The sequence below is a fragment of the Microbulbifer sp. NBRC 101763 genome (genome assembly GCF_040371615.1).
In the GTDB taxonomy this organism is placed as follows: domain Bacteria; phylum Pseudomonadota; class Gammaproteobacteria; order Pseudomonadales; family Cellvibrionaceae; genus Microbulbifer; species Microbulbifer variabilis.
Genome location: NZ_BAABQV010000008.1, coordinates 173,015 through 230,685 on the forward strand (window position 1 = coordinate 173,015; position 57,671 = coordinate 230,685).

At 49.2% G+C, this 57,671-nt stretch carries 54 protein-coding genes and 1 pseudogene (2 of these 55 running past the window's edge); 37 read left to right on the forward strand and 18 right to left on the reverse strand.

What is annotated here, in order from left to right; all coding sequences use genetic code 11:
- The 4 genes from ABWV76_RS19495 to ABWV76_RS19510 form a co-directional block, all read left to right on the forward strand.
- Positions 1–908, forward strand: partial view of an NlpB/DapX family lipoprotein gene (locus ABWV76_RS19495; protein WP_020412006.1) — the 3' portion only. The gene continues 280 nt to the left of window position 1, outside the view; 908 of the gene's 1,188 nt are visible here — the last part of the coding sequence; the start codon falls outside the window, past its left edge; the stop codon is at positions 906–908.
- The gene (locus tag ABWV76_RS19500; RefSeq protein ID WP_282951600.1) at positions 908–1,681 is read left to right on the forward strand and encodes an MBL fold metallo-hydrolase; all 774 of its coding nucleotides are present in this window, start codon (positions 908–910) and stop codon (positions 1,679–1,681) included. Before ABWV76_RS19495 ends, ABWV76_RS19500 begins: the two co-directional genes overlap by 1 nt.
- A gap of 99 nt (positions 1,682–1,780) precedes the next feature.
- Complete coding sequence (locus ABWV76_RS19505) at positions 1,781–2,605, forward strand: sulfite exporter TauE/SafE family protein (protein ID WP_353377018.1); 825 nt, start codon at positions 1,781–1,783, stop codon at positions 2,603–2,605.
- 193 nt (positions 2,606–2,798) lie between these two features.
- Positions 2,799–3,635 (forward strand): sulfite exporter TauE/SafE family protein, encoded by an 837-nt coding sequence (locus tag ABWV76_RS19510; RefSeq protein ID WP_020412009.1) that lies wholly within the window; start codon positions 2,799–2,801, stop codon positions 3,633–3,635.
- A 97-nt stretch (positions 3,636–3,732) separates the two neighbouring features.
- Here ABWV76_RS19510 and ABWV76_RS19515 read toward each other — a convergent pair whose 3' ends face one another.
- Positions 3,733–5,265: a peptide MFS transporter gene (locus tag ABWV76_RS19515; RefSeq protein ID WP_020412010.1), complete on the reverse strand. Its 1,533-nt coding sequence runs from the start codon at positions 5,263–5,265 to the stop codon at positions 3,733–3,735.
- Between the two features lie 378 nt (positions 5,266–5,643).
- On the opposite strand from ABWV76_RS19515, the gene ABWV76_RS19520 reads away from it, so the two are divergent.
- From ABWV76_RS19520 to ABWV76_RS19530, 3 genes are all read left to right on the forward strand, one after another.
- Positions 5,644–6,774, forward strand: coding sequence for a tetratricopeptide repeat protein (locus ABWV76_RS19520; protein WP_353377019.1), 1,131 nt, complete (start codon positions 5,644–5,646; stop codon positions 6,772–6,774).
- Between the two features lie 229 nt (positions 6,775–7,003).
- Positions 7,004–9,838, forward strand: coding sequence for a TonB-dependent receptor plug domain-containing protein (locus ABWV76_RS19525; protein WP_282951594.1), 2,835 nt, complete (start codon positions 7,004–7,006; stop codon positions 9,836–9,838).
- Between the two features lie 372 nt (positions 9,839–10,210).
- Entirely contained in the window at positions 10,211–13,216 is a 3,006-nt protein-coding gene (locus tag ABWV76_RS19530; RefSeq protein WP_020412013.1) for a TonB-dependent receptor plug domain-containing protein, read from the forward strand.
- 64 nt (positions 13,217–13,280) lie between these two features.
- Here the strand turns inward: ABWV76_RS19530 and ABWV76_RS19535 are convergent, their stop codons facing one another.
- Positions 13,281–14,942, reverse strand: coding sequence for a tetratricopeptide repeat-containing sulfotransferase family protein (locus ABWV76_RS19535; protein WP_353377020.1), 1,662 nt, complete (start codon positions 14,940–14,942; stop codon positions 13,281–13,283).
- A gap of 107 nt (positions 14,943–15,049) precedes the next feature.
- Entirely contained in the window at positions 15,050–15,340 is a 291-nt protein-coding gene (locus ABWV76_RS19540; RefSeq protein WP_020412015.1) for a hypothetical protein, read from the reverse strand.
- Between the two features lie 963 nt (positions 15,341–16,303).
- Between ABWV76_RS19540 and ABWV76_RS19545 the strand changes: the two genes are divergently transcribed.
- Together ABWV76_RS19545 and ABWV76_RS19550 are read left to right on the forward strand one after the other, a co-directional pair.
- Positions 16,304–19,009 carry a TonB-dependent receptor plug domain-containing protein gene (locus tag ABWV76_RS19545; RefSeq protein ID WP_020412017.1) on the forward strand — a complete coding sequence of 902 codons (2,706 nt, stop codon included), beginning with the start codon at positions 16,304–16,306 and terminating at the stop codon, positions 19,007–19,009.
- A gap of 272 nt (positions 19,010–19,281) precedes the next feature.
- A pseudogene (locus tag ABWV76_RS19550) lies at positions 19,282–20,432 on the forward strand (IS30 family transposase).
- Positions 20,433–20,876: 444 nt separating this feature from the next.
- Here the strand turns inward: ABWV76_RS19550 and ABWV76_RS19555 are convergent.
- The 3 genes from ABWV76_RS19555 to ABWV76_RS19565 form a co-directional block, all read right to left on the reverse strand.
- Positions 20,877–23,774 carry a TonB-dependent receptor gene (locus ABWV76_RS19555; protein WP_353377021.1) on the reverse strand — a complete coding sequence of 966 codons (2,898 nt, stop codon included), beginning with the start codon at positions 23,772–23,774 and terminating at the stop codon, positions 20,877–20,879.
- 126 nt (positions 23,775–23,900) lie between these two features.
- On the reverse strand, positions 23,901–24,962 hold the full coding sequence (locus ABWV76_RS19560; RefSeq protein WP_353377022.1) for a FecR family protein: 1,062 nt from the start codon (positions 24,960–24,962) through the stop codon (positions 23,901–23,903).
- 282 nt (positions 24,963–25,244) lie between these two features.
- Positions 25,245–25,763 (reverse strand): RNA polymerase sigma factor, encoded by a 519-nt coding sequence (locus ABWV76_RS19565; RefSeq protein WP_020412022.1) that lies wholly within the window; start codon positions 25,761–25,763, stop codon positions 25,245–25,247.
- 235 nt (positions 25,764–25,998) lie between these two features.
- Here ABWV76_RS19565 and dnaX point away from each other — a divergent pair, with 235 nt between their 5' ends.
- The 10 genes from dnaX to ABWV76_RS19615 all read left to right on the forward strand — a co-directional run bounded on the left by dnaX (position 25,999) and on the right by ABWV76_RS19615 (position 34,692).
- Positions 25,999–27,945, forward strand: a complete 1,947-nt coding sequence (dnaX, locus tag ABWV76_RS19570) for a DNA polymerase III subunit gamma/tau (RefSeq protein ID WP_353377023.1) — start codon at positions 25,999–26,001, stop codon at positions 27,943–27,945.
- Between the two features lie 62 nt (positions 27,946–28,007).
- Positions 28,008–28,352 carry a YbaB/EbfC family nucleoid-associated protein gene (locus ABWV76_RS19575; RefSeq protein ID WP_020412024.1) on the forward strand — a complete coding sequence of 115 codons (345 nt, stop codon included), beginning with the start codon at positions 28,008–28,010 and terminating at the stop codon, positions 28,350–28,352.
- A 30-nt stretch (positions 28,353–28,382) separates the two neighbouring features.
- Positions 28,383–28,991 carry a recombination mediator RecR gene (recR, locus tag ABWV76_RS19580; RefSeq protein ID WP_020412025.1) on the forward strand — a complete coding sequence of 203 codons (609 nt, stop codon included), beginning with the start codon at positions 28,383–28,385 and terminating at the stop codon, positions 28,989–28,991.
- Positions 28,992–28,996: 5 nt separating this feature from the next.
- Positions 28,997–30,124: a ribonuclease D gene (gene rnd, locus ABWV76_RS19585; RefSeq protein ID WP_353377024.1), complete on the forward strand. Its 1,128-nt coding sequence runs from the start codon at positions 28,997–28,999 to the stop codon at positions 30,122–30,124.
- Positions 30,125–30,412 carry a YcgL domain-containing protein gene (locus ABWV76_RS19590; RefSeq protein ID WP_020412027.1) on the forward strand — a complete coding sequence of 96 codons (288 nt, stop codon included), beginning with the start codon at positions 30,125–30,127 and terminating at the stop codon, positions 30,410–30,412.
- A 7-nt stretch (positions 30,413–30,419) separates the two neighbouring features.
- Positions 30,420–30,869, forward strand: a complete 450-nt coding sequence (locus ABWV76_RS19595) for a YcgN family cysteine cluster protein (RefSeq protein ID WP_353377025.1) — start codon at positions 30,420–30,422, stop codon at positions 30,867–30,869.
- 58 nt (positions 30,870–30,927) lie between these two features.
- On the forward strand, positions 30,928–31,308 hold the full coding sequence (locus ABWV76_RS19600) for a hypothetical protein (protein WP_353377026.1): 381 nt from the start codon (positions 30,928–30,930) through the stop codon (positions 31,306–31,308).
- 435 nt (positions 31,309–31,743) lie between these two features.
- Positions 31,744–32,424, forward strand: a complete 681-nt coding sequence (locus tag ABWV76_RS19605) for a YEATS-associated helix-containing protein (protein WP_020412030.1) — start codon at positions 31,744–31,746, stop codon at positions 32,422–32,424.
- A gap of 139 nt (positions 32,425–32,563) precedes the next feature.
- Entirely contained in the window at positions 32,564–33,409 is an 846-nt protein-coding gene (locus tag ABWV76_RS19610; protein WP_020412031.1) for an AAA family ATPase, read from the forward strand.
- 101 nt (positions 33,410–33,510) lie between these two features.
- Positions 33,511–34,692, forward strand: coding sequence for a vWA domain-containing protein (locus ABWV76_RS19615; protein WP_020412032.1), 1,182 nt, complete (start codon positions 33,511–33,513; stop codon positions 34,690–34,692).
- A gap of 56 nt (positions 34,693–34,748) precedes the next feature.
- Here the strand turns inward: ABWV76_RS19615 and ABWV76_RS19620 are convergent, their stop codons facing one another.
- Positions 34,749–36,242: a peptide MFS transporter gene (locus tag ABWV76_RS19620; RefSeq protein WP_020412033.1), complete on the reverse strand. Its 1,494-nt coding sequence runs from the start codon at positions 36,240–36,242 to the stop codon at positions 34,749–34,751.
- Between the two features lie 151 nt (positions 36,243–36,393).
- On the opposite strand from ABWV76_RS19620, the gene hrpA reads away from it, so the two are divergent.
- The 7 genes from hrpA (at position 36,394) to ABWV76_RS19655 (ending at position 45,594) form a co-directional block, all read left to right on the forward strand.
- A complete protein-coding gene (gene hrpA, locus ABWV76_RS19625; RefSeq protein WP_353377027.1) occupies positions 36,394–40,308 on the forward strand; it encodes an ATP-dependent RNA helicase HrpA in 3,915 nt (1,304 codons plus the stop codon).
- A 237-nt stretch (positions 40,309–40,545) separates the two neighbouring features.
- Entirely contained in the window at positions 40,546–40,869 is a 324-nt protein-coding gene (locus tag ABWV76_RS19630; RefSeq protein ID WP_020412035.1) for an HvfA family oxazolone/thioamide-modified RiPP metallophore, read from the forward strand.
- A 93-nt stretch (positions 40,870–40,962) separates the two neighbouring features.
- Positions 40,963–41,808, forward strand: coding sequence for an HvfB family MNIO-type RiPP peptide maturase (locus ABWV76_RS19635; protein ID WP_353377028.1), 846 nt, complete (start codon positions 40,963–40,965; stop codon positions 41,806–41,808).
- The gene (locus ABWV76_RS19640) at positions 41,789–42,574 is read left to right on the forward strand and encodes an HvfC family RiPP maturation protein (protein ID WP_353377029.1); all 786 of its coding nucleotides are present in this window, start codon (positions 41,789–41,791) and stop codon (positions 42,572–42,574) included. Before ABWV76_RS19635 ends, ABWV76_RS19640 begins: the two co-directional genes overlap by 20 nt.
- A 171-nt stretch (positions 42,575–42,745) precedes the next feature.
- Positions 42,746–43,648 (forward strand): MlaA family lipoprotein, encoded by a 903-nt coding sequence (locus ABWV76_RS19645; protein ID WP_245556659.1) that lies wholly within the window; start codon positions 42,746–42,748, stop codon positions 43,646–43,648.
- 38 nt (positions 43,649–43,686) lie between these two features.
- Positions 43,687–44,865, forward strand: coding sequence for a PP2C family protein-serine/threonine phosphatase (locus ABWV76_RS19650; RefSeq protein WP_020412039.1), 1,179 nt, complete (start codon positions 43,687–43,689; stop codon positions 44,863–44,865).
- Positions 44,866–45,075: 210 nt separating this feature from the next.
- Positions 45,076–45,594 (forward strand): STAS domain-containing protein, encoded by a 519-nt coding sequence (locus ABWV76_RS19655; protein WP_020412040.1) that lies wholly within the window; start codon positions 45,076–45,078, stop codon positions 45,592–45,594.
- 69 nt (positions 45,595–45,663) lie between these two features.
- On the opposite strand, the gene ABWV76_RS19660 is transcribed toward ABWV76_RS19655, so the two are convergent.
- The 3 genes from ABWV76_RS19660 to dusA are packed head-to-tail and all read right to left on the reverse strand — an operon-like array spanning position 45,664 to position 48,130.
- Positions 45,664–46,122: a tellurite resistance TerB family protein gene (locus ABWV76_RS19660; RefSeq protein WP_020412041.1), complete on the reverse strand. Its 459-nt coding sequence runs from the start codon at positions 46,120–46,122 to the stop codon at positions 45,664–45,666.
- Positions 46,103–47,098 carry a transaldolase gene (gene tal / locus ABWV76_RS19665; RefSeq protein WP_020412042.1) on the reverse strand — a complete coding sequence of 332 codons (996 nt, stop codon included), beginning with the start codon at positions 47,096–47,098 and terminating at the stop codon, positions 46,103–46,105. Before tal ends, ABWV76_RS19660 begins: the two co-directional genes overlap by 20 nt.
- 54 nt (positions 47,099–47,152) lie before the next feature.
- Complete coding sequence (gene dusA / locus ABWV76_RS19670; RefSeq protein WP_353377030.1) at positions 47,153–48,130, reverse strand: tRNA dihydrouridine(20/20a) synthase DusA; 978 nt, start codon at positions 48,128–48,130, stop codon at positions 47,153–47,155.
- Positions 48,131–48,275: 145 nt separating this feature from the next.
- Here dusA and ABWV76_RS19675 point away from each other — a divergent pair, with 145 nt between their 5' ends.
- Positions 48,276–49,424, forward strand: coding sequence for a site-specific integrase (locus ABWV76_RS19675; RefSeq protein WP_353377031.1), 1,149 nt, complete (start codon positions 48,276–48,278; stop codon positions 49,422–49,424).
- Here the strand turns inward: ABWV76_RS19675 and ABWV76_RS19680 are convergent.
- The 7 genes from ABWV76_RS19680 to ABWV76_RS19710 all read right to left on the reverse strand — a co-directional run bounded on the left by ABWV76_RS19680 (position 49,342) and on the right by ABWV76_RS19710 (position 51,535).
- Positions 49,342–49,596 (reverse strand): pyocin activator PrtN family protein, encoded by a 255-nt coding sequence (locus ABWV76_RS19680; RefSeq protein WP_353377032.1) that lies wholly within the window; start codon positions 49,594–49,596, stop codon positions 49,342–49,344. The two genes, ABWV76_RS19675 and ABWV76_RS19680, sit on opposite strands and share 83 nt — an antisense overlap.
- A gap of 95 nt (positions 49,597–49,691) precedes the next feature.
- Complete coding sequence (locus ABWV76_RS19685) at positions 49,692–49,967, reverse strand: hypothetical protein (protein ID WP_353377033.1); 276 nt, start codon at positions 49,965–49,967, stop codon at positions 49,692–49,694.
- A 93-nt stretch (positions 49,968–50,060) separates the two neighbouring features.
- A complete protein-coding gene (locus ABWV76_RS19690) occupies positions 50,061–50,348 on the reverse strand; it encodes a phage antirepressor KilAC domain-containing protein (protein ID WP_353377034.1) in 288 nt (95 codons plus the stop codon).
- A complete protein-coding gene (locus ABWV76_RS19695; RefSeq protein ID WP_353377035.1) occupies positions 50,345–50,494 on the reverse strand; it encodes a hypothetical protein in 150 nt (49 codons plus the stop codon). The genes ABWV76_RS19690 and ABWV76_RS19695 overlap by 4 nt, the downstream gene beginning before the upstream one ends.
- Positions 50,495–50,661: 167 nt before the next feature.
- The gene (locus ABWV76_RS19700; protein ID WP_353377036.1) at positions 50,662–51,006 is read right to left on the reverse strand and encodes a hypothetical protein; all 345 of its coding nucleotides are present in this window, start codon (positions 51,004–51,006) and stop codon (positions 50,662–50,664) included.
- Positions 51,003–51,188 (reverse strand): hypothetical protein, encoded by a 186-nt coding sequence (locus ABWV76_RS19705; RefSeq protein ID WP_353377037.1) that lies wholly within the window; start codon positions 51,186–51,188, stop codon positions 51,003–51,005. The genes ABWV76_RS19700 and ABWV76_RS19705 overlap by 4 nt, the downstream gene beginning before the upstream one ends.
- A complete protein-coding gene (locus tag ABWV76_RS19710) occupies positions 51,185–51,535 on the reverse strand; it encodes a response regulator transcription factor (RefSeq protein WP_353377038.1) in 351 nt (116 codons plus the stop codon). Before ABWV76_RS19710 ends, ABWV76_RS19705 begins: the two co-directional genes overlap by 4 nt.
- 44 nt (positions 51,536–51,579) lie before the next feature.
- On the opposite strand from ABWV76_RS19710, the gene ABWV76_RS19715 reads away from it, so the two are divergent.
- The gene (locus tag ABWV76_RS19715; RefSeq protein WP_353377039.1) at positions 51,580–52,512 is read left to right on the forward strand and encodes a WYL domain-containing protein; all 933 of its coding nucleotides are present in this window, start codon (positions 51,580–51,582) and stop codon (positions 52,510–52,512) included.
- A gap of 8 nt (positions 52,513–52,520) precedes the next feature.
- Here the strand turns inward: ABWV76_RS19715 and ABWV76_RS19720 are convergent, their stop codons facing one another.
- Entirely contained in the window at positions 52,521–53,171 is a 651-nt protein-coding gene (locus ABWV76_RS19720) for a helix-turn-helix domain-containing protein (RefSeq protein WP_353377040.1), read from the reverse strand.
- A 38-nt stretch (positions 53,172–53,209) separates the two neighbouring features.
- Here ABWV76_RS19720 and ABWV76_RS19725 point away from each other — a divergent pair, with 38 nt between their 5' ends.
- The 9 genes from ABWV76_RS19725 to ABWV76_RS19765 all read left to right on the forward strand — a co-directional run.
- On the forward strand, positions 53,210–53,449 hold the full coding sequence (locus tag ABWV76_RS19725; RefSeq protein WP_353377041.1) for a transcriptional regulator: 240 nt from the start codon (positions 53,210–53,212) through the stop codon (positions 53,447–53,449).
- Positions 53,450–53,729: 280 nt separating this feature from the next.
- Positions 53,730–54,548 carry a hypothetical protein gene (locus ABWV76_RS19730; protein WP_353377042.1) on the forward strand — a complete coding sequence of 273 codons (819 nt, stop codon included), beginning with the start codon at positions 53,730–53,732 and terminating at the stop codon, positions 54,546–54,548.
- Positions 54,549–54,574: 26 nt separating this feature from the next.
- Positions 54,575–54,820 carry a hypothetical protein gene (locus tag ABWV76_RS19735; protein ID WP_353377043.1) on the forward strand — a complete coding sequence of 82 codons (246 nt, stop codon included), beginning with the start codon at positions 54,575–54,577 and terminating at the stop codon, positions 54,818–54,820.
- Between the two features lie 50 nt (positions 54,821–54,870).
- On the forward strand, positions 54,871–55,257 hold the full coding sequence (locus ABWV76_RS19740; RefSeq protein WP_353377044.1) for a hypothetical protein: 387 nt from the start codon (positions 54,871–54,873) through the stop codon (positions 55,255–55,257).
- Between the two features lie 357 nt (positions 55,258–55,614).
- Positions 55,615–55,815, forward strand: coding sequence for a hypothetical protein (locus ABWV76_RS19745; protein ID WP_353377045.1), 201 nt, complete (start codon positions 55,615–55,617; stop codon positions 55,813–55,815).
- A 228-nt stretch (positions 55,816–56,043) separates the two neighbouring features.
- The gene (locus ABWV76_RS19750) at positions 56,044–56,436 is read left to right on the forward strand and encodes a DUF5675 family protein (RefSeq protein ID WP_353377046.1); all 393 of its coding nucleotides are present in this window, start codon (positions 56,044–56,046) and stop codon (positions 56,434–56,436) included.
- Positions 56,436–56,792, forward strand: a complete 357-nt coding sequence (locus tag ABWV76_RS19755) for a hypothetical protein (RefSeq protein WP_252084500.1) — start codon at positions 56,436–56,438, stop codon at positions 56,790–56,792. Before ABWV76_RS19750 ends, ABWV76_RS19755 begins: the two co-directional genes overlap by 1 nt.
- Entirely contained in the window at positions 56,789–57,019 is a 231-nt protein-coding gene (locus tag ABWV76_RS19760; RefSeq protein WP_245556633.1) for a holin, read from the forward strand. The genes ABWV76_RS19755 and ABWV76_RS19760 overlap by 4 nt, the downstream gene beginning before the upstream one ends.
- Positions 57,009–57,671, forward strand: partial view of a hypothetical protein gene (locus ABWV76_RS19765; protein WP_353377047.1) — the 5' portion only. 39 nt of this gene lie beyond the right edge of the window; 663 of the gene's 702 nt are visible here — the first part of the coding sequence; it begins with the start codon at positions 57,009–57,011; its stop codon lies beyond the right edge, outside the window. The genes ABWV76_RS19760 and ABWV76_RS19765 overlap by 11 nt, the downstream gene beginning before the upstream one ends.

The following is a 57,671-nucleotide window of genomic DNA, read 5'->3' on the forward strand; positions in this document are numbered from 1 at the left end:
TACAAAAGCTGGGTAGCAACCGTTGGGTGCTGGTATCCCAACCACCGGCAGAGGTTTGGCCTCAGCTGCATTATTTCTTGCGCTCCTCGGGCTTACACGTGGAGATGTCTGATGCCAGCACCGGTATTATGGAAACGGCCTGGATGACATTTAACGAGAGCCCGGAAACCAAAGATAAGTACCGCCTGCAGATTGAAACCGGTGTGCAGCCCGACACTACCGAGATCCACGTGCGTCACCTGTCGGTTGCCGCGGATGCTCCGGTGGGAGGCTCCGTCAACTGGCCACAGCGTTCCAGTAGCCCTGAACGCGAAGGTTGGATGATCGATGAAATGTCCACATCCCTGGCAACCGAATCCACTGGTGCTTCTGCTTCATTGGTGGCCCAAGCTATCGGTGGCAGTACTGTGAAGGTTCAGTTGCGCGAGCCGGTTGGCCATGAGCCCTATATCTCTATGGGGCTGGAGATGGAGCGCGCTTGGGCGACAGTCGCTCATGCGGTGAATGCGGGAGGTTATCGTCTGCATCGTGAAGATTCTGATATCGGCCTTTTCTACGTCACTTACGATGAGGAGCGCGAGTTGGCCGATAGTGAGGATGACGGTGGCTGGTTCTCTTGGGGTAAGAAGGACAAACAAGATGAGCTGGCCGATAGTGCTAACCAGGTTACCCTGCAGCAGATTCTTGCCGGTATCGATACCACTGAAGGCACTGAGCCTCCCTTGTTCAAAGAGATCAAAGGGCTTGGTGTAAGCGCTAGTCCCGAAGGAGAATATCCTGGCTACTTGATTGTGATTCGCGGAAATGATGATGAGATTGAAGTGCGTATCCGCGATACCCGTGGCCAGCCGCTGTCTCGGACCAAAGCCTCTGAGTTACTACTCTCGATTCAGCAGAACTTGATTTAATGGGCCTGCGCTTCGCCTCACTGGGAAGCGGCAGCAAAGGCAACGGCACTCTGGTCGCCAGTGGCGACCACTGCCTGCTTGTTGATTGTGGCTTTACCATCAAGGAGACCGAGCGGCGTATGGCGCGGCTCGGTATGTCCCCTGCCGATCTCACTGCCATTCTGGTAACCCATGAACACAGCGACCACCTGTCTGGGGTTGCTCCTCTCGCGCGTAAGTATGGCTTGGCTGTTTACCTGACCCCGGGCACTCTCCGAGCTCGCGATATTGGCAAGTTGCCTGAAGTTCACCTGATTGAAGGTCATCAACCGCTTACTGTTGCCGGTATACAAGTCACACCTGTGGCTGTGCCTCACGATGCACGGGAAGCTGCGCAGTATGTTTTTCGCAGTCGTGGCAGTAGTCTCGGCCTCCTTACTGATCTGGGTACGGTGACACCTCATGTAGAGGCCCACTTTAGCGGCTGCGACGCACTGGTTTTGGAGGCTAATCACGATCCCCAGATGCTGGCACAGGGGCCATACCCTCCCTCATTAAAAAGGCGGGTTGGCGGAGCTTATGGTCATTTGAGTAATCAACAGGCTGCCGGATTTTTGCAGCGGGTGGGCTATGAACAGCTGCAGCACTTAGTGGTGGCCCATATTAGTGAGAAGAATAATACGCTGGAACTTGCCCGTTCAGCGATGGCTGAGATGGCGGAAAGTGTGGAGAATTGTATTTTTGCCTGCCAGCAAGAGGGATTCGACTGGCTCACAGTGGAAGCACGGGGATAGGCCCCATTCGCTTCGTACCACTCGGCTCTAAATCTCTCAATACAAATCTGCTTTGCCTTAGTTAGGACGACCTCTGGCTATTCGAGGGACGGGGGATATATGGAAACAATACTGATTTATCTATTGGTTGGGGCGGTGGCTGGCACTATCGCTGGCCTATTTGGTGTTGGTGGCGGCCTGATTATTGTTCCAGCGCTGGTACTGGTTTTTACCGCTATGGGAGTCTCGCCAGAAATTCTGACCCATATGGCTGTTGGGACCTCACTTGCCACGATTGTTATTACTTCTATTAGTTCTGTACGAGCCCATCACAAGAGAGAAGCTGTGGATTGGCAGCTGTTCAGGAAGATGACGCCGGGAGTACTGCTGGGCTCTTGGCTGGGAGGGATGACGGCGGAACTGTTACCTGGGGCCTGGTTACAGTTATTGATAGGAGTCTTCGCCATTGTGATTGCCGTCCGTATGTGGCTGAGTGGCCTCCGCCATGGCCAGGTTGAGGAGGGAGTTGGTAATCCTCCAGTTGCTCCTTTGCTGGCTGCTGCCGGCGGCGTGATAGGTTGGGCCTCTGCAATTTTTGGTATTGGCGGAGGGTCCCTCACCGTACCTTTTCTTTCCCGGTGTCGTGTACAAATTCAGCGCGCGGTTGCCACCTCTGCAGCTTGCGGGTTACCAATCGCTTTAGCTGGGGCGCTGAGTTTTACGGTGCAGGGGTGGGATAATAGCCAGCTGCCGAGCTGGAGCAGTGGATATATCTATTGGCCCGCTTTCCTGGGAATCGTCGCAACCAGTACCTTGTTTGCCCGTTTTGGGGCCAATCTGGCTCACCGTCTTCCGGCAAAGTGGTTAAAACATGGCTTTGCTGTTTTACTTTGTATGATAGGCGGGCGCTTTATTTGGCTCAATAGCAGCTTGCTAACCTCTTAGATACTGGCAGATTTTAATGGTAGTTTCCTCTTGAAGCGATTTGGTTGATTGGGGGGATCTTAAGATTCTTTTCCTTTGGCAGAATCAGGTGATCCCGTCTTATTATATCTGCCTACTTATCTGTTTATGGGCTCTAAAATATTCACTAACATCTGTCTCGGTGCGCTATTAGTAGTGACTAAAATGAAGCATCATGGAGATGTTTTTTATTTATTTATTGCTCGGTGCGGTTGCTGGGACTGCAGCAGGCCTCTTGGGAATTGGAGGAGGCCTGATTATTGTGCCGGCACTGGTACTGATTTTTTCTGCAATAGATATTTCTCCTAAGGTCCTAACCCACATGGCCGTGGGGACTTCTCTGGCGACAATAGTCGTAACTTCAATCAGCTCAGTGCGAGCGCACAACGCAAAGGGCGCAGTAGACTGGCACTTATTTTGGCTGATGACCCCGGGAATACTTCTGGGGTCCTGGCTGGGTGGTGTGACCGCAGACTTATTGCCTGGTGCTTGGCTACAGCTCTTGATAGGTATTTTTGCCATCTTAATGGCAATACGCATGGGATTGAGTGGCTTGAGAGCTATGCCTCTAAAGAACGGTAATAGCCGGTTACCATCTCGATTTCCCTTAATTTGTTCTGGTGGGGTAATTGGCTGGTTAGCGGCCATTTTCGGAATCGGAGGTGGGGCTCTGGTAGTACCTTATTTATCTCACTACCGGGTCAAGATGCAGCATGCTGTGGGAACCTCTGCGGCATTTGGGTTGCCTATCGCAATTTCGGGGACTCTCAGTTTTGTTGTGCAAGGATGGAGTAATAAGTTGCTGCCTAGCTGGAGTAGTGGCTACATCTATTGGCCCGCATTTTTGGGTATTGTTTTAACCAGTGTGTTCTTTGCCAAAGTAGGAGCGAGCTTGGCGCATAGGTTTTCAGCTGAGCGATTGAAATTGTGTTTTGCTTTACTGCTCTGTGTTATCGGGGGACGGTTTATTTGGCAAAATTTCAGTTTGCTAACAAATGTTTTAGCTAATTGACTTCAATTACTGGCAATCAACTATCTCGGTTAGCCTTTAAATGAAAGCCGCTGTTTCCAGCGGCTTTCATCAAACTGGACTCAGTTTAAGGCGTCTCTCATGCAGTTTTTGTTTCCACTTGGGATTCTGCCGCCTGCTGACTTTCATTGGTGTCACTTTCCCAATACTTGGATTTCAGGCTGATCAACGCGAGGATAATACCTACGCCGATGGTGAACAGGCTGATTTGCAGGTAAAGGTCGGGCATTTCTGCAACATTACTAGGATCGAAGTGTCCAGCCAGAAGACCCGAGAAAATATTGCCGATGGAATAAGTTAGGACAAAGACTCCCATCATCTGTCCAGCGAAGCGGCGCGGAGACAGTTTGCTAACAGCACTCAATGCTACCGGGCTCAGGCAGAGTTCGCCAACAGTATGCAGGAAGTAAGTTGTAACCAGCCAGTATGGAGCGACTTTAAGGCCATCAGCGGCATATTGAGCCGCAAAGAACATCACCAGGAAGCCGCTTGCCATAATGATGAGGCCAATTGCACACTTTAGCCCATAGGATGGCGTGATCATCCGCTTACCAAGATTAATCCATAGGGCGGCGAAGAAAGGTGAAAGGGTAATAATAAAGATGGAGTTGAAGCTCTGCAGCCAAGATGCCGGCATTTCAAAAGAGCCGATAAGGCGGTCAGTATAATCACGACCAAACAAGTTTAGAGATGAGCCGGCTTGCTCGAAGCCTGACCAGAAAAAAGTAGAGGCCACACAAACCAGGAACAGGGCCCACATTTTCTTTTTTTCGGAACCGCTCAACTTTCCGCCGAAGTAAATGAAGCCGAAGTAGGCCAGGAAAGTTAAAGTAAAGGCCACCGCGACATATTGAGCCATGACCGTTGGATTAATAACGATAGTGCCATTCATGGCAAGACCGGTGATCAAGGCCACACCGACAGCGATTACTCCGATGATCCGCCATGCAAGCTTGGCCTTTTCTGGAGCTAGAGGGTTTTCCGGTGCCAGGCTCGCATCACCCAGATTCCCGATTGTCCTACGGTATTGGATAAGACCGATCGCCATACCGACCGCTGCTGCACCAAAGCCCCAATGCCAGCCAACATTCTCACCAAAATATCCACAAATTGCATAACCGAGAATCGAACCAATATTGATACCCATATAATAAAGTGCGTAGCCACTATCACGGCGAACATCATCGGGCTGATAGAGGTGACCGACCAGGGCACTGATATTGGGTTTGAGTAGACCAGTACCGCAAGCAACCAGAATCAGGCCAATAAAGAAACTGCTATCTGTAGGGATTGCCAGAACGATATGGCCACACATGATAATAATGCCGCCATACCATATGGTCCGCTGTCCGCCAAGGAGGCGATCCGCAATCCAGCCACCAGGCAGGCCAAGGAAGTAGACAGCGCCAGTGTAAAGACCATAGATCGCCGTAGCAGCAGCGACAGTGAAGGCTAAACCTTCTTCTTGCAAGCTGGCGGTCATAAACAGTACGAGCAGAGCGCGCATACCGTAGTAACTCATCCGCTCCCACATTTCAGTGAAGAACAGTGTGGAAAGCCCTTTGGGGTGGCCAAAAAAGCCCCCTCCATTCTGATGTGTATTCGACGACATAAGCTGAATTTCCAATTGTTATAGCTCTAGTAGGGTATGCAGGGCATACCGGGTACATCTCTATTGATCCCGAGCAGTTGCTCGCTTTGACCATGCGGTCATCTCGTCTATTCAGGAGAAACTATACCCCCTCAAGTATTGATTCGAGATTCTTTAGCTAACTAGTTCTTTTCCTTGCCATAAGAAAGCCCTTCTCATGGAATTAGAAGATAGAAGCTTGCGAGCTAGCCCCCAAAGCAATTCCTGAAGTTTACCAGTTGTCTAATTTACAGGCGAACCGTTGTCGGATTATTTGGTGAAATGGAAATTGGGCACTTCCTTTACTCTCAAAATAGTGGTAAATCCTGTTTGAAAACCTATTTCAAGGGGAAAATAACAATGAAAGCCCCATTGCTGCTTAGCCTGATCCTGTTCTTGGCTGCTTGTTCAAGCTTGCCCTCTAAAAAAGATAAAGCGGAGATAGACCTGGCCTCGGCCTTGAGCGGGGAGGCAATACTTGGGTATCCGGTCAGCCTGAATGAGTTGCCCTCAGAGGATCTTCTTTGGCTATCTTCCGAGGTGCGAGATTTTTTGGCGACTCTGGCTCCTGACTCTGATTCTCGCCACCGCCTTGCCGCTCTGATAAGGGCCTTCGAGGAGCGAGAGTTTCTGGTCCAGTACGATGAAAACAGTACGCTTTCGGCTATGGAAACCTATCGCCAGGAAAGAGGTAATTGCCTTGCTTTTACGTTGATGATGGTGGCTATGGCTCGGGAGTTGGGAGCGGAAGCTTACTTCAATCAGGTAGAGGTTCCACCAGTTTGGAGTCATGATGAGGCGGAGACCTTTGTACTTTATCGCCATATAAATATGGTTTCTGAAAGCCTCCGTGGCCGCCGGGTAGTCGACTTTAATCTGGCTGCCTATGACCCAGTCTATAAACAGTTCGAGCTGGATGACACCACAGCCTTTTCGCTTTATTACAGTAATCGGGGAATTGAGCTGATGCGTGCAGGAGAGCGGAAGCAAGCTTTTTTGCACTTGCGAAAGGCGGTGGAGATGAGCCCGGAGAGAAGCGACTTGTGGGCTAACCTAGGGGCAATGTACAGCCACTTTGGATTCCTCCAAGAAGCGGAGCAAAGTTATCGTAAGTCCTTGTTCTTGAAGAATAATAATCTCACCGCGATTAGTAACTTAGAGCGACTTTATCGCTTCAAGGGTGAAGAGGGTCTTGCTGATATCTATGCCAAGCGTGCCCGCTTTCATCGCGAGAGAAATCCTTATTATCTCTACTATCAGGCTCGGGAAGCCTACGAAGTTGGCGAGTATAGGCAAGCCGAGAAGCATTTGCGCCGTGCTGTTTGGCGGTATGAGGGTGATCACCGCTTTCACTTTCTTTTAGGGTTGGCAAGGTACCAGCTTGGGAACATGGCGGCATCACGAGCAAGCTTTGAAGAGGCCTTTTCTTTGGTAACTGGGCCATCTACTGCGAAAGCTTATGAGCGCAAGTTGAATTTACTTTTGAAGTAGGGGGGGTGTACAGATTGTGACTTGTCACAATTGAGGGAAGTGTTCAGAGATGCAGGTTAGCAAGGTAAGCACTTTTTTTGAGTTTTGGGTAAATTTTTATTGAGGGGGGGAGTATCTGGTTCGTCTCTATCTACGTTGGGAGCTGAAGTGGCCATGGGGGTGGTTGCTTCATGAGTAAACTCAAACGTATCTAGTAGGGCCCAGCCCTACTCTAGAGAGAGATAAAACAATGAAAAGGAATATCCTTTCGTCTGCAATCAAGACAGCACTTGGAGTATCTGTAGTCCTTGGAGCAACTGGCCAAGCTTTTGCCCAGGAATCCGCGGATGCAAATGACGCGACACTGGTTGAGGAAGTAATCGTAACCGGTTCACGCATCACCAGATCTAACCTGGAAGCTGCTACACCAATCACAACCGTAAACTCTGAGAGCATCGAATTCTCCGGCATGGTGAACAGTGCTGATGTTCTGCGGAGTCTGCCGGCAACTGGTGTGTCAGGTATTTCTAGTAGCAACTCTAACTTCTTTACTTCTGGGGCTGGTATCAACACCGTTGAGCTTCGCAACCTGGGAGAGGATCGTACCCTTGTACTGGTTAACGGGCGTCGTTACGTTTCTGGTGTTGCAGGTACATCAGCTGTTGACTGGAACACTATCCCTACTGAGCTAATCGAGCGTGTAGAAGTTATTACTGGTGGTGCATCGGCCATCTATGGTTCTGATGCACTTGCTGGTGTAATCAACGTTATCCTCAAGGATGACTTCGAAGGGGTGAGCATCACCTCCTCGCATGGTGAAACTGTAGAGTTTGGCGATGACCAAACGGATCGTTTTAACATCACTGCTGGCGGCAATTTTGATGACGGTAAAGGTAATGCCGTTATCTCTATGACCTACACCGATCAAAAAGGTGTTTTGGCACGTGACCGCAAGAATACTGAAGTTGACGATATTGCTACTTGCCGTTTGACACAAAATATCGACGATTGTCAGGATAGCACCGCTCCATTTTACTCCTCCTACTCTGAGCACGGCCGCTTCTTTGTCCCATCCACAGGGGACTCTTATGTAGTTGATGGTGGCCAAGTTGTTCCTTGGGATCAGGAGAAGTATGGGTTTAACCGCCAAAACTTCCGTCGCTACACTGTGCCAACAGAACGCTACCTGATTAGTTCTAACCTGAACTATCAGATTAATGACTCTTTGGAAGCGTTTATCGAGACCACCTTTGCCCGCACCGAAACGCAGAGTGAAATCGAGCCATACCCACACAGTAACGATGACTTATTCATTACTGGGATCTCTGTTGATAACCCCTTCGTACCAGATGACCTGCGCGCCGCTGTAGTAGCTGAGGGTGACGACGTAATTGAATATTTCCGTCGTACCACAGAGCTGGAGCAGCGGGGCTCTTTTGCGGAGCGTCAAACTTTCCGTGGCTTGGTAGGTCTGCGCGGTGAGTTCAACGACTGGAATTGGGATGCTTACTTTGGTCAAGGCCAAATGCAGGATAGCCAGCGTGGCACAGGTCAGCTTAATATTTCCAACTTCCGAAATGCGTTGGATGCGACCGTTGATGGCGATGGCAATATCGTATGTGCTGATGCCGCGGCAGTGGCAGAAGGGTGCGTACCAATTAACCTGTTTGGTTATGGTGCCATTTCTGCGGATGCAGCAAAGTATGTAACTGCTCCGTCAATTCGCGACCAGCGCACCAAGCAAACCTTTGGTGGTATCAACATAAGTGGCGAACTGTTTGAGTTACCTTCTGGCCCCTTAAGCTTGGCTGCTGGCCTCGAGTACCGTGATGAGTACGCGGCAGATTTCCCTGACGCCTTAACTCGCACCGGTCAGAATGCCGGAAACAAAGAAGAGCCTACTGAAGGCAGCTTCGATGCTACTGAGTTGTATGTTGAGGTAGAGGCACCAATACTCTCGGGTCTTCCTGGTGTCCAAGAGTTGAGTGTCGGCGCTGCATATCGTTATGCAGATTACAGCACTGTTGGCAATACCGATGCTTATACTGCTCGTGTTTCGTGGGTTATCAATGATGATTTACGAGTTCGTGGTCAGTATGCACGCGCTGTACGTGCCCCAAATATCAGTGAACTTTTCGCGCCTGGTGGAGAATCCTTTGGTGCAGTAAGCGACCCTTGTAATGGGGTAACTGCAACCACTACTGGTACTATCGCTGAAAACTGCCGTGCTATTCCTGCTGTAGCTGCTCGAATTGCGGATCAGGGTGTGTTCGACTTGACACAGACTGAAATCCAAGGAACTGGCGGTTTCGTTAATCAGGGCAACGGTAACTTGGATCCAGAGACTTCTGACAGTTACACCTTAGGTGTGGTGTTTGATCGTGACTTGGGTATTGGTAGTCTGTCTGTCTCTGTTGACTGGTACAATATCGAAATTGAAAATCTAATCGATACTGTTGGTCGTCAGACATCCGTGGATTACTGTTTCAATTCTACCAGCTATCCAAATAACTTCTGTGACTTTATCGTTCGTGATACTTCAGGCGCTGACTTCCAGTTGGGTGAAATTACTGAAGTGAATTCTGGCTATATCAATGAAGGTTCCCTCGAGACCGAAGGTGTGGATGTCCAGGTTCAGTGGGGTATGGAATTAGGTAGCGGTCAGTTGGATCTGTCTTTAGTCTATGGTCATATAATTGATTACACTGAGACTAAGTTTGGAGAGGGCGATGAACTCGTAGGAGAAGTTGGTATTTCTGAGAACGAGTGGGTTGCGACAGTTAATTACTCCTTGGATCGACTGATGGTACAGTGGGAGACCTCTTTCATTGGCGATGCAGTGCCTGACTTGAGTAATGACCTGTACAATTTTGAGGTGGGCACTTATGTCACCCATGACCTGTACGCTTCCTACCAATTCACTGATAGCATCAGCGCAAATCTCGGTATTAATAATGTTCTGGATGAAGAGGCTCCGGTTATTCTGACTGGCATTCCGGGCAATACAACCGGGCACGATACTGCTGCTGCTGTCTACAATGATATTGGTCGCAGTGCATTCGTGGGCGTTCGTATGGAGTTCTAATCCTCTTTACTGAAATCGCTAACAGCGGGCCATAAGGCCCGCTTTTTTATTTTCCTCTCCTCTAGAGTCCTCGCTAGTACTTGTTTTGGTTCCGCTTCATCTAGGGCTTGATTTTTAGCCATCTCTTTCCTTTCCATAAATATACTGCTTGCTAATGCGAAGTGCGTGATTCTCTGCTTAGGTGAATTATTTTTCCTAGGACAAAAGTGACTTTTACGAATATAAGGGCAAGCCCGAATTTATTGAGGTTTTCCTGGTTTAGACCGTCCAAGAACTGTTGGGAAGAAAGCAGCCACTTGGGGGTAGTTGTTTTCATGACACGTCAAAAATGACAAAAAACAAATAAGTCCAACGATCAAGAGAGGATTGACCATGAAGAAGAATCTCCTATCTGTGGCTGTAAAGGGAGCCCTTGGCTTCACTGCAGCGGCAATTATGGTTCCAGCTATGCCAGCTTTTGCCCAAGAAGATGCGCAAATGGTGGAAGAGGTTGTTGTAACAGGCTCCCGTATTGAGCGTGCGAATGATGTGAGTGTTAGCCCTGTAACTTCCGTTACTGCTGAAGACTTAAAAGCAACGGGGGTTGTACGTGTAGAAGATTTGATTAACGATCTTCCGCAGGTTGCTGCTACTCAAACAGCTGGGCAGGCCAATGGTTCAACTGGTACGGCAACGGTTTCTTTGCGTGGGCTCGGCTCCCAGCGCACACTGGTGCTGATTGATGGTCGCAGAATGCCGGCAGGTTCTCCACTGCAGGGTGGTTCTGGTGCTGACTTAAACCAAATCCCTGGCGCTTTAGTGGAGCGGGTTGAGGTACTTACAGGTGGCTCTTCCGCAACTTACGGATCTGATGCAATTGCTGGTGTTGTCAACTTCATCATGATGGATGATTTTGAGGGCGTTCGTTTCGAAACCCAAACAAGTGTGTATCAACACAATAATGACAACAGCAAAATGCAAAGCTTGGTCGAATCTAATGGATTTGATGTGGCTGATGGCAGTGTGACCGACGGGGAAACCAATGATTTTTCCCTGATTATGGGGGCCAACCTCGATAACGGTCGCGGCAATGTAACAGCTTATGCGAACTACCGAAAAATTGATGCAGTACTACAATCTGACCGGGATTACAGTGGCTGTAGCCTGGATGGAGGCCCTGACAGCTTCGAGTGTGGTGGCTCCTCAACAGTTCCTTGGGGGCGTTTTACTGATTTTGGGGGCAATGAGGGAGATAATACAGAGGGCTTTGACTACAGTCTTGATGGGACTGGCTTCACTAACTTTAGCCGCCTGTATAATTATGGCCCACTGAACTACTTCCAGCGCCCTGATGAGCGCTGGACAATGGGTGCTTTCGGTCATTATGAAATCAATGAGAAAGCTGAAGCTTATGCTCAGCTGATGTTTACGGATGACCGTACCGTTGCACAGATTGCCCCCTCAGGTGCTTTCTTCGTTACCGATGATTTGTATTGCGGCAACCCCCTTCTTTCTGAAGAGCAGTTCCAAGCAATCTGCGGCGTTTACGGCTTAACAAAAGATAATTATGTTAGTGATCTAACAGTTGTTAATACTGATCCAGACACAGGCCTTCAAACTTTTAATCCAGGTAAGGTATACATTGGTCGTCGAAATGTGGAAGGTGGACCTCGTCAGGATGATATGCGTCACACCACTTTCCGTGGCGTGTTTGGGCTGCGTGGCGACATAAACGATAGCTGGAACTATGATGTTTACTATCAGTATTCTGAAGTTAGTTTAGAACAGACTTATCTGAACGATATGTCTGTAACTAATATTCGCCGCGCGCTGGACGTTCGTACTGATGATCGTTTGGATGCAAATGGAAACCCCCTTGCAGAAACATACGGCCAACCTGTTTGTCAATCTGTTATTGATGGTTCTGACCCCAACTGTGTGCCCTGGAATGTATTTCAAGAGGGCGGTGTAACTCAGGAAGCGATTGATTACTTGGTCTTGCCACTTTATGCCCGTGGTACGACTGATCAGGAAATTATCTCAGGATATGTGACCGGTGATCTGACGGATTACGGCTGGAAACTCCCCAGCGCAGATAATGGTATCGCTGTAGTAATGGGCCTGGAAAGTCGCCGTGAGAGCCTGGTTTATTCTCCCGATGCTGGTTATCAGAATGGTGAGGGTGCTGGACAGGGTGGACCAACATTGCCTGTTGACGGCTCTTTGAGTGTTAAAGAAATTTTTAGTGAGATGAATGTCCCACTCATCAATGGAATGCCAGGTATTGAATACTTGGGATTAGAGCTAGCTTACCGCTACTCCGACTATTCTACAGATGAGCAGACTAATACCTATAAAATTGCAGCGGACTGGCAGCCTACTGAAGACTTAAAACTGCGTGGTAGCTTCCAATCAGCTGTTCGTCATGCAAATATTCGTGAACTTTTTCGCCCCCAGTCAATACAACTTTTTGATATGACTGAGGACCCTTGTGGATCTCGCACTAAAGATGGCCAGCCAGTTGCGCCTTCAGCAACTCTTGAGGCCTGTATGAATAGCGGCATTACTGCAGCCACCTATGGTAATTCAATAGATTCACCCGCTGGTCAATATAATTTTATTGGTGGAGGCAACCAGGAGTTGACACCAGAGGAGTCTGAGACTCTTTCATTTGGTTTTGTGTACTCTCCTTCATTTGTTGAGGGGCTGACTGTCAGTGCCGACTACTTCAATATTACTGTTGAGGATGCAATTGCCAATATTCAGCCAGAAACCATCTTGAATAAGTGTCTGGAAACTGGTGAGGCTCGATTCTGTGATTCTATTAGCCGCGGTGGTAATGGTAACTTGTGGATTGGTGAAGCGGCTATTACAGCGGTAGATGTCAATATCGGTTACTTTGAGACTGAAGGGGTTGATATTAATGCAAACTATGGCTTTGATATTGGAAGCTATGGCGCAATTGATATGAACTTGATTGCAACATACCTCACAAAGTGGGATCAGCAGGAGTTTAAAGGCGAGCCAGTTGAAGAATGCGCCGGTAATTGGGGCAGTTCTTGTGGTACACCCACTCCAGATTTCGTAAGCACCTTACGTACAACGTGGTCTACCCCTTGGAATTTGGATGTGGTTGGTAGTTGGCGCCATATTGGTGGTGTTACTGATCTCGGTGCAAATGAAGCAGACTTTGATGCAGTTGACTACTTTGATTTAGCTGCTTCTTGGGCAGCTTCTGAAAATTGGACCATTCGTGGTGGTATTAATAATGTTTTTGACAAGGAGCCACCTCTAACCGCTGATGCAGGTTCAAGTATTTTTGGTAATGGTAATACCTTCCCAGGAATCTATGATGCACTTGGACGTTATGCATTCTTAGGTCTGACAGTGGATTTCTAAATTTAGAAGCTAAAAGGCGCGGCATGATATGCCGCGCCTTTTTTGTTGGTGTTTTAGAATAGATTTAGCTCTTATATTTATTTAAGATTTTTAAATGCTTGCTGTAATAATTATTTCTTCCCATAGAGGTGCTATACAGAGGGTTGCGGACCTGCCAAATACTGGCTGTTTTCACATAATTTTTCCTTTGGGAGAAGTCTAGGCAGCTGGACTCCCATGGTAACTCTAGAAATCTCAGAAGTTCTCTAGTTGTGATTTCAGAATTAGTTACAAGGTTCTCGTAGTTGATTTCATAGATATCATTTGGGAAAAGATTCTTCCAGTGATCCATTAAGTCAATATGTTCGCTGTAGTAGTGTGCAATATGTTCCAGGTTTACTGAATAATTAAAATCTGGCCCCATTTGTTGGAAGAAAATTGATAGGCAGTTGTCTAAAAAGTTTCTTGTTGTCCATACTATTTTCGCTTTAGGAAAAATTTTTTTTATTAATCCAATGTGGAGGAAGTTGTCAGGCCTTTTGTCTGTGATATATTTTTCGATTGGAACAGGTCTTTTTAATTCTTTTATATAGAGTTTTGATAAACTATTGAAAAAGTCTTGTTTTTTTGTCTTCAGGATTGGAGGGTATTGGCTTCCCATCTTTTTAACCTGTTCAGGTATAAATTTTATTTCTCCACCTGGGGAGACTTGAGAGTGGCCACTTAATATTTGTTCAAGTAGGGTGGAGCCTGAACGGAACATACCACAAATAAAGATTGGAGTGATACTGCTATTCCCTGATCCCTCTGGGATGGAATTATCTTTAAAAAACACATCTTTCAGTGTGTTTGTTTGCCACTCCTGTAGTTTAGGGTCGTAAGGTGGGATTCGTTGAGCACCTAAGGCATTGGCTTCGCAATAAGTTTTAAATGCTGCATCATACTGGTGGCAATCATCAAGCAATTTTCCTAGTGCGAAATTTAGTTCCTCCATGTTAAGGTTAGAGAGCCTACCAGAATCTAAGGCTTTTCTTATATTGTTTATACGAGGGTCTTGGATGCTGTCGGCATGGTACATATATGATAGTCGAGCGAGAGCCAAACTGCATTTTGGATCGACTTTCAGGGCTTCGTGATATATTTTAGTTGCTTTCTGTTTGTCGCCTTGTTCTTCAAACAGAGCGGCAAGGTTTAAAAGGGCGGGTGTATATTCTCTGTTTTTATTTAGTGCAAGCTGATAACTGTCTTTGGCTTTATCCTCTTGTCTTAGTTCAGAATAAATGACCCCGATATTTGTGTAGACCTCTTCCGGATTTGAGATCCCCTTGCTCAGAGCTTTTTTGTAAAAGGATAAGGATTCTGAAAGTCTGTTTTCTATTTTTAAATGGTATGCGAGGTTGTAGACAATGTTTGGGGAGCACTCTGGCGTTTGTTGGATGTAATAGTTTAGAGCCTGTATAGCCTTATCGTTATATCCTTGTGACTGAGCTAGCTTATATGCTTCGGCCCAATAGCTTGTGTCATTTTTTTTTATTGAAGCAAGAGAAAATAAATGATCTAGGGCCTTATCCTTTCTGCCAAGCCTCAAAGTAAGTTTGTATAGCTCCTCAAGAGCCAAAGTTTTCAAGTTGTTATCAGAGTCTTCTAGAACCCTCAGTAATTTAGCCTCAGCTGCTGTATATTGGTGCTTATTAATGAGCTTTTTGGATTGTTGCAATTCACTAAATGAAGCCTGAGGTTTAGTCATTTGAGTTGTCCACAGCAGATGATTGAAAAAAAGGCGCTTACACAAGCGCCTTGGTGGATGATCAATTTTTTTGAAGCTTCTGCCCCAAAAACTTTAGTTGGTACAAATTATCCACCTTCAGGATTGCCTAAAACCCCTTTACGATTTTGGTTATTTACCATGTTGGATGACTCGCGAGACATCCTTTTCCATTCTTCCGCTGTCATGCATGTTTTTTGCTTAAACCTGGAGCCGGTAATTGCTCTTGATTTACAAATCAGTTGATTGCTGGTGTTACTCTCGACTTCATTTGTATTTTGGCTGGATGGCGCAATGTTTTGGCCTTGTTGTTGCTCACTTGCGCAGCCTATAAGTAGCCCCAATCCGAAAAAAACAGAGATGAGTGATTTTTTTCTCATTAGATATTTCCAATTATCTTAAACAAGTCCATGCTAATGCTTAAATAAAGGCGGATCTATTATAAGGCCACCAATCGTTGAGGTCACCCTAAGGCGGAGAAAGGAACGATTCAGGGGCAGGCTAATTAAGAACTATATTGCTCATGTTAATAAAGATGGTAAAACCGGCTGGTTCTAATAACTGATTCTTTCTTAATGGTCTTGAAGTAAAAACTTTCGATATTTATTGCGTAAAGTGAAGTTCCTCTTAATTTTCGATCATTCTCATGGTGAGCGGCACTCTTTTTTAATTTTGGCTTTTATCTTTTTGGTTGATGTGTGTTTCCACTAGTGGTTTTTGGGGGTAGAGGTCGGAATGTGATAATAAGCAGGGGTTTTTAGGTTGGTCTGGTGCGTTCTGAGCCTAGGGGGCAGCGTGAGCTGACTGTAATGAGGTTTGTCAGTCATGTGTGGTAAGTGATATAGGTTCATAATGATACAGATCGCTGCCTCCTTGAGAATAATCTCATCAAGAGGACTCTTTAAGTCCTGGCTATACAGTTTCATGTTTTCATTCTAGAGAGATCGATAAGCCCTGAATTGGTAGAGGACCCTTTGCTCTCTCACCCCATTTCCCCACAAGCTCCCCCTAATATGAGTAAACCCGGGGCTAAATCTTGCCAAAATAGCCTTCAATCAGCTTATCTTGGATAGCATTGGGCTTAAGTGTTTTTATACTAATAAAGCCCTATATTTCGCAATATAAAGCTAATTTTAGACTGCTAGATAAGTATGTATATCTGATATCGAACGGTATATGTACTAAATATCTTTTTGTTTTTAATCACAAGCAAGCCAACCTTGAACAAAAAAAAGTCACAATAGTTCCATAAATCTCTTCAATGCTTTAAAGTCAGGTACGTTCTTTAAGAATGCTAATAGATAAAAGCAGTTTAAGTACCTTAAGTATAAGAAGGTTCCACTATGATCAAGACCAAACTGAGCGTTGCCATTGCAGCACTGGGCACGATCGCCAGCACTGGCGTATTCGCCCAGGAATCCGTCCCCGGACCAGAGGTTGAAGAAGTAGTTGTTACTGGTTCTCGCATTGCGCGTGACCCACTGTCCACTACTGGCCCAATTACCCTCGTTGACTCAGAAGCCATCCAGCGTTCTGGAGTGGGCACCATCGACGAACTGTTGAACCAACTACCGTCCATGGGTACCACCGGTATCAACGCCAACGATAATAATGGCGGTGCTGGTCTTTCATTCGTGGACCTACGTAACCTGGGTTCAGCGCGTACCCTGGTACTGGTTAATGGTCGCCGCTTTGTGTCTTCAAGCTCAGGCGTGAGTTCTGCTGTAGATATGAACAATATCCCTGTAGACATGATTGACCGGATTGAAGTGCTGACTGATGGTGCCTCTGCGGTATACGGCTCTGACGCTGTGGCTGGAGTTATCAACGTAGTATTGAAAGACTCTTTCGATGGTGTGCGTATAAATGCCCGTGCTGGTGCTACTGAAGCTGGTGGCGGAGAGAATGGCGAGCTGTCTATCACTTTCGGTAAAGAGTTTGATCGCGGACAATTCATCGGCAACGTTACTCATAGTAAGCGCGATGAGATCGCTTACACCGACCGTGACTGGGCTGGCCTACAAAGCTCTATGTCCCCGACTGGCAATATTTTCACCAACTACGGTGCTTTTAGTGTTGGTGAGGATGGTGAAACGCTTGGTGATTACTCCTCCTACGACATTGGCCAGTACATGTGGCTGTCCGGGTCTATGGAACGTACCAGCTTTACAGGAAGCGGCACCTTCTCAATTACTGACTCCATCGAATTCTATGGAGAAGGTTCTTACACCACTAAAACTACCAATCAGCAGCTTGCTGCTCAGCCGATGTACGCAGGCAATGGCCTGAACATCACTGCTGACCATCTTTCAGCAGAAGTCCAGTCTCAGTTGTCTGACGCTTGGCAAGCGGCTGAAGATGCCTACCAAATTGAGCTCGCGGCATATAACGCAGCTGTTGCAGAGTGGGAAGCCCAGGGCAGCCCTGATGACCTGAAGCCTACTGAACCAGAAGCCACTCACGGTGAAAACTGGCAAGACGGCCTCAGTGATGTGCGCTTACGCCCGGTTGCTGGTGGTACCCGCGACTCTGAGCAACAAACTGAAACTTACCGAATTCTCGGCGGCTTGCGTGGTGATTTCTCCAATGGCTGGGGCTGGGATGCGTTCGTGAGCTACGGCAGAAACGAAGGTGATAACACCGTTGGCAACTCCATCAGCAAGACGAAAGTTCAGGAAATTCTTGATGGTGTAAGCGGTATTGCAGAGGAAGATATCCAGTTCCTCGGCGGCATGAGCGGTGAAGTTATCGACTACATCAGCTACACCGATCGTGAAGACAACGAATACGATATGCTTAATGTCGGCGCCAGCTTGACCGGAGACATCGAACCTATTCAGTTCCAAGGTGGAGCTTTAGGTTTTGCTGCGGGCGTTGAGTATCGTAAAGAGTCTGGTGAGTTTAATCCGAGTGAAGAAACTCAACTTGGTGAGACCTTTAGCAACCAACAAGATGCCACTTCTGGCGACTTTGCGGTAACTGAGGTATTTGCAGAATTCAACCTGCCAATCCTGTCTGGTGCCAAGTTTGCTGATGAACTCTCCGTTGACGCTGCTGTACGTTACTCTGACTATGACACCTTTGGCGGTCAGGCAACTTATAAGCTTGGCGCTGTATACGCACCAACAGAAAACCTGCGTTTCCGCACCAGCTTATCCACTGCATTCCGTGCTCCAGGTATCTATGAACTCTATAGTGGTTCTGCTCAGAGCTACGAGTACCTCATCGATCCCTGTGATACCAGCAGCAACAATGAGGATGGGCAGGGTGCAAACTGTGGCATGGTAGGCGCAGGCTTCACCCAAGCAGGCAATCAGGTACCAACCAACATCGGTGGTAACGAAGATCTGCAGCCTGAAGAATCTACAAGCTTCACGGCTGGTATCGTATGGACCCCGGCTTTTGCTGAAGATCTGTCTATCACCCTTGATTACTTCAAAATTGAAGTCGAGGATGCAATCACTTCAGCTGATACACAGCAAATCCTGGATGACTGCTACCGCGATGGCAACGCTACAGCTTGTACGCTGGTACGCCGCAGCGACAGTGGCCAGATCGAGTATCTGGAAGGCTCCCTGATGAATATCGGTGAGATCAACACCAGCGGTATTGATATCGATGTAGTTCAGAACTTCCATTACGATGCGGGTAAATTGGCTCTGCGTGCCCAGGCAACTCACCTGCTTGAGTACGAAGAGTACAACTCTCAGACAGACCAGACCACTGACCGGGTAGACTACATTGGTACTACCAGTGAGGCTTACACCAAGTGGCGCGGCCTTGCCAGTGCAACCTGGTACGCTGACAACTGGGACTTTGGAGCTGACATTCAGTACATTGGTGATGGCCACAGCCCATACATGGACATGCCTTCCCACACTTATCTGAATTTGAAAGCAGGCTGGGATGTAAATGAGTCCATGCGCCTAACCGCTGGTATCGATAATGTGACCGATCGTGAACCGTCTACTACTTCAGGTAGCGATTGGAACGGCACTTACGACTTCCAGGGCCGCTACGCCTGGGCTGGTGTTACCTATCAGTTCTAAGAGCTGTTAAAGCATCATATTAAGGGGGCTATTTTAGCCCCCTTTTTATTGCTTTGATTTTTGTTAATTTCTTAGAAAGATTATCGGTCAAATACTACGAAGTTCTACATGGTTGTTTAAAGTAACCTAAACCAATATCAATTTATTGGCCTCAGTGACGCTTTTTATTGAGGTTGAGTTTCTTTACTTTATTCTCCTAATCTAAGTACCTGTAGATTCAATTGATCAGTGCAACACCCCTGTAGGAATATGGCCTATCGGGGGATCATTGAATGAAGCGCATATTTACAGCAGAAGAAAAGGAGTGGATTTTCGACGCTTGGAAAAAGGGCATTGGCTTTTGTGAAATTGCCAATGCCATAGATTCTAAGTCAGGAACCATTTTTACTGTTTTGAGAGATACTGGCGGAATTAAACCAATATCCAGAAAGCCATCTCCTCAACACCTCACATTAGCCGAACGCGAGGAAATACGTGCAGATCTTTCTGCAAAACAAAGTATTCGAGCAATCGCTCGCTCCTTGAATCGGAATCCATCCACAATCTCGCGTGAGATTCAGAGAAATCGGGGGCGACGATACTGTAAAGCAGTAGACGCAAACAACCGTACAAAACGGATGGCAAGGCGTCCCAAGCCGTATTTGCTGGAGCAAAACTCGAGGCTAAAGAAGCTTGTTTTGGAAAAATTAGAGTTGAACTGGTCTCCAGAGCAGATATCGGGTTGGTTAAGGAAGACATATCAGGCTGATGAATCAATGCAGATATCAGCAGAGACTATCTATAAAACACTGTACTTCCATGTGCGTTCAGCACTTCATCATAAGCTAGTAAAGCATTTGCGTCGATCTCACAGTCTTCGTCACAGCAAACAACATTCACGTAAAGGTGAGCGCGGTACTATCAACATCTTCAACGGTATATCGATAAGGGAGCGTCCTCAGGAGATACAAGAGCGATGTGTTTTAGGTCATTGGGAGGGTGAATTAGTGTCAGGTTCAAACAACACTCATCTCGCCACGCTTGTGGATCGAAAATCGCGCTATACGATCATTCTTAAATTGAAAGGGAAAGATGCGACTTCTGTGAACCAGGTGCTTGTTGCTAGGTCTAAAAACTGCCAAAAGAGCTTTGCCAATCACTGACGTGGGACCGAGGAATGGAGTTGGCGAAGCACGCTGAATTTAAGGAAAATACAGGTGTTCCTGTCTTCTTCTGCGATCCTCAGAGCCCTTGGCAAAGGGGAACGAATGAGAATACCAACAGTTTAATCCGTCAGTACTTTCCAAAAAAGACATGCTTGGCGCAGCATACTCAGAGAAAATTCAATCAAGTTGCTAACGAGCTTAATAGCAGGCCAAGAAAAACACTGAATTTTGCGACACCAAAGCAGGTTATTAAACAGGGTGTTGCCTTGACAGGTTGAACCCACACCTGCTTTTTCCTTGTCGGTGGTGTGATTGATAGAATATTAGTGCCCAGCCAATTGTTAGAATTGCCTTTAATGATCGACACCTAGGTTTTCCTCGCTTTTTCTTTAAGTTCTAAATAAAAGAGGAAGTGCTTATTGTTTTATCTGATGTAGATTTCACACTTTTTTGGGTAAGGGAAAGGTTGTAAGTGTGGGATGTATACTAGCCTTGAATTGAGTTTAATATACTTGGTCATGAAATTGTGGGCTTAAATTTTCGATCCTAATCAGGGCTGTTGAGGTTATTTTAATAGCGTTATAGCAATGGGTTAGGGTGATTCGTATTGTAATGCTATCTAATTCTTCTATTAGGTTGTCGGTTGATGCTTCAGGGGAAGGTGTTCTTCTGGAGGCGTAGTGAATTGCATCTTGGTACGTAACTGGGAGGCTGGCTATAAGTCAGAATTTGAATGAAATATTACCAAATAAAAACCGGCCAGTTAAATCATATGTGCGATAGTCAAAATTATTATCTGTAGCGGTAATAGTAAGAGGAGGGGCGGTGTCGAACAGGTTTCTTATTCCAAATGAAAGTTTATAATTTGATGCGACAGAGAAGGCAAATTGTAAATCGTGTGTAGACCAGCTATTAATTTTTCGATCTACAAATGCATTACCCTCAACATAGGACTCCCTCATTTCTCCTACGAAGTGTACAGTGTATCCGGCTTCCCATTGATTTCCAGTCCAATAAATCCCTGCATTAGCTTTCCAGTCGGGAAGAGATCCCGCTCCACCCTTTGCAGTATTTACAAATAATCCTGCTAAGTCTTCCTCAGGCAAGCTCGGGGCACTTTGGTTTAGGTAGTGCAGCATGTGGCTCAGGTTCAGAGCAAAGCTAACTTGGCCGATACCCTCTGGATTTACCACTTGGCGGAGGGCAATGTCGTAGCCTCTTATATGGCGGCTTCCTTTATTGATACGCGTGGCTAAGATTTTTGTAATTTCACCATTTTCATCCCTAATAACTTTTTGATCAAAGGTTCCCATGTAAGCATTTTGCTCGACTAAAAACTGCGGACTAGCACCGATCACTTCTTCTTGTCGTATGTCGTAGAACTCAATAGTTGCGTTAAGACCTTCAAGTTGACTTGGGGTCCAGCTGAGACTGGCGAAGAGGCTTTTTGATGTCTCTGGCTTCAGGTTGGGGTTACCACCAAACTCAGTTAGGTATTGGATTCGAGCGCTGTCTGATTGTTTTAAGCATCCAATTAGTCTGTCTGCATTCTGACCCGTACATGGATCTAAGATAAACTCCTGACTCTGATAACCCTGCTGGTACATATCGGTAAGAGTTGGGGCCCTAAACCCTGTAGTAAAACTGGCTCTCAGTTGCAGGCTCTCTGTAGGGTGCCAGCGAATAGCTAACTTAGGGTTATGAGTACTGCCAAAGTCACTGTAGTCGGAAAGTCTTACTGCGCCATCTAGCCATAGTTTACTTTCTTGTATGGGTATCGAAACTTCTGCGAAAGCTTCTCTGATGGTACGGGACCCTTTAGCTGAGCCAGGTGTATAGCCTCCAATGAATGAAAGCTCCATGCTGTCATTGGAGTTTGAGGTTAAGCCCTCGTGTCGAATTTCAATACCCCCTGCTGCTAGTATTTCCCCTGATTTTATTTGCCCTAGTGCACCATCAGAGACAAAGGTTAGTGACTCCATGCGTGAATGGTTCCGGGTGGAGCTTTGGTCACGGATGAAGTCCAGTTGCTCCTCGTTGATGCTGCCACTTGGACCTAGAAGATTTACAGGGGTACAGCCGTTATTTGTGCTGCAAACATCAGGCCCCTTTAGCCCCAGGGAGAGAGCAAAAGGATCGATTAAGTTACTGATTTTCTCGGTTCTGTCGGTATGGTGAAAAGCTGCGCCGAGTTCCCATTGCCACTCATTGTGTACACCTTTCAGGCCTCCGTTAAAACGCCAGGTTGTTGCATGGTTCTCTTGGATGCGGGGCCCTAGTTCAATGATTCGTTTCCGGACGTCAATGACATCTTGATTGAAAGGGTTGTAGATGTTGTCTGCTGTTATAGTCAATTCACCATTATCAAAGCGGGTGAATACCGGGGTGGGAGCGTTGGTGGCTTCTGCTGAGGTGTGCAGTCCCATTATTTCTGCAAAAAGCTGAGTGTTCTCACTTAAATCGAAGCTGGTGGATATATAGCCGGAGTTACTTTCGACAGGGGTTATTGCAGAAGTGTAGTCATTGTAGTTGTACCTCTCCTCAAGAGACCAATCCTGGTAGCTCCCACTTGGGGCGTTGGTAAGTACCTGATTTCTGCCTAAAGCAATAAAGCCTTCAGGAATTGCAGATGAACGTTTATCTGTACCGCCATCCCCGCGGCTATCCGCTGACTCTGACAGGCTGCGATCGCGGCTCATCACCGATCCCTGTCGATAGTGTGCCAAGCCTATCATCAGGTGACTGCGCTCCCCTTGCCGTCCCCAGGTTAGGTGGTGGGATTCAGTCTGGCGGTCATTTTCATATGCTTGGCCGTAGTAGCTATCGACAGAGAGTCCCTCGAAGTCCTTGCGGAGAATGATATTGATAACCCCGGCAATTGCATCTGATCCATAGATAGCTGATGCGCCGTCTTTTAGGATTTCAACGCGCTCAACCAGAGACAGGGGAATGGTGTTGAGGTCTGTAGCCTCACCGTTAAATCCATCTCCTATGATGCGGCGGCCATTGATCAGGACTAAGGTATTGCTCGCAGGTAGGCCGCGTAATGATACTGTTGCCGTGCCGTTGTCTTCTTGGCTGACTGATGTGCTGGTGGAGTTGCCGGATACTGCCGGTAAGAATTTTAATAAGCCCGCAATTGTTTGCGCCCCTGTAAGCTCAAGTTGCTCTCGGGAAAGTCGGTCGATAGGGGCGTAACTATCAAGCTGGTAATGACGCAGGTGGCTGCCCGTCAGACTTTGTCCTGTAACAGTGACTTCCTCTGTTGGGAGAATGGTTGTGCCTAAGGGGTCTGGTGACTGCTCTTTGTTAGGTGTTATCGCAAAAGAGCTTGGGCCAATGCGCTGGTAGGTGAATGGAAGGTCCCGCAATAACTGCTGTAGTATGGGTTCGAATTGGCCATCATCACTTGTCAAGGTCTGCTTGGGTACCGCATAGCGGGATGCAGATGAGGTTTGCACCAGAACGGAGATCTTACACTGTTGGCCTAATGATATTAGGGCCTGGGGAAGCGACCCTGCTGGTAGTTGGATTTTGGGTTCTGGGCAGGCGGCATCAGCTGTACCAGTATTTGGTAGCAGCAAAGCCAGAGAGAAAAAAGCCCAGTGCTTTAGCTTCAAAGAGGGTGCCCGTGTTTATTGTATTCAGTGCCATAGCTGGCACTGAAGTACTTGTTACTATTTTATTAGTGGGCGGCAAATTGTAATTTGCACAATAAACAACCGCCAAATTAAGACGGTTATAACCTAGTTGTGCTTTGGGGACAAGATAGTCAGGTTAGAGTTACTGCGGTCTTGCTGAAGTTGTAAGGCTGTTACAATGGCCTCTAGGGTATTATCAGGGTCAGAAACGGCGAAAGTACCAGAAACCAGACGCCCCTCTACTTGTGGAGTGGCAGCTACAGGTACCGAAAGATAACGATTTAACTCCTCTAGGGCCTCTTTTAGTGGAGTTTTCTCAAAAACGAGAAGGCCGCGGGTCCAGTCAGTTACTTCCTCGGGAGAGGTCCTACGGACTTCGCCAAGGCCTCGATCAGTAATGCTAACTTTCTGGTTTTTGGTTAATTTTACCGACTCTGGGGCCAGTCCGGGGCTGGATTCTGCCTCGCTTACTGATACTGTACCTTCAGTGACAGACACCCTGGTGCTCTCCGGGTTGAGCTCTACATTAAACTCCGTCCCAAGTACGCGAATATTGGCACCGCCGGCTGAGACAGTGAATGGTCGGGAAGTTTGTCGGGCAACTTCAAAGAAGGCTTCACCGCGAATTAGTTGGGTCTGCCTTTCGTTTCGGCTGTAGTTAATAAGCAGCTTACTGTTGGAGTTTAGTTTTATTTCTGACCCATCAGCTAGGTTTATCGTTCGAATCTCACCAAGTTCGGTGGTATAGACTTCCTGCTTGGGTTTTCCTGTATTAAGCCACTCTAAACCGACCAGGGCAGCGAGAAATACGCCACAGGTAGCTAGCCCACCACTGAGGATCCACTGCGGCATACCCCAACTGCTACGCATTGACTTCTTCGAGGTCCCAAAATTTTGCTTTCTTTCGTGAGTAGAATCAGCTATTTGTGGCGCTGGAGTGCTTTCTGGGAAGAGCTGGTCAACCGGCATATGTGCAAGTGCACCTAGGTCACCCCATAGCTCTGCAATTTCCTCAAAGGCCTGGTGGTTCTCACTCGACCCGGACAGCCAAACTGCAAAATCACGCTTATCAGCTTTACTGACGACATCAGAGCGTAAGCGCGCAACCCAAGCGCAGGCCTGATCCAGGCTTTCTTCGCTTAAGTTTTGTTGTGCGTTGATATTCATGCTTGCTCTGATATTTCGTGTTTCTGGCTATTCAGTGAGACTGTCGTGCCTAAATTTGTGGTGCATCTTACTCAAATTCCGCTGATTTGTGTGATGCATGCGGCTCAAACTTTCCATTTGCGAAATAATCACAATGTACTCGATCACTTTGTCAGCAAAATATTCTGAAAGTGCCCTGATTGGCAGGGTTGTTCAAGCTTTAAGTATCTTCCTTGCATTCTGAGACGGCTGAGCAGATTCCCCCCTCAACAAAATTTTGAATTCTTGGGGGATCGCAGAGATTTAGTCGACCTTCTTTCTACAGGCTTTTAGAGCCTGTAGAATATATTTCTCCACACTACTGACCGAAATATTCATTTCTCGTGCAATTTCACTGTAGGAAAGCCCGCGGGCTCTATGTAGCAGGAAGGCCTGGCGACATTTGAGTGGCAGTTTATCCATGGTTTCGTAGATGGACTGAAGCTGTTGACGTGCTGCGAGAACCCTTTCCGGGGATTGATGGTCAGCGTGATCATCGCTGTGGGGCTCCCCATCAAAGGGAACTTGCTGATTGATATATTCCACATGCAGCTTGCCCCGGCGCAGTTGATCGACAGCCAGGTTGTTGGCAATTTGATAGAGGTAAGCGCGGGGGTTGTCCAGTTCCTTTTCGTCGCTGAGTTTTTGCAGGCGCAGGTAGGCGTGTTGTGCGATATCTTCGGCATCATCTGGACTTTTAACAATGCGTGCAACAAACCGTACCAGGGCTTGGCCGTGCTCGGCAAACAGCTTTTCCAGAAGCGTCTTCCTGGCCTTATTCATTACTTATCGTGATCCCCGTACCAAACTCGCTGTAGTTATGGACTGATTGTTCTAAGTGCGAGTTGGCGCACAGTTATAACACAAGCATTGCTTTGGCTACGAGTGGCACGATCGATCTCTTTAGGTTGCTGTTGGTGACCGGCTATGCGTAGGCGCCTATGCCGGTATAATGGCGCCCGCGCAAGTGGCGCACGATGATCGATTTTGCAGAGGTGTGCCGAGCACCGGAGACTGGATGAGCTATCAAGTACTGGCACGTAAGTGGCGCCCACGGCTATTTCGGGAGATGGTAGGGCAGGAGCATGTACTCCAGGCACTGATCAATGCCCTGGACAACGGCCGCCTGCATCACGCTTACCTATTTGCCGGTACCCGGGGGGTGGGCAAGACCACCATAGCCCGAATTCTAGCCAAGTGTTTGAACTGTGAAGAGGGTGTCAGCTCTGAGCCCTGCGGCAAGTGTGACACTTGCATGGAGATTGCTGATGGTCGCTTTGTTGACCTAATTGAAGTGGACGCGGCATCTCGCACCAAGGTAGAGGATACCCGTGAACTGCTGGAGAATGTTCAATATGCTCCGACAAGAGGGCGCTATAAAGTTTACCTGATTGATGAAGTCCATATGCTCTCCAATAGCTCCTTCAACGCCCTGTTGAAAACCTTGGAAGAGCCCCCTCCTCATGTGAAGTTTCTTCTCGCCACAACAGATCCGCAAAAGCTGCCGGTCACTGTGCTATCCCGCTGCCTGCAATTCAAACTAAAGAATATGAGTCCTGAACGGGTGGTTGAGCATTTGCGCTTTGTTTTGGAGCAGGAGCAGGTACCTTTTGAAGAGGGGGCCCTCTGGCACCTTGGGCGCGCTGCGGACGGCAGTATGCGAGATGGCATGAGTCTTACCGATCAGGCGATCGCTTTCGGAGCCGGAAAAATTAGTGAGGCTGAGGTTCGAGGTATGCTCGGTAGTATTGATACCGGGCTGGTGTGGAAGTTACTCCAAGCTCTGGCTGATGAGGATGCCGTAGCGCTGTTTGCGGTGGTTGCAGAGCTGTCCCAACAGGCACCCGACTACGGCGCTGCGTTAGCGGAGATTGCAGATAACCTACATCGCTTGGCAGTCGCCCAGGTTTTACCTCAATCGATGGATAATTCTCTTGGGGATGGGGAGCGGCTGAAGACTCTTGCGGCTCAAATAGCCCCGGAAAATATACAGCTTTATTACCAGATGGCTCTACATGCCCGCCGCGACTTGCCTCTGGCCCCAGACCCGCGAAGTGGTTTCGAAATGGCGTTGCTGCGTATGTTGGCATTCCGCCCCCAAGGGGTAGCGGATATCCCCAGGAAGGCACTTCCCGTGAATGAGCGGGAAGGGCAGGGCATTCCTGAAAAGGTAGAATTACAATCTAGCTCCCCAATAGTACGGGAGGATGCCGAGGCAAAAAAGTCTGAACTGACCTCGCTACAGCCAGAGGTTGCGGCGGATAAAGTGATACCTGTTTCCGGGGAACAGTTGAAGCCAGTTCAAGCAGAAGAACAACCGGTGCTGAAGGTTGCAGGAGAGCCTGCGGAGCCGGACATACCTGAGTCCGAGATCACTCCGGGCCGTGTGGATGAGGAGCTACCCTCTCCCGAGATCGAAGCAGGAGTGTCATCGCCGAGCCCCCGTGAAAATGTCTTGGCTGAGCTTCGACAGCGTGTAGCGGAAGTGGAGTCGACCCCGGTAGTTCCCGCACAGCCGCAGCAGAGGCCAGCAGTGGTAGCCACCGAGGTGCCAAAAGCGCGCCTTGATGCGCTCACTCCAGGCAGTTGGCCGGCGATGTACCAGCAACTGGGAATCAGCGGGATACTGCATTCTATCGCCCAGCACCTTGAGCTTGTGGGGCGCCGGGACAATATACTGTCCTTTACCTTGGATGAATCCTATAGCAGCCTCTATGACGATGTGCATCAGAGGCGTCTCGGAGATCTGCTTGGAGACTTCTTTCAGCAGCCGGTGGTGGCGCAGATCCAGGTTGGCTCGGTGCAAGGCGGCACACCTGCGCGTTTGGCAGCCGCGACCCGTGAGGCTCGCCTTGTCGCTGCCCGTGAAGCGCTGACTACTGATCCTTTGGTTCAGGAGCTACAGGCCGAGTTAAATGCGCAGTTACTGCCAGACTCCGTCGAATCGCTAGTCGAAGCAGATTAATACAATATTGTATGCCCGGTTTTTATTTGGGTGGTTACATGAAACAGGAATAGAGGTTACTTATGAAAGGTTTGGGCGATTTGATGCAGCAGGCCCAGAAAATGCAAGCCGACATGCAAGAAAAGATGCAGAAGCTCCAGCAGGAGTTAAGTGACCTGCGTGTCTGTGGTGAGGCTGGTGCGGGTCTGATTAAAGTCACTATGAATGGCCGTCACGATGTGACATCAGTAGAAATTGATCCTTCGTTGCTTACTGAAGATAAAGAAATGCTTGAAGACTTACTTGCGGCGGCAGTCAATGATGCGGTGCGCAGGGCTGAAGAAAAGGCTCAGGAGCTGCAAAAGCAGCAGGTTGGCGATCTTGCTTCGGGTATTAATCTGCCCGAGGGTTTTAAATTCCCGTTCTGATAGCCGGGCATCCCATCTAATTAGAGTTTTATGTTTAGTCCCCTGATCGAAGAACTGATTCGCGCATTGCGCTGCCTGCCTAGTGTTGGGCCCAAGTCTGCGCAGCGCATGGCGATGTACCTACTGGAAAAGGATCGCGATGCTGCAGTGCTTTTGGCGCAGAGCCTGTCGCAGGCAGTGGAAAAGGTTGGCCGCTGCAACCAGTGCCGGACACTCACAGAGGAAACTATTTGCGCGCTGTGTAATAACAGTCGTCGCGAGCAAACGTCCCTATGTGTAGTGGAAACCCCCGCAGATGTTTTGGCGATAGAGCAGGCTGGCAATTATCATGGCCGTTACTTTGTACTGCATGGCCATCTCTCCCCAATTGATGGTGTAGGGCCAGCGGACCTGGGAGTAGATTTGCTGGAGCAACGCCTCGCCAGTGAGTCCCTGCAGGAATTAATTGTAGCGACCAACCCGACGGTCGAAGGTGAGGCAACGGCGCAATATATAGCTGAGCGTGCAAGGGCGCATGGTGTAGCGGTAAGCCGCATCGCTCACGGGGTTCCCATTGGAGGAGAACTGGAATATATCGACGGCGGAACTCTGGCTCATGCCTTTAACAGCCGCACATCTTTTTTCCCCTCTGTTGAGTGATACCGATGGTTGAGATAGATACCACTCCGCGCTGGGTGGATAGCAGCGAGCAGCTGGCTGCCCTGTGTACCGAGTGGCGCCGGCAGCGCGCGGTAGCACTGGATACTGAGTTCATGCGCAGTCGTACCTTTTACCCTCAGCCAGCCCTGGTGCAGGTAGGGGATGGGAAGTACTGTTACTTGATCGATAATCTAGCTATTGAAGACCTTCAGCCTCTGAGGGATTTACTCCTGGATGCGGCTGTGACCAAAATCATGCATAGCTGCAGCGAGGACCTGGAAACCCTGGAATGTCTGTTGGGAGCCGTTCCTGAGCCGATTTTCGATACCCAGATTGCAGCTGCTATGAGTGGCATGGGGGCGGGCCTGGGATATGCGGCTACTGTTCGCGAGTTATTGAATATTGAATTACCGAAAAGTGAGACCCGCTCTGACTGGCTGCAGCGTCCACTGAGTGAGGCACAACAGAGTTATGCAGCTCTTGATGTCGCTTGGTTGCCAGTGCTTTATGGTGTTTTACTGAAGCGACTAGAGGGATATGGCCGGGAAGGATGGCTTCAAGAGGATTGCGCTGCACTGGTAATTGCTGCGCGTAGTCCACAGGCGCCGGAACTCTATTATAAGAAAGTAAAGGGGGCATGGCGCCTGCGTGGCAAGCAGCTGGCGGCTCTTCAAGACCTCTGTGCCTGGCGTGAGCGCGAGGCACGGGTACTAAACATGCCGCGTAATCATCTGCTCAAAGAAAATATCTGTATGGCCCTGGCCCAGCTGTTACCGCGGCATAAAGGTGCTCTGAGTCAGGCTGGGTTTGAAGGTCGCGCCCTCAGGGAGCATGGGGACAGTCTGTTGCAGGTGATTTCCCAGGCTGTACAGCGGAGCGATATGCCAGCACGCCTACCGCAGCCCCTCAATCGCCAGCAGGGAGAGGTTCTCAAACAATTGCGCCAACATCTCAGCATAATTGCTGAACGCGAGGGCCTGCCAGCTGAAATCCTTATCCGCAAGAAGGAGCTAGAGACTCTGGTGCAGGCCCGCAAGCCGGAGCTACAAGGGCGCATGTGTGGTTGGCGGGCAAAGGTTGTGGGCGAGCCTCTGCTTGATGTATTGCGCCAGCTGCGCAAAGAGGAACTATAAGTGAAAGTTTTATGTGATATATACCGCAGTCCCAAAAAAGAGGAAATGTACCTGTACGTGGATAAACGTGAGGGAACTGCGCGGGTGCCTGAAAATCTACTGGAGCTATTTGGCAGCCCTCAGCACCTGACTACCATGTTGTTAACCCCGGAGCGTAAACTGGCGCGCGCAAATGCTGACAAGGTCCTGCAGGATGTGCGTGCGCGAGGTTACTATTTACAAATGCCGCCGGTAGCTGATTCTGAAATGAGTGAAATCGCATTGAAGAACAGTAAGCTGCAACGCTGAGACTGAAATGGCTCAAGTGCCTTTTTGGCGGCGTAAGACCCTTGAACAAATGAATGCTTCCGAGTGGGAGGCGCTTTGTGATGGCTGTGGACGCTGCTGTATACATAGTCTCGAAGATGAGGAGACGGGAGAGGTATATAGTACCAACGTCGCCTGTCGACTGCTCGATACATATTCCTGTCGCTGTAGCCAGTACAGCCGGCGTAAAGTATTGGTGCCTGGCTGTATACAGCTTCAAGTAGAGGACGTTCCAGAGTTCGGCTGGTTGCCGAGTACTTGTGCTTACCGCTGCCTGTCAGAAGGGCGCTCTCTACCGGATTGGCATCCACTGATTAGTGGGGACACAGAGTCGGTGCATAAGGCCGGTATTTCAGTTCGTGGCAGAGTCGTAAGTGAGGAGCTGGTGCACCCGGATGATATGGAAGAGCATATCGTTACCTGGGTTGATGTTGATTGAGAGGATGCCTCCAGATGTTCTTGCGGGAGGCGATGAGGATTTAGAGAAGAAAGTAAAAATGTCAGAAGATTTTCAACTTGCCTGGATTGTTTACACGGCGTCGACTCTGGTGCTGTTATTGGCGGGCTGGTGGTTTATGCGCAATTGGCGCTGGAGCTGGTTGCGCCGTACTCTTTTATTAATCTTTGCAGCGGTATTGTTAGTGCCGGTAAAGGTACCTGTTGCTGAATCAGTGGCGATGCCAGTGTTACCTCTCTTTGTTTATCAGATGCTTTTTGAAGAAAATGGCGCAGCGCCGGAGGTCACCGCAAATCTGGTTTTTTCCGCTGGCGGAGCTTTGGCTGTGATGGTTTTTTGGGGGATTGTCACACTGCTGCTGCGCTTTCGGCGCGATCGACGCAGTCGCTTTGATGATGATCCTTACTTTAATGAGCAGTAACCGCCAGAGACCAGACTTTTTTTAGTTAGCGATCACTTTTAAGGGCTGGTGGACAAATAATTGCCTATTAGCCTTTCTTGCATCTAGCCAGTTAATAGTCGACCCAAATATTTCTTCTGCGAACTACCTTTCCCCATTGGATCAAAGGCGCCGTATCCTCTGCTCCGGAGTTCTCTATCCGGTGACAGCTGCTATATCTATTAGGCTGCCTGCAGGCTTGGCGTGAGGCCATGCTAGTCGGTTCAATTTTCGACGTTGAATAAGGGCGTAGCCATATAGAAAATGCGGCTTGGAATGTCCGTAAGCAATTCGAAAATTCACTATGCTGGCAGCTTGATGGCCGGACTTAAAGAAAAATACTGAAGAAGTGCAATTGGCACATTATTCCGTCCTTGTAAGTTGGCGGAGGCTGCCATTGACGTCTGAGGAATCCTGATGCTCGACCACCTGCTGATTCTTACCGCGGTAATGCTGGTTTCGGGCATTCTTGGCGGGTTGGTGAATTACTATCAGATGCTGTTTACAGAGGAGGATCCGGCCGGTCTTGCACGTTGCCTGATTATGGGCTTGTGCGGTGCCTTGATAGTGCCAATTTTCCTCAAATTCACTCAAAGTGACCTCTTGATCGAGATCCAGGGGGATCCATCGCGCCTGCTGATTTTCACCGGCTATTGTTTACTGGCTGCCATTGCCTCGCGTATGTTCGTTTTTAATGCTGCACGTCGTCAGTTACGGGACGCCAGTATTGCCCGGGCCAGGGTTGAGAACCTTGAGCAGGAGCTGCGTACAATGCAGCTCGAGATGATGCCGTTATTGGAGCATGAAATTGAAGGGGATCTGGAGCAGGGGCCAGTGCTGGATTTTAACCAGATCCGTAAGCTGGATGAGAATGCCCTGCAAGTGCTCAACCTCCTTAATAGTGGTGAGTGTGTATTTCGCTCCCTGTCAGGAATGGTGCAAGACAGCGGTATGGAGACCAATTCTGTCGCCCGCGCCTTAAATAGCCTGTTAGTGTTGGAGATGGTCGGTAAGATTCATAGTCACTTGGGAATCCGCTGGTACATCACCAGTAAGGGAAGACAGGTGGTACATCGCCGTAGTACCCAGATGGCTTGACCCCGGTTGCATAAGCAGTCGCTCAGCCTACTCAAGCTGGTCATCCAATTTGGTCGTTCCCGCCTCGCCTCCTGCCCTGTTGTTCAATTATCATTCGCTAAATCAGATAGATAGCGGCGAATACAGGATTGGAGTAGTCATGAAATTTACCGGTACCGACAGCTATGTAGCTACTGAAGACCTGCAGATGGCGGTAAACGCAGCGGTCACCCTGCAGCGTCCCCTTCTGATCAAAGGCGAGCCGGGCACCGGCAAAACTTTGCTTGCGGAGCAGGTTGCGCAGAGCCTCGGCATGAAGTTGATCCAGTGGCATATTAAGTCCACTACCAAGGCACAGCAGGGTTTGTATGAATATGATGCCGTGTCACGCCTGAGGGATTCCCAACTGGGAGTGGATAAAGTCCATGATATTGGCAATTACATCAAGCGCGGTAAGCTGTGGGAGGCTTTCGCGGCTGAGGAACGTGTAGTACTGCTGATTGATGAAATTGACAAGGCAGATATTGAGTTTCCCAATGACTTGCTGGTAGAGCTGGATCGCATGGAGTTTTTCGTCTATGAAACCGGCGAAACCATCAAAGCCAAGCAGCGTCCCGTCGTAATTATTACCTCCAATAATGAGAAAGAGTTGCCTGATGCTTTCTTGCGCCGGTGTTTTTTCCATTACATCAGCTTCCCCGACCGTGACACCATGCGCAAAATTGTTGACGTGCATTACCCGGATATAAAGGGGCAGATGGTGGCAGAGGCGATGGACATCTTCTTCCAGCTGAGGGAAGTGCCAGGCCTAAAGAAAAAGCCCTCTACTTCGGAGTTGATTGACTGGCTGAAATTGTTGATGGCAGATGATATTCCCGAAGAAGTCTTGAAAAACCGTGATAACAGCAGTGCGATCCCTCCTCTCTACGGAGCCCTGCTGAAAAATGAACAAGATGTTCATATGCTGGAGCGTCTTGCGTTTATGGCGCGTCGAGATAATCGTTAATTGGTGAATCGCTGTGTTTCAGGGAGAGGATATGCTCTTCCTGAAGTTTCATCGGTTGGTTCGATTGCAACCCTATTTTCCTATGCTGACTGCGAATTACTATGCTGATTGGCTTTTTTCTAAATTTACGCCGCTATAAATTACCGGTATCCATTACCGAGCTGCTTTCCTTGCTCGAAGCTTTGCAGCAACGTTTGGTGTTTGCAGACTTGGAGGAATTTTACTTCCTGGCCCGAGTTTGCCTGGTGAAGGATGAGAAGCATTTCGATAAATTCGATCGCGCGTTTGAGTCTTATTTTAAAGACCTGGAAACACTGGATGATATTGTCGAGCAGATGATCCCGGATGACTGGCTCCGTGCAGAGTTCCTGAAACAGCTCACGGAAGAGGAAAAGGCTAAGGTCCAAAGCCTCGGTGGTCTGGAAAAACTGTTGGAGGAATTCAAAAAGCGCCTTGAAGAGCAGAAGAAGCGCCACAGTGGCGGCAACCGCTGGATCGGTACCGGTGGCACCAGTCCTTTTGGTAACAGCGGCTATCACCCGGGAGGAATTCGGGTTGGGGGTAAGGGCCGCAACCGCTCGGCATCCAAAGTGTGGGAGAAGCGTCAGTTTAAGAACCTGGATGACAGTGTCAGCCTGGGTACTCGTAATATCCAGGTCGCCCTGCGCAAGCTGCGAAAATTTGCCCGCACCGGCGCTGCTGAAGAGCTGGACCTGGATAACACAATTTCCTCCACAGCACGCAATGCGGGCCTTTTGGATATCCAGATGGTTCCGGAGCGGCACAACGCGATAAAAGTATTGATCTTTTTTGATGTAGGGGGCTCCATGGACCCCTACGTACGGGTTTGTGAAGAACTGTTTTCAGCCTGCCGCTCCGAATTTAAGCACCTGGAGTATTTTTATTTCCACAACTTTGTCTATGAGCATGTTTGGAGAGACAACCAGCGTCGTTTCAGTGAAAACACTTCATTGCTGGAAGTACTGCGTACTTATGCCAAAGACTATAAAGTTATTTTTGTGGGCGATGCCTCTATGGCGCCCTACGAAATTACCAGCCGCTATGGCAGTGTCGAGCATATGAATGAGGAACCCGGTGCTGCCTGGATGGAGCGAATTACGAATACCTACAGTAACCTGGTCTGGTTAAACCCTGTCGGTGAGGAGTACTGGCAATACACCCCCAGTATTGGAATGACACAGCGTTTGGTCGATGGGCACATGTACCCGATGACTTTGGCGGGGTTGGATAGGGCGATCGCCTATCTGGTAAAAGGGCGCTGATGCTGCAGTAATATCTTTCAAGTCAGGCGGCACTGTCCGAACCGCCTGATCACTTCTTACTTATCATTGCCGCTAAAGTGTTTCGGGGGCACACCGTCGTGATCGGCGGTGATACTTAATTCCTCTTTAGTGGTTTCTCCTACTGTGGCGTGCACCTCCTCCGCGCCATGCATCCAATCCACCAGTTTCTCGCGAATGAGATACAGGATAATTCCTGCAACAATGGCAACCAGGGCTACGCCCCCAAAAGTAGCGAGAGGGCCGGACACTCCCACCAACTTGCCAATTTCCGCCGCTCCTTTGTTAGCAATACCAATAAAGGCAAACCAAAGCCCCATCATTAAGGATAAATAGCGTAGAGGGGATAATTTGGTGACTACTGAAAGCCCGATAGGTGATAGGCACAGTTCACCGATAGTGTGAAAAATATAGGCAAACACCAGCCACCATATACTTGCTTTTATGGTTGTAGAGTCTCCGATTTGTAATGCTGCTCCACACATTGAAATAAAGCCGATACCAAGAAATACCAGCCCCAGGCTGAACTTGGCTGGCGAGCTGGGTTCCTTATCTCCCATTCCTATCCAGATGCTGGCCATAATCGGCGCGAGGATAATGATAAATATGGGATTCACCATCTGTAGCCAACTGGCTGGAATCTCCCATCCCAAGATATTTAGGTCGGTGCGATATTTGGCAAACAAGTTCATTGAGCCGGCAGCCTGCTCAAAACCGGCCCAGAAAATCACTATAAAAACACCAAGTACCAATATGACCTTTATACGGTCTCGCTCTTCGTGAGTCAGGGGACGATGCTTTTCGGCCTCTTCATGTTTCCGGTTTTTGAGTTCCAGGTGTGCAGAGGGCTCTACGCCGATTTCTCCCAGATAGCGCTTGGCCTGGGTCATTTGCAGCAGCAGGCCCAACAACATGCCAACTCCTGCAACGACGAAGGCCAGCTGGTAGTCCACCTTCTCTCCAACCCAGCCCACAACTAAATAACCGAGGATTGAGCCCAGGTTTATGCCCATATAGAAAATGGTAAATGCCGTATCGCGACGGTGATCTCCCTCTTCGTAGAGGTCTCCGACCATGGTGGAAATATTTGGTTTGAAGAAACCATTGCCGATAATCAGCAGGGCCAGTCCCAGCCACAGCATATAGATCTCACTGCCATTGGGCAGCCAGGCGTGGGGGAAGCCAAGGGAGAATTGTCCCAGCATCATCAGGGTGCCGCCGAACATAATGCAGCGGCGTTGTCCCCAGCGGTTGTCCGCCATCCAGCCGCCGATAATTGGAGTCAGGTAGACCAGCATCGCGTACCATCCCAGGTAGCTGAGGGCTTTGGATTGTAATTCGGTCTCGGTGAGCTGCTCCCAGCCGAATACTGCAGCGGTGGCCGTGGAGGTCAGGTAGAAAACAAAAATACCGCGCATACCGTAGTAGCTGAGGCGTTCCCACATTTCTGTACCAAACAGCAGAAACAGGCCTTTGGGATGGCCAAACAGCTGCCCGGCGCTGGAGGGGGGCTTGGGCTTGATCTCTTGCATAGTACCGCTCGCAAGGTGTGACCCTGAGGCGCAATGGTGCTTCTAAAATTGACCTCTATCTGCTCCAGTATAGATGAGCGCCACAGTAAGGTTTGATAGCCCTATCGTATCCAGGGGTTATAATCCCGCGTTTGCCATTGCTGTACGAATTATGAGTCACACCGAAGCAGAAAAAGTTGTGGGAGCGCTGCAAACCCGTATCCCGGCCTGTATGGGTAGGGATCGTTTTGACTTGCGCAGAACCCTGAAGAACGTGCGCCGGCGCCAGAAAGAGGGCAAGCCGGTCGATCGAATGCTGGCCCAGCTGGAACAACAGTTACAAGCGTCTGAAGCCCTGGTGGAAGAGCGTCGGCGAAAGCTACCGGACGTGCAGTGGCCGGAAGCACTGCCCGTGGTAGCGCGGCGTGATGAAATCGCCGGGTTGATCGAAAAGCACCAGGTTGTAGTTATTGCCGGTGAAACCGGTTCTGGTAAAACCACCCAGTTACCGAAAATCTGCCTGTCTCTGGGGCGGGGGATTTACGGCCAGATTGGCCACACCCAGCCGCGCAGGATTGCCGCTCGCACTGTGGCTAATCGAATCGCCGAGGAATTGCAGCAGCCCTTGGGGGAATCAGTCGGTTACCAGGTGCGTTTTACCGATCACAGTACTGAGCATACCCATGTCAAACTAATGACAGACGGTATTCTGCTGGCAGAAATTCAGCGTGACCCACTGTTAAATAAATATGACACGCTGATTATCGATGAAGCCCATGAGCGCAGTCTCAATATTGATTTTCTGCTGGGCTATTTGAAAACTATCCTGCCCAGGCGTCCAGACCTGAAACTGATCATTACCTCGGCCACTATCGACCTGGAGAAATTCTCCCGACATTTTGATGATGCGCCCATTATCGAGGTATCTGGCCGGACCTATCCGGTGGACATTCATTACCGCCCGGCCGTGGACAGTGATGCGGATCTCAATGAACAGGTCGTAACTGCGGTAGGGGAGTTACTGCACGAGGAAAAATCCAGCAGCCGGCGCGGCGGGGATATACTGGTATTTATGAGTGGCGAGCGGGAAATCCGTGAATGTGCCAAGGCCCTGCGGGATGCGCAGATTGCCCAGCTGGAGGTATTGCCCCTTTATGCGCGTTTGAGTCTGGCGGAGCAGGCCAAAGTTTTTCACGGCCATAAAGGCCGCCGTATTGTGCTCGCCACCAATGTGGCGGAGACCTCTATTACGGTGCCGGGAATTCGCTATGTGATCGACCCGGGTACTGCACGCGTCAGCCGTTACAGCTATCGCAGTAAAATTCAGCGACTGCCCATAGAGCCGGTTTCCCAGGCCAGTGCCAACCAGCGTGCCGGCCGCTGTGGCCGCGTCAGTGCCGGTGTCTGTGTACGCTTATATGAAGAGCGGGATTTTGCGCAGCGTCCGGAATTTACCGATGCGGAAATTCTGCGTACCAACCTGGCTGCAGTAATCCTGCAAATGTTGCAGTTGCGTATTGGTGATATCCGCGAGTTTCCTTTTGTAGATCCGCCCGATCCGCGCCTGATTAATGATGGTTACAAGCTATTACAGGAGCTGCAGGCCGTCGATGGTCAGGGCAGGGTCACCAAACTGGGGCGAGCCCTTTCACGATTGCCGCTGGACCCACGACTGAGCCGAATGTTGCTGGCCGGGGCAGATAATGGTAGCGCGCGTGAATTATTAGTTATTGTCGCCGCCCTGGCCGTACAGGATCCGCGCGAACGCCCGGTGGAAAAGCGTCAGGCAGCGGATGAAAAACATCGCCAGTGGCAGCATGAGCAGTCAGATTTCCTGTCCTTTGTACAGCTTTGGGATGCTTTCGAAACCCAGCGTCAGGAGCTGAGTCAAAATCAGTTGCGAAAATGGTGCCAGAAAAATTTCCTGTCCTGGTTGCGTATGCGTGAGTGGAGAGATATCCACCACCAATTGCGGGTGGCTTGCCGCGATCTTGAAGTAAAAGAAAACAAAGAGCCAGCGGAGTATGAAGCGGTACACCGGGCTATAGTCGCAGGTCTTCTCGGTAATATTGGCGCTCGCGATGAGAACAAGGAATTTATTGGCTGTCGCAATCGCCGCTTCCATATTTTCCCTGGATCTGGCCAGTTCAAGAAGCCTCCCCGCTGGGTTGTTGCCGCCCAGTTATTGGAAACCAGCCGTTTATTCGCCCATACGGTTGCAAAAATAGAGCCCGATTGGGTATTGGCTGCATCCCAGCACCTGGTAAAGCGAAATTATTTCGAGCCTCATTTTGATGCCCGTTCGGGTCAGGTGATGGCCTTTGAGAAGGTTTCCCTGTACGGCCTGGTGCTGGTGGAGAAACGCCGGATTCCCTACGGTAAGCTTGATCCGAAAACCGCGCGGGAAGTCTTTATTCGCCAGGCTTTAGTGGAGCAGCGTTATCGAGGTAAAGGCCGTTTTTATACACACTACACCGACCTGCTGAAATCTCTGGAAGAGCTGGAGGCTAAATCCCGCAGGCGGGATATTCTGGTAGATGATGAAGTGATTTATCGCTTTTTCGATGAGCGTATACCTGCCGATATCGTTAACCTGGCTGGGTTTGAGCACTGGCGCAAGAAAGTGGAATCCACTGATCCGCAGTTGCTCTTTATTCCCCGTGAATTGTTGATGCAGCAGAGTGCGGATCACGTCGGCGAAGCCCAATTCCCCGATGAATTGCAATCGGGCGGTATTGTTTATCCGCTCAGCTATCATTTCGAGCCGGGCAGTGTGGATGACGGTGTCAGCATTCAGGTACCGGTTGCGGCTTTGCACCAGGTGCCCGCTGCTCGACTTTCCTGGCTGGTGCCTGGAATCCTACGGGATAAATGTATTGCCCTGGTCAAAGCCTTACCTAAACAGTGGCGTAAATATTTTGTCCCCGTACCAGCAGCAGTGGATAAAGCCCTGCCGCGATTGCGCCCGGATAATGTCCCCTTATGGCAGTCACTAGCACTGGAGTTACAGCGCCAGACGGCGCAGCAGTTGCCTGATAGCGCCTGGGAATCCGCTGAGCAATCCCTGGAAGATTATTATCGCTTCAATATCCAAGTGGTGGATGAGGCAGGTAAATTGCTCGACCAGGACCGAGATCTCTCGCTGCTACAGGCGCGCTACCGCGATCGGGTGCAGCAGGGGCTTGCGAGTGCAGGAGACAGCTTTGAGCGGGAGGGGATTACCAGCTGGGACTTTGGAGAGCTTCCAGAAACCCACACCCTTAACCAGGGCGGCCTCAAGGTGCGGGCATACCCGGCTCTGATAGAGGAAAAAGACAGTGTTTCTCTGAAACTCCTGGATAACCCGGATGACGCGCGCCGGCTGAGTCGTGCAGGTATTTCCCGCCTGGCACTGTTGCACTTGCCGGAGAAGGTTAAATACCTGCGCAAGGAGCTGCTTCGTGGCAAGGAGCTGGGGTTATCTGCCGCGGACTTGGGGCGGCGTGAAGAGGTTGCAGACGATATCCTGTTGGCTGCCGTGCGAGAGGTATTTTGGCCTAAGGGCAATTGGCCGCGTACCGAAGCTGAATTTCTGTCCGCGCTGGAAAATGATAGTGACCTGGTGGGGGTGGCCCAGGAAATTGGGAACCTGCTGGTCAAAGCTTTAGCCCTACTTGTGCCCCTGCGCAAACAGATCAAACAGCAGAAAAACCTGGCAGTTGCAATGGCGGTGGGAGATATTCAGCAGCAATTGTCTGGGCTCTTTTATCGCGGTTTTCTGTTCGATACCCCTCTGGAATGGTTGCGTCAGTATGGCCGTTATCTTAAGGCGATCGCTATGCGACTGGAAAAAGCCGTCCTCGACCCGAATCGTGATCGCAAATTACAGGTTGAGTACCACAAGGCCGCGGAGCCTTATGCCGATCTGGCTGAAAAATATTCAAGCAGGGAGTTGGCTGCGGAAGCCTTGCTAGTGGATTACCGCTGGATGCTTGAAGAGTTCCGCGTTTCTTTATTTGCCCAGACCCTGAAAACCCTGATGCCAGTATCTTCCAAGCGCTTGCATAAGGCGTGGGTGGAGGCTGATGGGAAGGGGCTGGTAGGTTGATTGCCACTATTGGTATGAGATCACAAAAAAACTGATTTCTTTATGTAATATTCTGGCGACCGGTTCGACAAACCTTATGTGAGTAGGCTATAGGTTCAAAGTGGCGTGAGATTCTCACCCTAAGCTGGCTAGCCTCAACAAATGACGGTTTTCCATCCCGCGTCATTATACTGGCGCGGGAGAAAAGAAAGTCTTTGGTACTTTTTATTACTCAGGGTATTAATTAGGAGATCCCTTATGAACAAGAAGCATCTTTCCCCCGTAGCGGCCGCAGTTGGTGCAGCGTTTATTGCCTCTGCTGCGATGAATGTGTCTGCAACCACTGGCGAAGCTAATCCGTTTGCTGCGGCAGAGCTGACTTCTGGCTACAACCTGGCACTGGCTGACCATGGCGATAAGGAAAAAGAAGGCAAGTGTGGCCACGACAAGAAAAAAGAAGGTAAGTGCGGCGAAGGTAAGTGCGGCGAAGGCAAGAAGAAAGAAGGCAAGTGCGGCGAAGGTAAATGCGGCGAAGGCAAGAAGAAAGAGGGTAAGTGCGGCGAAGGTAAGTGTGGCGGATAATTTAAAGCCATACTCGATCGGGGCGGTATTGCGTTAACTGACGCGCCGCCCCTTGTTCTTTTCTTCACATAGAACCGTTTGAGGCAGACAGAAGTGCGAAATTATCCAGTGGAGGGGGCCGGTCTTGGACTGCGTCGCTCTATGATGGGAGAGGAAGTGCCATCTGCTGCGGTGGATTTCTTTGAGGTAGCGCCGGAAAACTGGATCGGCGTCGGTGGGCGCTATGGCCGCTGGTTTCGGGAATTTACTGAGCGCTACCCATTTATTTTGCACGGCTTGTCCCTTTCAATTGGGGCGCCGGAGCCTTTGGATATGGACCTTGTTGGGTCTATCAAGAAATTTATTCGTGAGCATGATATTCGCTATTACAGCGAGCACCTGAGCTACTGCTCCGACCACGGACATCTCTACGATTTACTGCCGATTCCCTTTACTGAAGAAGCGGTGATGTATGTCGCCGAGCGAATTCGTATTGTGCAGGATGCATTGGGGCAGCGTATTGCCATGGAAAATGTTTCCTACTATGCCGCACCAGGCCAGGAAATGAGCGAGCTGGCCTTTCTAAATGCCGTACTGGGGGAAGCAGACTGTGACCTTCTCCTTGATGTAAATAATATTTACGTCAACTCCATTAATCATCGTTACGATCCATTTGAGTTTCTGCGCGGACTTCCTTCGGAAAGAATGCGCTATGTACATGTGGCGGGACATTACGACGAGGCGGAAGATCTAAAAGTAGATACCCACGGTGCACCGGTAATTGATCCTGTGTGGGAGTTGTTGAATAAGGCTTATGAAATTCACGGTGTAATGCCAACCCTGCTTGAGCGGGATTTCAATATTCCACCCATACCGCAATTGCTCGAAGAAGTAGGGCATATCAAAACCATTCAGGCCAGTCACCAAGTAGAAGAAAACTATGTCCTCAGTCGCCGATAAAACTGACAATTTTCAGGGGTTGCAGAGAGACTTGGCTGCTCATCTGCGTGCTCCGGAGCAATGCACACCGCCTCCCCAAATTGAAGATCGGCGCTTGGCGATTTATCGGGATCTAATTTACAACAATATTGAGTCTTTTATCTCGAGCGGGTTTCCGGTGCTGCGCAGTCTCTATAGTGACGAATTCTGGCACGCTATGGTGCGTGATTTTGTGCATCACCATACTTCTAGCAGTCCCTACTTCCTGCAAATCAGTGAGGAGTTCCTCACTTACCTGCAAAATGAGCGGGGCCAGCGGGAGGGAGATCCCCCTTTTTTACTGGAGCTAGCTCACTACGAATGGGTAGAGTTGGCACTGGATGTCAGTACCGCTGAGATACCTGCCAACCTCAGCCGCGAGGGGGATATATTGGGATCCGTACCAGTAGTATCGCCCCTGGTATGGAGCCTTAGTTATCGATATCCCGTGCATCGTATTGGCCCGGTGTTCCAGCCTCAGGAACCCGATGAAACCCCCACCTTTTTGCTGGTGTATCGCGATCGCAGTGATGAGGTGAATTTCATGGAAATTAATGCGGTGACAGCGCGTTTGTTGCAACTGGCTTCAGAAGAGTCGGTCACTGGAGAGCAACTGTTGGCACAAATTGCTGCAGAGTTACCCCAGGTAGATACCAGCACCCTGAGGAGTTTTGGTGTGGAGCTATTACAGAAACTTCTGGGGAATGGTGTAATTGCAGGCCTTAAACCTCTACCTGCTGAAAAATAGGTGTCGACAGCTTATCTTTTGGCGTCATTATTATTCTAAAGCCCCGCTGCACTTGCCTGAAACTGCTTCATCTTTGACGAATCCCAGCTGCTATGCTGCCGAGGGTAGCTTACGATATGCGAGGGCGTTAGAATCCTTGGTCTTAGTATTTGTTAGTAGAGGAGCAGGGTTTTGCTAGGACGCAGAGTTTTATCGCCCTGGTTGATGGCCGCGCTGATCGCGGTTTCTCCAGTGAGTGTATTAGCGCAAGATGACCCGTTTGGAGGCGCGGCAGGGGATACCGCCGTTCAAACTGGTACTGATGGTCAGGTTACCACAAGTGGCGATGAAAATGGTTCGCTACTGGATGAATATGGCTTTGATCCCGCGGATGAATTTGGTGGTGCGGAAGGGGAGGATTTTTCCCTTCGTGACCCATGGGAAGGTTTTAACCGCGCTGTATTTAGTTTTAATGATGGCGCTGATCGCTATGTGTTGAAGCCAGCTGCCGTCAGCTATCGGCAGATCACCCCAATATTCGTGCAACACGGTGTTAGCAACTTCTTCAGTAATCTGGGTGAAGTGACCAATACCTTTAATGGCGTATTGCAAGGTAAATGGGGCCAGGCAGGCAATGATGCAGGTCGCTTGCTGATTAATACCACTATTGGTATTGCCGGTCTTTTTGATGTTGCCAAGCATATGGGGCTTGAAAAAGGCGATGGCGAGGACTTTGGTCAAACCCTGGCTGTTTGGGGGGTGCCTTCCGGTCCATACCTGGTTTTGCCGCTTCTGGGTCCTTCCACAGTTCGGGATACGCCAGCACGGGTAGTTGATTACTACACCAACCCGCTGACCTATGTGGAACATGACCCTACACGCTATACGTTGAGGGCAACCGATATTATTCAGAGCCGCGCCAGCTTGCTGCAGGCCGAATCACTGTTACAGGGGGATCGGTATGTGCTGTTACGTGATGCTTACCTGCAGCGCCGCGACTTCCTGATCGTGGATGGCGAAGTAGATGTGCAGAGTGAAACTGAAGCCGCTGAAGCGATTGACCAGGGTGAAGTTGAAGAGTCCAGTGACTACTGATCACCGGATAGAACTTACTCTTTTTCCAAGGGCCACTCATGCCCGGTCCCGGTAGCCTGTTACTGACTGATGACGAGCGCTCCCGCAGTTTCCTGCGTGGAGCACTTTCACGCCAAGGGTTCTCTGTTGCGGAGGCAAGTAGTGGGCAACAGGGTATCCAGCAATTTTCCCCCGGTCTTTTTCAATTGGTCGCGGTGGACTTCCAGTTACCCGATATGAGCGGGCTGGAGGTGTTACAAAAAATCAAACGTCAGTCTCCAGATACCTCTGTCATCGTAATTTCATCCAGTGCAGTACTGAATGATGCCCTGCAAGCAATACGCCTGGGCGCCTGCGATTATCTCCTCAAACCTCTCAAGGAAGCCGCGCAAATTGACCGGGTTATTTGTCGTATCAGCGGTGAGGAGAATCTGGCCCAGCAGAACCGGGAATATCGGGAAGCTCTGGAGCGGCGTAACATAGAGCTGCGTGATCACGTAGAGCTTTTGCGGCGGGACCAGGAGGCTGGCCGCCAGCTGCAACAGCACTTGCTGCCGCGTACGCCTTATAGTTATCCAGGTGGTATTGAGGCGAACTATCGCCTGATTCCCTCACTGTATCTCAGTGGTGACTTTGTCGATTACGGCCTGTTTGGAGAGCGTTTTGTCGCCTTCTACCTAGTGGATATTTCCGGTCATGGTGTCTCGTCTGCGCTGGTTACCGCACTCGTCAAGCACAGCATCATGCATCGTCTGCGTGAGGGTCCACTTTTTACCCAGCTGGAGTCCCTTGGCAGTGACCTGTTAGAAGTTCTCGAGCTGATCAACCGGGAGTTGTTATCCACACATATGGGCAAACATGCCAGCATGTTCGTCGGTGTTGTGGATACGGCCGCGCGCCAGCTGCATTATGCTGTTGCCGGGCAGATTCCCATGCCGGCTCTCGCCAGTGATGGTGGCGCTGATTGGTTGCCGGGCAAAGGGCGTCCGTTAGGTATCTTTGAGCGGGGTGACTGGCAGGTAATGTGCGCCGAGCTACCGCCCAGCTGGCGTTTGGTGGCGTGCTCCGATGGCGTTCTGGAGCTGCTTCAGGGAGATCTTCTGGAAAAAGAGGAGCGCCTCTTACAGATGATCGCTGAGTGCGGAGGAAATTTGGAAAGTTTGTGCCAGAGCCTGAAAGTAGATACTTTTGGGGCGTTACCGGACGATATTACGATCCTCACCCTGGGGCACAATTAGGACGAGCGTTTGCATCGACTAAATAGTCGAATTTCATGCCCTAGTATACTTGTCAGTCCGGGCAGTCAGGAGTAAGCTCCGCCCACTTTATGCACAAAATTGCACAAGGCGGCAAAACCACCGAGTGCGGCTTGTGTTCTCTACCAGTGAACTTTTGCCACCTGTTAGCACTTTCACCTAAAAGTGTATCCGGGTGAGCCAGGGGTTGTTATGCAGTCCGGGCAAATTATGGTTGGGGCCCACGAGGGCGTTTACATCATCAAGTTGATTGGTGATGTTCGGCTCAACCTTTGTACTTCATTTGATAGCTTCATCGACAACATGTTTGCGCGAGATGACTTCGCTGGGGTGGCTTTCGACCTGGACCGTGCCGAAGGTGTTGACAGCACGACCCTTGGCCTGATGGCAAAAATTGCGATTCGCGCCCAAGAGCGCGGTTGTCAAAAGCCATTGGTTTTCTCTGCCGATAAGGGAATTCAACACCTGCTTGATGCAATGGGATTTGACTCCCTGGTGGAGATCAGTAGTGAGCAATATGATATCTCCGTTGAGACTAAACCCCTGGTCTGCAACACTCCTGATGAATGTGCTGCGCGGGAGAAGGTACTGGAAGCACACCGTGTTTTGATGAGTATGAACGAGCAAAATGCGGAAACTTTCCGCGATCTGGTGCATACCCTCGAGCGGGAATGCGAGCCCTACAGCAAACGCTCCGCCCATCTGCATTGAGCTTCTTAAGGGCTCCTGCTACCGATTTGGCGCTTTAGACCTATTCCCCCAACTTATTCAGCTAGCGACTCAATTATCTTTCAAATCCCTCGCTTCCGCCCTGGCTCTGGTGAACAGTCCGTGGGGTAGGTAGATAAGTTCGGATACCCGGCGAATAAGGTGTTCCTCAAATGCCTCGATAACATCATCGGAAAAAGCGACCTGCCACATTTGCCGAACCAGCAGGTACTTGTCCTGCTCAGTGAACTGATCATTAACTGCTTGGGTAAACTCGAATAATGAGGTGGCATGCTCCCGTTGATCAATGGCCTCATCAATAATCTCGGCGGCGCTGTGTACATCTAGTGCATAGTGTTGGCAAAGTAGATGCGTGAGGGTGTCGCGCTCGCGCTGGTCCAGCTTCTGGTCCACAGTCGCCACTTCAACTAGAAGGGCGGCGCTGATCATGCGCACGTCTTTTTCATTACGTGTTTCTACATCGGCACTGTTGCCAATCTGCTCAAACAGCTTACGGATTTGTTGCAGCATCAGTTTCCTGGTGTCCCATCACTTGGCTTTGTAGCAGCATTTCAAGTCGCTGCTGGTCTTTAACAAAGTTGCGAATGCCTTCTGCTAGCTTTTCTGTAGCCATGGCATCGCTATTGAGCTGGTAGCGGAATGTCGCTTCCTCCAATCTCTGGGTTGGCCGAGCCAAAGGTTCTGTAATCGCCGGTAGGCCTCCTACCAGCATCCCCTCACTTTCCTCCAGGGACTGCAACAACTGCGGGCTGATAGTCAGGCGATCGCAGCCAGCCAAGGCTTCTATCTCACTTGTATTACGGAAACTGGCACCCATCACGATGGTGTCGTAGTCGCGGGATTTATAGTAGTGATAAATATTGCGTACCGACAATACACCGGGATCCTCTTCGCCACTGAACCCCTTGCGCTCACCATTTGCCAGGTGCCAGTCGAGGATACGGCCGACAAAAGGAGAGATTAAAGTGGCTCCGGCCTCGGCACAGGCGATGGCCTGGCACAGGCTGAATAGCAAGGTCAGGTTACAGTGGATGCCTTCTTGTTCCAGGATTTCTGCCGCTGCAATACCCTCCCAGGTGGAAGCAATTTTGATGAGCACACGGTCCCTTTCTACATTCGTTTGTTCGTAGAGAGTGATCAGGTGCCTGGCGTAATCAATTGTGGCGCGGGTATCGAACGAGAGTCGCGCATCCACCTCGGTGGAAACCACGCCGGGGACCAGCTGTAATATCTCTGTACCGATACCCACTGCTAGCTTAATTGCCGCTAATCGCGCTGTCTCCGCTGTCCCACGTTGCTTCTGGTGGCGAGCTGCCCACCCCAATGACTCTTTGATAAGCGATTTGTATTGAGGGAGCTGGGCGGCCTTGTACAGTAGTGAGGGGTTGGTGGTGGCATCTTGAGGGCGGTAGCGGCGGATAGCCTCAATATCACCCGTATCGGCCACTACTAAGCTGCGCTGTTTAAGTTGTTCCAATTTGTTCATTGCACTCCCTCTGTCATTGATTGGCCTCCATTTCCAGCCATCTTGGTTTACCCTCTATGCGGCCTGGGTAACGAGCGTTAAAGCGTGTTCAACAATTTCTGGTCCGGCCCCTTTCTTGTGGGCATTCTCACTTAGGTGGCGGCGGAATCGCCGCGCGCCCGGCAGCCCCTGGAAAAGCCCGAGCATATGTCGGGTAATATGATTCAGGCGCTGGCCGCGCTGCATTTCATTTTCTATATAGGGCAGCATTTGCTCGACCACTTGCGCTGCATCCGGCCCTTCACTTTCACCAAATAGCAGGCTATCCACTTGGGCAAGGATTGCCGGAGTTTGATAGGCTGCACGCCCCAGCATAACACCGTCCATATGCCGCAAATGTTGCAGGCTCTCTTCTAGCGAGTTAATACCGCCGTTAATAATGATTTGTAGCTGTGGATAGTCCTGTTTCAGACGGTAAACCATATCGTAATTAAGTGGGGGGATTTCGCGGTTTTCCTTTGGGCTGAGGCCTTTTAGCCAGGCTTTGCGCGCATGTACGATAAATGTGTCAGTGCCAATAGCTGCCTGGGCCTCCACAAAACGGGTCAGGCCAGGATAGTCCTCCATATCATCAATACCGATTCGGTGCTTTACCGTAACTGGGATAGATACTGCTTCGCGCATCGCGGACAGACCCTCAGCTACCACATCCGGTTCTGCCATCAGGCAGGCACCAAAACGGCCCGATTGCACCCGGTCACTGGGGCAGCCGCAGTTGAGGTTAATTTCAGCGTAGCCCCACTCCTCGGCGATACGGGCGCATTCGGCCAGCTCTCTGGGATCGCTTCCGCCCAGTTGCAGGGCTACGGGTTGCTCTGCTGCATCAAACTGCAGGTGGCGCTCCCTGTCTCCATGCAATATTGCCCCAGTAGTCACCATCTCCGAATACAAGCGTGCCCGCTTACTCAACAGGCGCCACATATAGCGGCAATGGCGATCACTCCAGTCTAAAAGTGGTGCGGTGCAAAAGCGGTGGGGGCTGTATTCTGGCATAACTTCTTGATTTTACTGCGTTTAACGGAATTGTAAGCGCTTCTGCTTAAGCCTTCAAAGGCGCCTAAAAACCCTGTTTTAACCGGTTTTCTTCGTCTGTGTGGTACATTACTGGTACAAGGAATTGCTTGTACCAGTGAGGGTAATGATGGCCACGATCAGGGCACGAAAGAATGCCAAGGGGGAGGTGCGCTATACGGCGCAGATCCGAATTTTCAGGGATTCAAAGGTAGTTTATACGGAGTCAGAGACGTTCGGCAAAAAGGCCCTGGCTAAGGCGTGGGCGGACAAGCGCGAATCTGAGCTTCGCGATCCTGTTGAGTGGCATAAAAGCCAACACCGTGGCATCACTGTCGGTCAGGTGTTGCAGACCTACCTTGATGACTTTATTGACGTCGGAAGCTTCGGGCGCTCAAAACTCTCCACGATTAAAATGCTAATTAAGCGGCCAGATATTGCAGATCTTGACGCCGTTAATTTGCGCCGGTCTGAAATACTCAATTATCTTCGCAGGCGATTAAAAGAGGCGAAACCGCAGACAGTTAAAAATGACATCATGTGGCTATCCGTTGCATTCAGAGCTGTTGCCGCAAGTCGTGAGTGGCCTGTTGCTGTGGGTGAAGTCAGCACTGCATTTGATCTTGCAGTACAGACACGCATGGTTGCCAGAGCTGAAAGGCGAGATCGGCGACCAGAACTGCAAGAGTTGAATACTTTTATCGAATATTGTCGAGCGAGTAGAAAGCTAAAGATCCCCATGGATGAGCTGGTGTTATTCGCTATTTTCTCCGCGCGTCGTATGGAGGAAATTACCGAGTTACGCTGGGATGATTTGGATGAAAAGCGCCAGCAAATTCTAGTGCGTGATGCTAAAGACCCGGTGCGCCCTGTCTCTTTCTGGGTGCATTTACCTGATGAAGCGCTGGCAATTATTTTACGCCAGCCGCGCAAAGATGAGCGTATATTCCCGTACTTGGCAAAGTCGGTGGGCGGGCGCTTTGGCGTGATCAATAAAGTGTTGGGAATTACTGATCTGCATTTCCATGACTTGCGCCATGAAGCTGCCAGTTATTGGTTTGAGCGCGGCTTGGCAATCCAGCGGGTGGCCCAGATTACCGGCCACCGCACTTGGTCAACACTGCAACGCTATACCCATTTGTATGACTTTGGAGAGGTGGATAAATACGCGGGCTGGAAATATCGTCCTGTACTCAAGCGCTGTTCAAGCGCTGCCAATCATTCATCGCCTCTTGCCGGCATTGATCGATGTGCTGAGCCAGATCATTCGCATTGATAAGCCATTCAGATTTCTGTGACCCGCCGCGATAGGCGGGAACAGGCAGCTGGTGCAAGCGCGCGCGTTCCATCGCTTTTCTAGGCAGCATACCGAAATACTTCTGGCAGCATTCCTTGAGCGGGATATCCACACTGCCGAATTCCGCCATTAGTAAAAATATCGTATTCATAATGGTGATCCTTTCCTTCTAGCTTTGCACCAGGGCAAAGCCCTGGCCTTCGTGTATGAGTGCGCCCGCTTGCTGCGGAAAGAAATTTTTGAGAGCTAGCAATAATTTGGTTCGCTTGCGCTGCCTATCTCAGTAGGGCAGTTTTTTTCTTTGTCTTCCCGTCGCTTTAATTTTCCGTTAATTACGCTATAAACTTTTGCGGTGTCAGTTTTCTTATCAAAGATCTGTGCCCAGTGAGTAAATATCTCATTCTTGGCTACCTGCTTTGCGGCTTCCTGTGCTTCCTCTTCAGTGTGGAATGACTGTTTGAAGTCTTTAATTCCACCCATCATTAAGTTGTAGGCGCCGCAGAAAAGTGCGTATCTCTTCATTTGATCCTCCATGCTTTATTAAAAAAGGGCTCCGCACTGGCAGCCCAGGGACGGTTACAGCTGACTAAATGCGCCGGGGCGCGGTTAAAATTTTTAACTGGCTTTAAGAAGGTTTTCTTTTTCGAGTAAATCGCGAATCCAGACCATGCCTTTCGAGGTAACCTTGGTGTTTATGTAAGGCACCTTAACTGGGCCGCGATTGAATTCGGCATTCTCTGCAACCATTAAGCCCTGCTTTACGGCAGTTTTAGTGGGGGAGTTGCGTAACGGCTCGCGGCTATGCAAAAGGTCATGATTTCGCAGCAGTTTTAGAAGGTTATTCCTGCCCATTTCTAGTGCTCGGGCGGCCTGGGTGATGGTGAATAGTTTTTCCTTTTTCACGTTGCCTCCTGATTTTTTGGTTTTATTTGTGAGGTTTGAGCCTTTTGAGCTACGAGCTTGTGTAGTTGATTTATTTGGATTTGTTGTAGCTGTACTGCGCGTGCTAGCTCTTCGTAAAGCTCTAAAATCCGGCTAAATTCACTCATGGCTTAACCCCATTGTTTTTTGAATTTCCTTTCTCTGCCGATGGCGGGCTCCCAGTATCGACAGGGTTGGCAGTTCCAGCCGCGTAATTGCAATTGCCCGTTAAATGCTGGTTCTGCGGGTTTTCCACAGTGACGGCAGGGAACTTTCGGAAGCGGCTGAGATTGGCTCACGAGGCGATATTCTCGTTAATTTGGCTGGACAGCTGTTCCAGCGACTTGAGATAAGCATTAGCTTGTTCGCGCCCTAGAAAAAAAGCGTTATTGATCGCCTCTTCGCGGTTATCCCCATGACCTTGTGCCAGTCCTGTGGTGGATCCAGAGCTGTCGTTAATATTCAGGCAGGCATGGAAATTTTTCCTTCCGTTTGGGTAGCGACGGACGGTAATGTCTCCGATTGTTTTGCCTTGCAGTAAAACCTCTGTTTTGCTCACCACAGTCCATATATGACTGAATTCATCCTCGGATGTATCGACAGCAGTGAGGGGTTGATCAATGAACTCAAGATTGTTCATGCGGCATCACCTCCGATTGGGGGCCAGTTATTGTTTTGTGTTGGCCGTGCAAAAGTGTGTTTTGGCTGCACTAAACGGATGTGTGCTTTGTAGTCGGCGTTGGCGATATCGATGCGGCGTTTCAACTGGTCGATATTGCTTTTACTCATGGCAGTTGGATGTACAAACACGATGGCGGTCATGCGAAGTTCTCCCGGTTACGGATGCGAATAGTTCGAACTGTGGGGCGGCGTTGGATGCGGGTGCGCAGTTGTTCCTGTGCGTCTGAACCAATGCCGTTAAGAACTGAGGCGATCAGGGCGAATTGGATTAATCCGTGTTTTACCGCTTTAGCCACTGCGTCTGTGCTGTTGCGGGCGTGCAGTTTGTAGAAGCATTCGGTCAGCAGGTTGCTGACATTGGTGACTGAGCACCGCATAGCCTGGGCGGTCTCGCGGTTGGATAGCCCTTTGGCGCGGTGCGTCAGAGCTTCGGCTTGGCGTGGGGCCAGTGGTTGGTACCAGGAAGGCATTTTTTGCTGCGTGGCCATCTTTTATAACCCACATGTTTATTTATTTGTTTGAGGATAAACGCGTGGGTTACTTGATGTCAACAGGTGGGTTATATAAGTTTCAAGAAATTGTGTTTAATCTCATAGTAGAAAAACAAAGGAGTGTTTTTATGGGACTTCAAGAGTTTCTTATATTGGGTGGGGTGTTATTCGCACTTTGGCTGCGTCACCGATTTGTCCGTGCTCGGGCCGAACATGAGGAAAATGTGCGTCGTGAAAATGAGCGCCTGGAAGGTAGCTATCAGCGAAACGAGGAAGCTAATTATGAGGTGCAGATAGATTCAAAAGAAGATTATGATGCCTGGGAGGGTGGTTTTGGGGATGCCACAGATTCAATAGAGGTCAATGCACATTTACAGATTGACTATATGGATGGTGATGGGAAAAGTACCACTCGGTCTGTCAAAGTGAAAAAACTCAATGAGATGTTAACTGGCAGTATGGTAATAGGCTTCTGTGAATTACGAGGGGCAAGACGTACTTTCCGTATAGATCGCATCACAGAGTGCATAGACTTGGAGACTGGGGAGTGTGTTACTAGTGTAAGAGAATTTCTGGTTAATAAATTTGAATCATCGCCAGAAAGGATTATGGACACTTTTGAATTGGAATTTATAGACGTTCTGAAAATTCTTTACTTTGTCGCAAAGGCTGATGGGCAGTTCAAAAAAGAAGAAAAAACCGTAATAGCAGAATATGTGCGAAAGCTCGTCTGTGATGATCGGGTTACTTCTCAAATGATTGATAAAGTATTTCGTAGTTATGATGTCCCCTCGTTGCAATCATTCAAATTAGCAGTTGGCCGAGTGGTGAAGGCCCAGGAAGTCGATACCGATCTTTTAATTGATTGCTGCAGGAAGATTGTGAATACACAAAAAACAGTGCATCCAGCCGAGAGAGCTGCATTAGAGTACATGGAAAAAAGGCGGACCAAGAGTCTCGCAGATGGAGTGTAGAGTTGCTGTTACTTAACCATTAGGAGCAGGCTGTTTTTCAGTGCGGCAGCGTGTTCCGCTGTGAAAGAGCCCTCTTTAGTTTTTTCTTCAATCAGTAAAATAAGCTCCTGAACCTCTCTTGGCAGCTGCTCCGTTTTTTTTATTTTATAGTCCGGTGAAGCCTCCATCACTCTTTGGACCCGAGGGTAATCCAGAGACCCTTGGGGAAGGTCGAGGGCAGTTTCAATCTTTCGTGCATCGCGAGAGCCAATACGCTCGTGTGCCCGAATGATTCTCAATGCGGTACCTTCACCTAACACATATAGTTTTTTTTGAAGCTCCGTCTCTCCATATTGCCCTAGAAGGTAATCAAAGTTAGTGATGCGGATATCTTGGATAGTGGAGTCAGCGATAGTTTCTGCAATCCAGCTGATATCAGTAGGCTTGCAGTTAAGCATTTGAGCCACCCGGACAGAGTGGGCGGCAGCAACCCCCCGTTTTCGCCAGTGGGTGATTGTTTGAGGGTTTACGCCCAGCTCACGGGCGAGGTCAGCCCATTTGATGCCGGCAGCTCGTGCCAAGCGTTCAAATTCGGCCCCCTTAATTTTTGATTCTTCAGAGCGTTTCTTTTCCATAACCGTGAAGTTTACACAGACACCTATTGCGCGGACAGAACCCACATGTTTATACTTTGAATATAACCATGTGGGTTCTGTTTATGTCTGAAGCAATCGAAGATGCAATTAAGTACTTTGGTTCTGCTCGGGAGTTGGCCCGGCAGCTAGGGGTTACTTCTATGGCCGTAAGCCATTGGAAGAACCGTGGGGTGCCAGTCGTTAGGGCTCTTCAGGTTGACCTGTTGACGAAGGGAAAAGTGCCAAAAGAGCGATTACGACCTGACATTTTTGACCCTCTGGGAGCGGGAAATGACCCTGCAATAGTTGAGCAGGCAAGCTGAGCGGGTGCGGGTTAGTCGGTGAAGCCAGAATAACGATCATTTTCAAATCCCCATTTTATTGTCCTGCCATTCTGCGGTGGATGAGGGGTGGGATTAATTCATTGCGGTATATGGGGTTTTATACAGGGCAGGGAAACCTGCTGACAGCTGGGGAAGACCGGTGGCACTTCTTTGTGCCTTAAGCGCTTCTGCTAGGTGGAATTCGCTATGTACGAATAGTGAAATCAAGGATAGGTAAAAACAATATGACCAGTTTGTTTTGTTTTAGGGGGGTTGCTGCATGATTCGTCGAAGTGCTCGGCCATCTTCAAATTATTTGGTGGTCTCTAATTCCGTTGTGTGTGATCGCCGTATTTCATTCGCTGCTGGCGGCTTGTTGCTGCATCTGTTGTCTAAGCCTGATCATTGGGAGGTTTCCCCTTCGGCGCTGGCCAAAGAGGCTCAGGAGGGTAGGGACAAGATCTATAAATTGTTAGGTGAGTTGATTGGTGCTGGTTATTGCAAGCGAATTACTCGACGCGGTGAACGGGGAAAAATAGTCGGTACAGACTATGAAATCTCTGATGCACCACGAGATGCTGATCCACTTCCTGAAAACCCGGATACGGATTTACCGGATACGGATTTACCGGATACGGATTTACCGGATACGGATTTACCGGATACGGATTTGCCAGATACGGATTTACCGTATCCGGGTTTGCCGACACAAGAAAGTAAAGATACTAAGAAAGTAACTAATCTAGAAAATAATCAGAGAGAGAGCGAGCAGGGGGGTGCCCTTGCTGTTCCCCAAGAACCCACCACGCCATCCAAGCGCGGTTCTCGCCTTCCCGATGATTGGCAGCTCACCCAGGAATTCTACGATGAGGCGGCCAAGGTTCGCCCAGAGGTGATTCACCAGATTTACGATATCGCGGCCAGCTTTGGTGATTACTGGAAATCTCAGTCGGGTAGGCAGGGGGTGAGGTGCGATTGGATGGCTGTATGGCGAAACTGGGTGAGGCGGGAAAGGTTTGTTCCTCCGAAGCGGCCAGCGCCACAGCGGCGAACGCGAAACCTCAGCGCAGTAGAAATCGCAACGGATACCAATTGGTAAAACCCAATCACCAAGGAGAGCTCATCATGTGCACAGTCACCATCCCAGAAGCCATCGAAAGGATTTCCACAACCAACCCCAGCAGCCCCCTAGCCGTATTCCGCACCAAGTACGCCCGCCTCGTGGAGGTTGTGTTTGCGAATACGGTGGTTACCCAATTCTGGATAAACCAGGGCCATATAAATTACCTGGGCACGTATCACCGAGATAATTTGCACGCGGCCGAAAGGCGATTTCAGGATTATTACGAGAGCATGCCGCAGGCTGCGTGATGGGGTGTGTGCCTGGTTTTTGGCTTTAAAGATTTGAAGGGGGAGGGGCAGTGTCTGAATTAGGTATTCGTGATCTCTTGTGGGAGTGGGCCAGAGCTTATCCTGAGAGGGCGGGAGATTCTGTATCTTGGCCGCGTAAGTCTGCTTTTGCGAGGGAGATAGTATCGGGTCATAGGGAGAGCCCTATACCGGTGAATGAGGCACGGGCAGAAGAAACTGATCAGGTTGTAGGTATGTACCTCCGGGCAGTCAAGGGGCGGAAGAGCCAGAGTAAGGTAGAGGCTGAGTTAGAGGTATTTTGGCTCCGCTATTTTCGAAGATGGGAATTGCAGGATGTGGCCAAGGCGATCAAGAAATCGGTGGCCAGTATTAAGATTTTATGCCAAATCATTGAGTCCAGTATTGAGATGGGGTACAAGATGCGAGAGGCGTCTTAGCTAAAATGGAAATAATACTTACCCCCTCTGGTAATTAGAACAGTTTGTAATTATATCAATTTGATCTGTTTATTGGTGCCAATATTATTGGTGATCAGCTAGGCAAGCTGACTTATGGCCAGTCCTGATAACAATCTAGGTCTATTTGGAGTTGTTTCTAATTTTATTTCTTATTCGATTATGTTTTTTGTGAAATCCAGCTGGATGTATTAGCCTTTTTTGAGGTTGTTTTGTTTGCTGTGGTTCTTTATGGACTAACACATATAAACCGAGAGCAGCCTTTCTATTTTCTTTTAAATTACTATTTTACTTCTTGTTGGCATTGAAGTTCTTAACTGCTTGAGCAGAGGTGATATAATGGAAGAAGTTTGTCTGAAATCTTTTGAAGAAGTATTAAAGGGTATTATTCCCGGATCAAATGTACAAGTAACAACAAAAAATGGTGAGCGATATAGTGGAAAGTTTTTAGAGGTGAAAGACATGATCATTATACTAAATGAGCCTAACAGTTTTATACCATTGTGTGAGGTTTCAGCTGTCCAAGCTTTTATAACTTAGTGCTTATTTATTAGATATAAATGGTCTCCCAGCTAGGATGGTTGCTTATCTCTCAAGTACACCAATCAATTACTGTGTGCTTGTATCCCTGCTGTATGTCTTGACAGCTAGCTGTGAAGTGAGTAGTTTTAGGTAAGCTGTCCAATTTTATGCGCAGCAACCATGAATTTTTTCTAAACCGGCCTTGAGCCGGTTTTTTTGTGCCCGAAATCCGGGAGCTAATACCTCATGTTTGAATTAATGCGATTCGCCTATGGGCCTGATGCCACATTGGGTCGGCTGAAGGTGAGTGATCAATTGTTTTATACCGTAGAACGCCCTTGGCTGGGAAATCGCCCATTTGAGAGCTGTATTCCCGAAGGTATTTATTCTTGTGAGGCGTATAGCTCACAGAAATATCCAAACGTGTGGGAGCTGGCAAATGTTCCTGGGCGCAAAAAAATATTAATCCATTCAGCCAATTACGCATCTGACGTTCAAGGATGCATAGGTGTTGGCTCAGGTGTCGCTCCCGGTGGCTGGTGGGTGATGCAGTCTCGTAAGGCAATGCAGCGGTTGCGAGAGCTGCTGCCGCCTGAGTTTGATCTGACAATTACGCACTATGTGCCGGAGTATCCGTGATGGGTATTTGGTCTGGGGTTAAGGGATTATTTGCTGGCCCAGAGTCTGCGGGCAAGGTGCTGGATGCCACTGTAAATACTGTGGATGCGGTGTGGTTTACCAATGAGGAAAAATCCCGTTGGTATCTCAAATACCTGGAAGCCACGCAGCCGCAGAACCGGGCACGACGATTAATTGCCTTTCTGGTGACCTTGGTTTGGGCGCTGTTGGTTTTATTTATTGCGGCGGCCATGGCTTTCAAAGCGCCTTTTGTAGCAGATCTTAAGGGCCTGCTAGTTGATGTGGTTGTGCAGCCTTACAGCATCATCATCGGCTTCTATTTCGTGAAGTCGTGGGTGAGTGAGGTTAAGCGGTGAACACTGTAGCTCAAGAGGCAGCGAGGGAAGCCATGGTTCAGAAGGTCGCCAGTGCAACCACTACGGTTGCTGCGGGTACAGCGGTAGTCGGTGGATATGCAGCACAAGAGTTATTGGCGGTGGGTGGTTTCTTGATTGCTTTGAGTGGGTTCATTGTGAATTGGTATTACAACCATAAGCGCTTGAAGCTGCAGGAAAGGCAGCAGGACGGGGACGATGGACGTTAGTGTAAAGCTGGATACTTCAAAGTTTGATCGGGCATCTGCTGAATTAAAAAAGCAGTTACCTTATGCCAGTTCGGTTGCCCTAAATAACGTGGCCTTTCGTATACGGGGAGAAGAGCGCTCAGCGATGGGGCGGGTATTTAAAAACCCGGCAAAGTTAACGCTGAACTCTGTATTGGTAAAGAAAGCCACGAAGCGTTCTGGCATTGCCAAAGTCTTTATCCGTGATCAGGTTTCCAACGGTACAGCCCCTAGCAAATATCTAGCCCCATCGGTCATGAATGTGAACCGAAACGACAAGCGCTTTGAGCGTGCCCTTCGATATATGGGTGTCCTGCCTGCTGGTATATATGTGGTGCATGGCGAGGCGGCGAGATTAAACAAGCACGGGAATATCTCAGCAGCAACCTATAAAAAAATTCTGGCTGAGCTTCGGGCCGGATCTGGTAGTACGCAGGATAAGAAGGGTAAGTATTTCGTTGGCAAAGTTAATGGTGTCTTAGGCGTTTGGAAGAGGGCAGGCGGTAAGCGCCGGCCAACGGTTAAGCCCATCCTGATATTCCTCAAAGGAAAACCAGATTACCGCAAGCGTTTCCCATTTATCCGCATTGCCGAAGGCATAGCGCGGCGTCACCTGCCGATTGAACTGGATAAG

Coding starts and splice junctions, on each gene's coding strand:
- ABWV76_RS19540 (WP_020412015.1), bottom strand. CDS start 15,340: ATGAGAAAAAAATCACTCATCTCTGTTTTTTTCGGATTGGGGCTACTT.
- ABWV76_RS19695 (WP_353377035.1), bottom strand. CDS start 50,494: ATGAGTGAATTTAGCCGGATTTTAGAGCTTTACGAAGAGCTAGCACGC.
- ABWV76_RS19705 (WP_353377037.1), bottom strand. CDS start 51,188: ATGACCGCCATCGTGTTTGTACATCCAACTGCCATGAGTAAAAGCAAT.
- ABWV76_RS19565 (WP_020412022.1), bottom strand. CDS start 25,763: ATGAATAAGGCCAGGAAGACGCTTCTGGAAAAGCTGTTTGCCGAGCAC.
- ABWV76_RS19620 (WP_020412033.1), bottom strand. CDS start 36,242: ATGCAAGAGATCAAGCCCAAGCCCCCCTCCAGCGCCGGGCAGCTGTTT.
- ABWV76_RS19510 (WP_020412009.1), top strand. CDS start 2,799: ATGGAGATGTTTTTTATTTATTTATTGCTCGGTGCGGTTGCTGGGACT.
- ABWV76_RS19655 (WP_020412040.1), top strand. CDS start 45,076: ATGCAGTCCGGGCAAATTATGGTTGGGGCCCACGAGGGCGTTTACATC.
- ABWV76_RS19545 (WP_020412017.1), top strand. CDS start 16,304: ATGATCAAGACCAAACTGAGCGTTGCCATTGCAGCACTGGGCACGATC.
- ABWV76_RS19680 (WP_353377032.1), bottom strand. CDS start 49,596: ATGAATACGATATTTTTACTAATGGCGGAATTCGGCAGTGTGGATATC.
- recR (WP_020412025.1), top strand. CDS start 28,383: ATGTTTAGTCCCCTGATCGAAGAACTGATTCGCGCATTGCGCTGCCTG.
- ABWV76_RS19515 (WP_020412010.1), bottom strand. CDS start 5,265: ATGTCGTCGAATACACATCAGAATGGAGGGGGCTTTTTTGGCCACCCC.
- ABWV76_RS19640 (WP_353377029.1), top strand. CDS start 41,789: ATGTCCTCAGTCGCCGATAAAACTGACAATTTTCAGGGGTTGCAGAGA.
- tal (WP_020412042.1), bottom strand. CDS start 47,098: ATGAACAAATTGGAACAACTTAAACAGCGCAGCTTAGTAGTGGCCGAT.
- ABWV76_RS19595 (WP_353377025.1), top strand. CDS start 30,420: ATGGCTCAAGTGCCTTTTTGGCGGCGTAAGACCCTTGAACAAATGAAT.
- ABWV76_RS19605 (WP_020412030.1), top strand. CDS start 31,744: ATGCTCGACCACCTGCTGATTCTTACCGCGGTAATGCTGGTTTCGGGC.
- ABWV76_RS19735 (WP_353377043.1), top strand. CDS start 54,575: ATGTGCACAGTCACCATCCCAGAAGCCATCGAAAGGATTTCCACAACC.
- ABWV76_RS19505 (WP_353377018.1), top strand. CDS start 1,781: ATGGAAACAATACTGATTTATCTATTGGTTGGGGCGGTGGCTGGCACT.
- ABWV76_RS19520 (WP_353377019.1), top strand. CDS start 5,644: ATGAAAGCCCCATTGCTGCTTAGCCTGATCCTGTTCTTGGCTGCTTGT.
- ABWV76_RS19660 (WP_020412041.1), bottom strand. CDS start 46,122: ATGCTGCAACAAATCCGTAAGCTGTTTGAGCAGATTGGCAACAGTGCC.
- ABWV76_RS19615 (WP_020412032.1), top strand. CDS start 33,511: ATGCTGATTGGCTTTTTTCTAAATTTACGCCGCTATAAATTACCGGTA.
- ABWV76_RS19650 (WP_020412039.1), top strand. CDS start 43,687: ATGCCCGGTCCCGGTAGCCTGTTACTGACTGATGACGAGCGCTCCCGC.
- ABWV76_RS19600 (WP_353377026.1), top strand. CDS start 30,928: ATGTCAGAAGATTTTCAACTTGCCTGGATTGTTTACACGGCGTCGACT.
- ABWV76_RS19755 (WP_252084500.1), top strand. CDS start 56,436: ATGGGTATTTGGTCTGGGGTTAAGGGATTATTTGCTGGCCCAGAGTCT.
- ABWV76_RS19525 (WP_282951594.1), top strand. CDS start 7,004: ATGAAAAGGAATATCCTTTCGTCTGCAATCAAGACAGCACTTGGAGTA.
- ABWV76_RS19685 (WP_353377033.1), bottom strand. CDS start 49,967: ATGAAGAGATACGCACTTTTCTGCGGCGCCTACAACTTAATGATGGGT.
- rnd (WP_353377024.1), top strand. CDS start 28,997: ATGGTTGAGATAGATACCACTCCGCGCTGGGTGGATAGCAGCGAGCAG.
- ABWV76_RS19575 (WP_020412024.1), top strand. CDS start 28,008: ATGAAAGGTTTGGGCGATTTGATGCAGCAGGCCCAGAAAATGCAAGCC.
- ABWV76_RS19750 (WP_353377046.1), top strand. CDS start 56,044: ATGTTTGAATTAATGCGATTCGCCTATGGGCCTGATGCCACATTGGGT.
- ABWV76_RS19535 (WP_353377020.1), bottom strand. CDS start 14,942: ATGACTAAACCTCAGGCTTCATTTAGTGAATTGCAACAATCCAAAAAG.
- ABWV76_RS19610 (WP_020412031.1), top strand. CDS start 32,564: ATGAAATTTACCGGTACCGACAGCTATGTAGCTACTGAAGACCTGCAG.
- dnaX (WP_353377023.1), top strand. CDS start 25,999: ATGAGCTATCAAGTACTGGCACGTAAGTGGCGCCCACGGCTATTTCGG.
- ABWV76_RS19530 (WP_020412013.1), top strand. CDS start 10,211: ATGAAGAAGAATCTCCTATCTGTGGCTGTAAAGGGAGCCCTTGGCTTC.
- ABWV76_RS19560 (WP_353377022.1), bottom strand. CDS start 24,962: ATGAATATCAACGCACAACAAAACTTAAGCGAAGAAAGCCTGGATCAG.
- ABWV76_RS19700 (WP_353377036.1), bottom strand. CDS start 51,006: ATGAACAATCTTGAGTTCATTGATCAACCCCTCACTGCTGTCGATACA.
- ABWV76_RS19710 (WP_353377038.1), bottom strand. CDS start 51,535: ATGGCCACGCAGCAAAAAATGCCTTCCTGGTACCAACCACTGGCCCCA.
- ABWV76_RS19675 (WP_353377031.1), top strand. CDS start 48,276: ATGATGGCCACGATCAGGGCACGAAAGAATGCCAAGGGGGAGGTGCGC.
- hrpA (WP_353377027.1), top strand. CDS start 36,394: ATGAGTCACACCGAAGCAGAAAAAGTTGTGGGAGCGCTGCAAACCCGT.
- ABWV76_RS19500 (WP_282951600.1), top strand. CDS start 908: ATGGGCCTGCGCTTCGCCTCACTGGGAAGCGGCAGCAAAGGCAACGGC.
- ABWV76_RS19725 (WP_353377041.1), top strand. CDS start 53,210: ATGTCTGAAGCAATCGAAGATGCAATTAAGTACTTTGGTTCTGCTCGG.
- ABWV76_RS19745 (WP_353377045.1), top strand. CDS start 55,615: ATGGAAGAAGTTTGTCTGAAATCTTTTGAAGAAGTATTAAAGGGTATT.
- dusA (WP_353377030.1), bottom strand. CDS start 48,130: ATGCCAGAATACAGCCCCCACCGCTTTTGCACCGCACCACTTTTAGAC.
- ABWV76_RS19730 (WP_353377042.1), top strand. CDS start 53,730: ATGATTCGTCGAAGTGCTCGGCCATCTTCAAATTATTTGGTGGTCTCT.
- ABWV76_RS19630 (WP_020412035.1), top strand. CDS start 40,546: ATGAACAAGAAGCATCTTTCCCCCGTAGCGGCCGCAGTTGGTGCAGCG.